Origin of the sequence: Streptomyces sp. ADI95-16 (assembly GCF_003721495.1) — a bacterium.
Lineage (GTDB): Bacteria > Actinomycetota > Actinomycetes > Streptomycetales > Streptomycetaceae > Streptomyces > Streptomyces goshikiensis.
Map to the genome: position 1 here is coordinate 6,837,815 of NZ_CP033581.1, position 57,671 is coordinate 6,895,485.

Sequence of the window (57,671 nt, forward strand, 5' to 3'; positions counted from 1 at the left end):
TGCGCGTCGAAGTGCCGCGCCGTCACCTCCGCTGCCTCGTGCGCCGTCGCCGAGGCCGTCAGCTCCGGGTGCAGCATGCCCCGGTCGCCCGCGAAGGCGCAGCAGCCCGCGTCCTGCGGTACCACCACCTCCTCGGCGCAGGCCGCCGCCACCGCCCACAGCTCCGCCTCGTCGCCCAGGTGCCGCATGGAGCAGGTGGGGTGGAGCACCGCGGCACCGACGGTGCGCCGCACCTCCAGATGCGGGAGCAGCTCCCGCGCCGCCCACACGACCGAGTCGACGACGGTGAGCTCGGCGTGCAGCTCCCGGTTGTCGTCGGTCAGGTACGGGACCACCTCGCGGGCCAGGCCCAGGGTGCAGGAGGACGCGTCGACCACCAGGGGCAGCCGCCCGCCCGCCGTCCAGCCCCAGGCGGAGGTCACGACCAGGTTCGCCATCAGCCGGGCGCCGGCCTCGTACCCCTTGGAGTGCCAGATCGTCGCGCAGCAGGTGCCGGGCACGTCGCGGGGGATCCACACCGGCTTCCCGGCACGCTCCGACAGCGCGACCACCGCCTCCTGGAGCGAGGGCCCGGGAGCGCCGGCCGGGCCGCCGAAGATCCGGTTGACGCAGGACGGGTAGTACACGGCGGCCGCGCCCACCCGCCGGGTCACGGGCGGCCGCCGGGCCGCGGCTCCGGGCAGCCGCGGCAGCCACTGCGGCACCAGGTCGGGCCGTACGGTCTTGCGCGCGGCCCCGGTGACCGCCGCCGGCACCCGGTCCCCGAGCCGGTCGCCGATCGTGCCGGCGGCGGCCACCGCCAGCCGCGCGGCGGCCTCGACGCTGCGGAACCGGCGGGCGGCCAGCGCCGCGGCCCGCTCCTCGCGCGGGCCGTGGCGGCGGTGGCGGAAGTCCTTCATCAGCGCGCCCGTGTCGATCCCGACCGGGCAGGCGAGCTTGCAGGTGGAGTCGCCCGCGCAGGTGTCCACGGCGTCGTGGCCGTAGTCCGCCAGCAGCCGGTCCAGGACGGGGGAGCCCGGCTGCTGGCGCATCATCTCGCGGCGCAGCAGGATCCGTTGCCGGGGGGTGGTCGTCAGGTCCTTGCTGGGGCAGGTCGGTTCGCAGAAGCCGCACTCGATGCACGGGTCGGCGACGGCCTCCACCCGGGGGATCGTCTTGAGCCCGCGCAGGTGCCCGCGCGGGTCCCGGTCGAGGAGGATCCGCGGGGCCAGCAGCCCGTCCGGGTCGACGACCCGTTTGGTGCGCCACATCAGTTCGGTGGCCTTCGGGCCCCACTCCAGCTCCAGGAACGGGGCCATGTTGCGGCCGGTGGAGTGCTCGGCCTTCAGAGAGCCGTCGAACCGCTCCACCGTGAGCCGGCAGAACGCCTCCATGAAGGCCGCGTACCGCTCCACGTCGGCGGGCCTGGCCGCGTCGAAGGCGAGCAGGAAGTGCAGGTTGCCGTGGGCCGCGTGACCGGCGACCGCCGCGTCGAAGCCGTGCTCCGCCTGGAGCGCGAGGAGCGCCTCGCAGGCCTCGGCCAGCCGGGAGGGCGGTACCGCGAAGTCCTCGGTGATCAGGGTGGTGCCGGGGGCGCGGGCGCCGCCGACGGCGGTGACGAAGGCCTTGCGGGCCTTCCAGTAGCCCGAGACCGTCTGCGGATCGCGGGTGAAGGCGTTGGTCACCGAGGCCACCGGCGCCACCAGTTCCAGCCCGGCCAGCACCCCGGCCGCCCGGCGCTCGTACTCCGCTCGGCCCGCCTCGTCCGGAGCGCGGAACTCCACGAGCAGCGCCGTGGTGTCCCCCGGCAGCTCCGCCCAGTCGGCGGGCACGCCCTCGACGCTGACGGAGGCGCGCAGCGTGTTGCCGTCCATCACCTCGACGGCGAGGGCCCCGACCTCGTTGAACAGCGGTACGGCGGCCGCGGCGGCGGGCAGGGACGGGAAGAACAGCAGGGCGCTGACGACCTCGCGGTCCAGCGGCAGCGTGTCGAAGACGGCCTCGGCGATGAAGCCGAGGGTGCCCTCCGAGCCGACCATCAGCCCGCGCAGGATCTCGACGGGGGTGGTGCCGTCCAGATAGGCGTCGAGCCGGTAGCCGGTGGTGTTCTTGATCTCGTACTTGGCGCGGATCCGGGAGACCAGCCCCGGATCCGCCTCGATCTCCCGCTTGATGTCCATCAGCCCGTGGCACAGGGCCGGTTCGGCGCGCGCGAGTTCCTCGTCGGCCAGCGGGTCGGCGGTGTCCACGACGGTGCCGCCCGGCAGGACCAGGGTGAGCGAGGAGAGCGTGCGGTACGCGTTCCTCGTGGTCCCGGCGGTCATGCCGGAGGCGTTGTTCGCGATGACCCCGCCGAGGGTGCAGGCGATGGCGCTGGCCGGGTCGGGGCCGAGGATCCGGCCGTGCCGGGCGAGGGCGGCGTTGGCCCGCAGGACGGTGGTGCCGGGCCGGATCCGGGCGCGGCGGCCCTCCTCCAGCACCTCGACGCCGGCCCAGTGGCGGCGGACGTCGACCAGGATGTCCTCTCCCTGGGCCTGGCCGTTGAGTGAGGTTCCGGCGGCCCGGAAGACGACCTCGCGCCCGCGGCCGTGGGCGTACGAGAGGACCGCGGAGACATCGTCGATGTCCTCGGCGATCACCACGACCTGGGGGACGAACCGGTACGGGGAGGCGTCGGAGGCGTAGCGGACCAGGTCGGAGACCTTCCACAGCACCTTCTCGGCGCCCAGCAGCGCCGTCAGCTCCTCGCGCAGCACCCGGGGGGTGCCGGAGGCCAGCCGCTCGGGCACCCGGTCGGGGGCGGGGGCTCCGATGCCGCGCGGGCGCAGGGCTCCCGGCTCCGGTTCCAGCAGCGGCATCGGTGCCCCTTCGGCCAGGCGGGTGGACTCAGCAGCGGCGCTCCGCCGGGGCGTCCGCCAGAGCGTTGAGCAGGCCGCCGAGGACCTCGCGCTGTTCGGCGGTCAATGGAGCCAGGATCTCCTCTGCCGCGTCGGTTCGCGCGTTGCGCAGCCGCCGCAGCGTGGCGCGGCCGGTGTCGGTGAGCTCGATCCGGATGACGCGGCGGTTCGCGGGGTCGGGCGCGCGGCGGACGCAGTCGGCCGCCTCCAGACCGTCCACGAGGGTGGTCACGGCGCGCGGGACGACCTCCAGGCGGGTCGCGAGGTCCGCCATCCGGGGCGCCTCTCCGCCGTCGTAGTGCGAGACCAGGCGGAGCAGCCGGGACTGGGCCGGGGTGATCCCGAGGGGCTCCAGATGGCGCTTCTGGATGCGGTGGAGCCGCCGGGTCAGCCGCAGCAGCTGCTCGGCGAGTATGCCGTTGCTGCTGTCGGCGCCGCCGGTACCCGCGCTGTCCGCGCGGCCGCTCGCGGAGGCGGTGTTCACGCTGCTGTCCTCATAATGGGGAATGGTATCAGGACCTGATTCATTGTGAGCATAGGTAACAATGAGCTATGCTCATGTGAGTCTCGTCAGAAGGAGGCCCATGCGCCCCGAAGAACCGAAGTGGACACCATCGAAAGATCCCCTCGACCCCACCCGCCCGGCCCCGGCGGAACAACCGCGTGAACTGCGCCGCATCGTCGGGCTCTTCAGGCCCTACCGCGGCAGGCTCGCCGTCGTCGGCGCGCTGGTCTGCGCCTCCTCGCTGGTCGGCGTCGCCTCGCCGTTCCTGCTGAGGGAGATACTCGACGTCGCGATCCCGCAGGGCCGTACGGGGCTGCTCAGCCTGCTCGCGCTCGGCATGATCCTGACCGCGGTCGTCACCAGCGTGTTCGGCGTGCTCCAGACCCTGATCTCCACCACGGTCGGCCAGCGCGTCATGCACGACCTGCGCACCGGCGTCTACGCCCAGCTCCAGCGGATGCCCCTGGCCTTCTTCACCCGTACGCGCACCGGCGAGGTGCAGTCCCGGATAGCCAACGACATCGGCGGCATGCAGGCCACCGTCACCTCCACGGCGACCTCGCTCGTCTCGAACCTCACGGCGGTCATCGCCTCCGTCGTCGCGATGCTCGCGCTCGACTGGCGCCTCACCGTCGTCTCCCTGCTGCTGCTCCCCGTCTTCGTGTGGATCAGCCGGCGGGTCGGCCGCGAGCGCAAGAAGATCACCTTCCAGCGGCAGAAGCAGATGGCCGCGATGGCCGCCACCGTCACCGAGTCCCTGTCGGTCAGCGGCATCCTGCTCGGCCGCACCATGGGCCGCGCCGACTCGCTGACCTCCTCCTTCGCCGAGGAGTCCGAGAAGCTCGTCGACCTCGAAGTGCGCTCCAGCATGGCCGGGCGCTGGCGGATGTCCACGATCGGCATCGTCATGGCCGCCATGCCCGCGCTCATCTACTGGGCCGCGGGCTTCGCTCTGCAGACCGGCACCCCCTCGCTGTCCGTCGGCACCCTCGTCGCCTTCGTCACCCTCCAGCAGGGCCTGTTCCGGCCCGCCGTGAGCCTGCTGTCGACCGGCGTGCAGATACAGACCTCGCTCGCCCTGTTCGCCCGCATCTTCGAGTACCTCGACCTGCCGGTGGACATCACCGAGCGCGAGGACGCCGTCCGCCTCGACCGCGCCAAGGGCGAGGTCCGCCTGGAGGACGTCCACTTCGAGTACGACGCCAAGAGCGGCCCCACCCTGTCGGGCATCGACATCACCGTCCCGGCCGGCGGCTCGCTCGCCGTGGTCGGCCCGACCGGCTCCGGCAAGAGCACCCTCAGCTACCTCGTGCCCCGGCTCTACGACGTCACCGGCGGCCGCGTCGCGCTCGACGGGGTGGACGTGCGCGACCTCGACTTCGACTCCCTCGCCCGCTCCATCGGCGTGGTCTCGCAGGAGACGTACCTCTTCCACGCCTCGGTCGCCGACAACCTGCGCTTCGCCAAGCCCGACGCCACCGACGAGGAGATCACCGAGGCGGCCCGGGCGGCCCAGATCCACGACCACATCGCATCCCTGCCCGACGGGTACGACACCCTGGTCGGCGAGCGCGGCTACCGGTTCTCCGGCGGCGAGAAGCAGCGCCTCGCCATCGCCCGCACCATCCTGCGCGACCCGCCGGTACTGATCCTGGACGAGGCCACCAGCGCCCTGGACACCCGTACGGAGCATGCCGTGCAGCGGGCCATCGACAACCTCTCCCAGGGCCGCACCACGATCACCATCGCGCACCGCCTCTCCACCGTCCGCGACGCCGACCAGATCGTGGTCCTGGACAAGGGGCGCATAGCCGAGCGCGGTACGCACGAGGAGCTGCTGGCCGCGGAGGGCCGGTACGCGGCGCTGGTCCGGAGGGACCGGGACACGGTGCTGACGCCGGAGACCGTACGGACCACCCGGTTCGGCGAGCCGACCCCGGTAAAAGTGTGACCGTATGACCGGTCGGTGGGTCGGCTGCCCGGATCGAGAGGCCCCGCGGGTTAGCGTGCCCGCATGCCTCGTGAGTACCGGCTGCCATCCCAGCGCCGTACCCGGCTCACCCGCCGGGGCCGGCTGGCCCTCCTCTTCGCCGCGATCGTCGCGGTCGCGGCGGCGGTCATGGTCACCCTGCTGCCCGTTGAGGAAGCGCCCGAGACGCCGCGCCGCCTGCTGATCCCCGAGGGCTGGCGCGCCCCGCAGGTCTACGCTGCCATCGACCGCGAACTGAAGCTCCCGCCGGGCTCCACGAAGGCGGCGGTCGCGACCGCCGCGCTGCCCCTGCCCGCGGAGGCGAAGGGCAACCCGGAGGGCTTCCTCTTCCCCGCGACGTACCCGGTGACCTCGAAGACCACCCCGGGCGAGCTGCTCACGTACATGGTGCGGACGGCGAACGGGAAGCTGGCCACGCCGGCCGTCGCGAACGGCGGCAGGACGCAGGGCATGACCCCGTACCAGACGGCCACCCTCGCCAGCATCATCGAGGCGGAGGCCGACACCCGGGCCGAGATGGGCAAGGTCGCGCGGGTGGTGCACAACCGGCTGGCCAAGTCGATGCCGCTCCAGATGGACTCCACCCTCAACTACGCGCTGAACCGCAGCACGCTGGACGTCACGCTGGACGACACCCGGATCGACCACCCCTTCAACACCTACGAGCGCCAGGGCCTGCCGCCCACGCCGATCGACAGCCCGGGCCTGGCCGCGATGGCGGCCGCGGTCGCGCCCCCGCCGGGGGACTGGCTGTTCTTCGTCACCGTGAAGCCGGGGGACACCCGGTTCTCGGCGACCTACGAGGAGCACAAGAAGCACGTCGCCGAGTTCAACCGGAACCGCGCGGCCGCCGGCCGGGCCCACACGGGGCCCCGCGCGGGCTAGGGCCGGAGCGCGGCGGTGGTGGCGTACCGCTGCGGCGCGGTGCCTTCGGGGGTGGCCGGGCCGCCGGTCTCGCGGGTGAGGAGGCGGCGGATCTCGCGGACGGCGGCGCCGCCCGCGCGGTTGGCGCCGATGGTCGAGGCCGACGGGCCGTAGCCGACCAGGTGGATCCGCTCGTCGCGGACCGCCCGGGTCCCCTCCACCCGGATGCCGCCGCCCGGCTCGCGCAGGCGCAGCGGGGCGAGGTGGTCGACGGCCGCCCGGAATCCGGTGGCCCACAGGATCACATCGGCCTCCACCCGCCGCCCGTCGGCCCAGACGGCGCCCGTCGGCGTGATCCGCTCGAACACGGGCCGGCGGTCCAGTACCCCGGAGTCCAGTCCGGCGCGGACGGCCTCGTTCAGCGGGAGCCCGGTCACGCTCACCACGCTCTGCGGGGGCAGGCCCCGTCGTACCCGCTCGTTCACCAGGGCCACCGCCGCGCGGCCCTCGGCCTCGCCGAAGCCGCCGTCGCGGAACACCGGGGGCCGCCGTGTCACCCAGGTGGTCTCCGCCGCCACCTCGGACACCTCCAGCAGGTGCTGCACGGCCGAGGTGCCGCCGCCCACGACGATCACCCGGGCCCCGGCGAACTCGGCCGGCCCCGGGTAGTCCGCGGTGTGCAGCTGGCGGCCCCGGAACGTCTCCTGGCCGGGGTAGCGCGGCCAGAACGGCCGGTCCCAGGTCCCGGTGGCGTTGATCAGGGCCCGCGCCCGCCAGGTCCCGGCCGAGGACTCGACCAGCAGCCGCCCGTCCGCCCCGCCCCGGACGGCCGTGACGTCCACGGGCCGTCGTACGCGCAGGCCGAAGCGCTCCTCATAGGCGGCGAAGTACTCCCCGATCACCTCCGACGAGGGCCGCAGCGGGTCGGCCCCGGTCAGTTCCATGCCGGGCAGCGCGTGCATCCCGTGCACCCTGCCGTAGGTGAGCGAGGGCCAGCGGTACTGCCAGGCCCCGCCCGGGCGGGGCGCGTGGTCCAGGACCACGTGCCCGATCCCGGCCCGGGCCAGGTGGTAGGCGCTGGACAGGCCCGCCTGCCCGGCCCCGATGACCACCACGTCCACGGCCGCGTGCCCGTCCGCCGCATCCCCCGCAAATTCGTTCACGGTTCTACCAACCCGGCGCGACGACGGGATCTTCCCGCGGCGCGTCAGGCGGCGTCAGTCCGCGTCAGGCGGCCGGGTGCTCGCTGACCCACTCGTAGGCCGTCTCCGCGCTGAACTCCCGCTGGCCACCGCGGAACAGCAGCCCGGCGCCGGTGAAGGCCGGGTCGCCCGAGGTGGTCCGCACGTACGGGACGGCCAGGCAGCCCATGCCGGCCGCGCGGGCGGCCGCGGCGCCCGGCGCCGCGTCCTCGACGACCACGCAGTCGGCGGGGTCCGAGCCGAGGCGCCGGGCCGCCTCCAGGAACACGTCCGGGGCGGGCTTGCCGTGCGTGACCTCCTCGGCGGAGACCACCGTGGTCAGCAGCGCGTCCAGCCCCGTACCCGCGAGCACGGCGTCGATCGCCTCCCGCGAGGAGCCGGAGGCCACCGCCATCGGGACCCCCTCGGAGTGCAGCCGCTCCACGAACTTCCGCATCTCGGGGAAGGTCTCGGTCTGGGCGCGCGCCAGCTCCAGGTAGGCGGCGTTCTGCTCGGCGAGCAGCTGCTCGACCGGCGCCTCGATCCCGTACCGCTCGCGCAGGACCTCCAGCGTCTCCAGGGTGCCGATGCCGATGAACCGGGAGTGCTCCTCCCAGGTGAAATCGGTGACTCCGTGCTTTTCCAGCGTGCGGCGCCCGGACTCGTAGTAGTTCGGCTCGCTGTCCACGAGGGTGCCGTCGAGATCGAATATGACGGAAAGCATCCGTTGTGCCCGTTCTGCCGGTTTCGTACGTGTCCCCACCATCTTGTCAGGGTTTTGAGGCGGCTCGTCCCACGGCCTCGACCAAGGGCAGCAGCCGGTGCGCGACCCGCTCGCGCAGGGCCACCTCCGTACGGGTGCGGACCACGCCCGGGAGCTGGATCAGGCGCTGGATCACGTCCTCCAGGTGCGCGTTGTCCCGCGCCACCACCCGGGTCAGCAGGTCCCCGCCGCCGGTGATCGAAAAGGCCTCGACGATCTCGGGGACGGCGGCCAGCGCGTCGCCGACCTCGTCCAGACGGCCCTGGGTGACCTCGATGTGGACGAACGCCAGGACCGGGTGCCCGAGTGCGGCGGGGGACAGCACCGGACCGGTGCCGGTGATGACCCCGGTGCGCTCCAGCCGGTCCAGCCGGGCCTGGAGGGTGCCGCGCGCCACACCGAGGATCCGGGCGTACTCGCGGACACTGGTGCGCGGCTGCTCGATCAGCAGGCGCAGGATCCGGGTGTCGAGCTCGTCCACCGCCATGCCGTGACTGTACCAATGGCCCAGTGGGGCGATACGCCGGACGCGGGTGCATCCGGCCGCGCCCGCGCGGACGAACCCCCTGGTGAGCGGGGGTCGACGGGGACGAGAGCGGAGACGGTCATGACGGGTGTGCGTTGTCTGGTCACCGGGGCCACCGGCTACATCGGAGGGCGGCTGGTGCCCGAGCTCCTCGACGCCGGCCACCAGGTCCGGTGCCTGGCCCGGTCCCCGGAGAAGCTGCGCGACCACCCCTGGGCCGGGCGCGCCGAGGTCGTGCGCGGCGACGCCACCGACGCGGAATCGGTGGGCGCGGCCATGCGGGACATCGACGTCGCGTACTACCTCGTCCACGCGCTGGGCACCGGATCCCGCTTCGAGGAACGCGACCGCGCCGCCGCCCGGATCTTCGCCGAGCAGGCCGCCGCGCAGGGGGTCCGGCGCGTCGTCTACCTCGGCGGACTCACCCCGGCCGGGATCCCGGTCCAGGAGCTGTCCCCGCACCTGCGCTCCCGCGCCGAGGTCGGGGAGATCCTGCTCGCCGCACCGGTGCCGGCCACCGTGCTGCGCGCGGCCGTCATCATCGGCTCCGGCTCGGCCTCGTTCGAGATGCTGCGCTACCTGACCGAACGGCTGCCCGTGATGGTCACGCCGAGCTGGGTCGGCACCCGCTGCCAGCCGATCGGGGTGCGCGACGTGCTGCGCTACCTCGTCGGCAGCGCCGCGATGCCGCCCGAGGTGAACCGGGCCTTCGACGTAGGCGGCCCGGACGTGGTCACGTACGAGGAGATGATGCGCCGCTACGCCGTCGTGGCGGAACTGCCCAAGCGGCTCATCCTGCGGGTCCCGATGCTCACGCCCAGGCTGTCCAGCCACTGGATCGGCCTGGTCACGCCGGTGCCGCGGGCGCTGGCGCGGCCGCTCGCGGAGTCCCTGCGGCACGAGGTGGTCTGCGGGGAGCACGACATCGCCCGGTACGTGCCGGACCCGCCGGGGACGCCGATCAGCTTCGACGAGGCCCTCGCCCTGGCGCTGCGGCGGGTGCGCGACGCCAAGGTGACCACGCGGTGGTCCTCCGCGTCGCTGCCGGGCGCGCCGAGCGATCCGCTGCCGACGGACCCCGACTGGGCGGGCGGCAGCCTGTACACCGACCGGCGGGAGATCGAGGTCGACGCGAGCCCCGAGGCGCTGTGGCGGGTGGTCGAGGGCATCGGCGGGGACAACGGCTGGTACTCCTTCCCGCTGGCCTGGGCGGTACGGGGCTGGCTCGACCGGCTCGTCGGCGGGGTCGGCATCCGGCGCGGCCGGCGGGACGCGGCGCGGCTGCGGGTGGGGGACTCGCTCGACTTCTGGCGGGTGGAGGAGATCGAACCGGGGCGGCTGCTGAGGCTGCGGGCGGAGATGCGGCTGCCGGGGCTGGCGTGGCTGGAGATGCGGGCGGAGCCGGCGGGTACGGACGGGGGACGCGCGCGGTACCGCCAGCGGGCGGTGTTCCATCCGCGGGGCCTGCTGGGGCACATGTACTGGTGGAGCGTGTCCCCCTTCCACTCGGTGGTCTTCGGCGGCATGGCCCGCAACATCGCCCGCGCGGCCGAACACTGACCCCGGGCCCACGCCCGCCCCCGGCCGGGCGTCGCGCCTTCCCGTCCGGGCGTCGCACCCCTGGCGGGGCGTCATCCCTCGGCCGGGCGCGACACCCTCCCCCGGGCCCACCCCCGCCCGCGGACCCACCCCCGCCCCCGGACCCGGCGCGGCTCCGGCCGGCCGGGGCGCATCCGGGGGGAGGGGGTCGCGCGAAGTAACCGGTGACAGCCTTCCCCCCAGCCCGACGCGGAGCCAGAGCCCATGAACCTCGCGGTGGTCCTGTACACCTCCGACCTGCGCCTGCACGACCATCCCCCGTTGCGCGCGGCCCTGTCCTCCTGCGACCAGGTGGTGCCGCTGTTCGTGCGCGACCGCGGCATCGAGGCCGCCGGGTTCGCCCCGCCCAACCGCACCGCGTTCCTCGCCGACTGCCTCGCCGACCTCGACGCCGGGCTCCGTGAGCGCGGCGGCCGTCTGGTGGTCCGCTCCGGGGACGTCGTCGCCGAGGTGTGCGCCCTCGTCCAGGAAGCCGACGCCGACGAGGTGCACATGGCCGCCGGGGTCAGCGCGTACGCCCACGCCCGCGAGGAGCGGCTGCGCACCGCCCTGGAGACGGAGGGCCGCCGGCTGTACGTGCACGACATGGTCATCACCGCCGTGGCTCCGGGGGCGGTGACGCCCGCCGGGTCCGACCACTTCGCCGTGTTCACCCCGTACTTCCGCCGCTGGGCGGAGCTGCCGCCGAGGGCCGTGGCCGCCGCGCCCCGGGTCGTCCGGGTACCCGAGGACCTCGGCTCCGAGCCGCTGCCCGCCCGCGCCGCCGTCTGCGGGACCTCCCCGGGCCTGGCCGCCGGCGGCGAGAGCGAGGCCCGCCGGCTCCTGACCCGCTGGGTGCGCCACGGCCTCGCCGCGTACGAGGAGACCCACGACGACCTCGCCGGCGACGCCACCTCCCGGCTCTCCCCGCACCTCCACTTCGGCACCCTCTCGCCCACCGAGGCCGTCCAGCGCGCCCGCGCCGCCGGGGGCCCCGGCGCGGAGGCCTTCGTCCGGCAGCTGTGCTGGCGCGACTTCCACCACCAGGTGCTCGCCGCCCGGCCCGCGATCGCCGGCGCCGACTACCGCGGCCGGCAGGACCGCTGGCGCTCCGGCAAGGAGGCCGAGGAGGAGACCGAGGCCTGGAAGGAGGGCCGCACCGGCTACCCCGTGGTCGACGCGGCCATGCGCCAGCTCCGCGAGGAGGGCTGGATGCACAACCGGGGCAGACTGCTCACGGCCAGCTTCCTGACCAAGACCCTGTACGTGGACTGGCGGATCGGGGCCCGCCACTTCCTGGAGCTCCTCGTGGACGGGGACCTCGCCAACAACCAGCTCAACTGGCAGTGGGTGGCGGGCACGGGCACCGACACCCGGCCCAACCGGGTGCTCAACCCCGTCCGGCAGAGCCTGCGCTACGACCCCGAGGGCCGGTACGTGCACCGCTGGGTGCCGGAGCTGGCCGGGCTCGGCGCGCCGTACGTCCACGAGCCGTGGCGGCTGCCGCCCGAGGAGCGCGCCCGGTACGACTATCCCGAGCCGCTCGTACAACTCGCCGACGGGCTCGACCGGTTCAAGCGGGGTCGCGGGATCGAGTAGCTCCCCTCCCCGGATCACGAGCTCCCGAGCCCTGTCCCGGGGCCCGTTCGCTCCTCCGGGTGATCGGCCGCCGCCCGCCCGGGCCGCGCCGTATCGTGAGCCGGATGGACCGCCGGCCGCCGCCCGAAACCCCGCCGGACGCCCCCGCCGCGGCGTTGAGCACCGGCGCTGTCGCCCGACGCCTGGGGGTGTCACCGACCACGATGCGCTCCTGGGAGCGCCGTTACGCCATCGGCCCGGAGCGGCGTGAGGACGGGCGCCACCGCAGGTGGACCCCGCAGGACATCGCCCGGCTGGAGCTGATGTGCCGGCTCACCGCGCGGGGCGTGCCGACGGCCGAGGCGGCGAGGATCGCGCGGGCCGGAGACCCGGACGCCCGCGCCGCAGCCCGGCCCGCGACCGGGGTCCCGCGCGGCAACGACACCCTCCCGCTGGGCACGGTCCGCCCGGAGTGCCGAGGGCTCGCGCGGGCAGCCGTACGACTGGACGCGCCCACCGTGCGGGAACTGCTCGACACCGCACTGGCGGAACACGGGCTGGTCACCGCCTGGGAGGAGGTCATCGCGCCGACCCTGCACGCCATGGGCCGCAAATGGGTCTCGGCGGGGGAGCGTTACGTCGAGGTGGAGCACCTGCTGTCCTGGCAGGTCTCCTCCGCCCTGCACCGGGTCCGGCCCGCGCCCGGCGCGATGGACGCGCCGCCCGTGCTGCTCGCCTGTGTGCCCGGTGAACAGCACACCCTGCCCATCGAGGCGTTGGCCGCGGCCCTCGGCGAGCAGGCCCTGCCGGTGCGGATGTTCGGCGCGGCCCTGCCCGCCGAGGCGCTGCACGACGCGGTACGGCGCACCGGGCCCCGGGCCGTCGTGCTGTGGGCGCAGTCCCGGACGACCGCCGACCGCGCCCTCGCCCGGTCGGTGGCCGGCATCGAGTGGGGGCTGCGGGGCGCTCGCGGACGGTCGGCCCTGCTGCTCGCGGGACCCGGCTGGACCGGGCGCGCCCCCACCGCGCACATCGAGCGGCTGTACGGGCTGCGGTCGGGGCTCGACGTCATCGCCGCGCTGGCGGGGACGGTTCCAGTGCCAGTCTGAGGACGCCGAGCGCCCGCCGCATATGGCTCTTCACGGTGCCCAGCGGCAGGCCGGTGCGGTCGGCGATCTGGGCCTGGGTCAGGTCCCCGTAGAAGGCGAGGCAGAGCACCCGCCGCTGCGCCGACGGCAGCCGGGCCAGTTCGGCGAGGAGCAGCAGCCGGTCCAGGGCCTGCTCCGGACCGGTCCCGGGACCGGGGTGCGCGAGGGCGTCGGGGTGGTGGGCGGCCGCCGCGTCGGCCGCCCGGACCCGCCGGGTCCGGGCCTCCAGGGCGTCGGCCACCTTGTGCCGGGTGATCCCGCTGAGCCAGGCGGCGAGCCCGCCCGGCGCCGTGCCCGGCCGGTAGCCGCGGCGGCCGCGCCAGGCGGCGAGGAACACCTGCTGGGTCACGTCCTCGGCCTCCCGCTCGTCGCCCAGCGCCCGCCAGGCGAGGGAGTGGACGAGCGGGCCCCAGCGGCGGAAGACGGCGTCCACACAGGCCTCGTCGCCCGTCGCGAACCCGGCCGCGATGCGGTGGTCGCCGCCCTCGCGGGGCGGGACGCGACGCTGCCCGGGTTCCCGGCCGCGGGCCTGCTCGCGCGCTCGCGCCTGCGCCCGCTCCGGGCTCTGGTCGGGGCTCTGGTCGTGTCGTGGCCCGGCTTCCGCGTCGTTCATGGGCAGAGCGTCGCGAGTCGTGGCGGCCCGGTACAACGCGCAGCGTTTGCGCAGCGTTTAAGGGGAAGGCGGCCGTTCGGCCGGACGCGTGCCGGTGTACACCCGGGGCCGGCCCAGGTACGTCAGGGCCACCCCAGCACGTTGCCCGTCCGCATCGCGGTGAACACCGGCCCGAGCGCGAGCAGGCTGACCGCCTCGACCAGCCCGGTCGCCACGGCCAGCAGCAGCACCAGCGCGGCCGGCCGCGGCCGTACCGCCCGCTCGTCCACCTCAGCCAGATTCCGCGGAGCGGCCCTCGCCCGCCATGAACCGCCACACCAGGGCGTGCCCCAGCATCACCAGCAGGATCAGCAGCAGCGCCTCCGCCTGGATCGGGCGCAGGCCGACCGCGTCCGCGATCTCGGGCGCCGCGCCCACCACCGCGACCAGCGCGTAGAGCACGGCCACCGCGATCCGGTGCCACCGCAGGCCGGAACCGGTGCCGTCGGCGCGTTCCCGGGTCAGCAGCCGCAGCGTGGACGCGCATCCGACGACGGCGGCCACGATGAACCCCGACCGCCAGATCCCCGGCTGCTCCGTACCTCCCACCTGGGCGAACAGGCCCATCAGCGCGGGCAGCAGGAACGACAGGTAGATCCCGCCGACCACCCGGCGCAGGCCGGGCACGCGCAGCCACTCCGGATGACTCTGCACGACGTTCCACCAGAGCCCGACGAGGGTGAAGCAGGTGGCGGCGAACAGGGCGTAGAACGTGCTCACATCCATGACGCCCGAGAGTGACACGCCCGCCGGGGCCCTGCGGCCCCGACATGCCGGAGGGCTTATGGTCCGAAGGTGAGTGACTTGCTGCTGGTGAGGCACGGTGAGACGGAGTGGAGCGCCAACGGGCGCCACACCGGGCTCACCGACGTGCCGCTGACCCCGAACGGAGTGGAGGAGGCCATCTCGCTGGCCCCCTACTTCCGCGACCGCCGTCCCGACCTGGTGCTGACCAGCCCGCTCCGCCGTGCCGTGGTCACGGCCGAGCTGGCCGGGCTCTCCGGGGGTGTTGCCGATCCCGACCTGTGCGAATGGGACTACGGCGGCTACGAGGGCGTCACCACCGCCGAGATCCAGCGGACCCGGCCGTCCTGGTCGCTGTGGACCGACGGGGTCCCGCCCGGCGACGCGGAGCACCCGGGGGAGAGCGCCGACCAGGTCGGCGCCCGCGCGGACCGCGCCCTGGCCCGGGTCGCGCCGGTCCTGCGCGCCGGCGGGGGCGGCGCCGTCGTGGTCGCCCACGGCCACTTCCTGCGGGTCCTGACCGCCCGCTACCTGGGGCTCGCGCCCGCGGACGGCCGGCTGTTCCTGCTGCGCACGGGCACGGTCAGCGTGCTGTCCACCGAACACGGCCTCCCGGTCATCGCGGGCTGGAACACCCACCCCTGAGCGGCCCGGCCACCGGCGCGCCGCTGCGGGCGTCCCCGGTTCGCCGGTCCCCGATCGCGCGCCGCCGCCGGGTGCGTGAGGATGCGTACATGGCCCACGACCGTGCCGGTGACGGACCGGACACCACGCTCCCGGCGGACGCGGGGCTCAAGGCCGGCGCGATCGGGTTCCTCGACGCCCTCGTCATCGGGCTGAACTCCACCTCGCCCGCGTATTCGCTGGCCGCCGTCCTCGGTCCGATCGTGGCGCTGGTCGGGATCTACGCGCCGGGGGTGATGCTGGCGTCGTTCGTACCGATGCTGCTGATCGCCGCCGCGTTCTACTACCTCAACAAGGTGGACCAGGACTGCGGGACGACCTTCTCGTGGGTGACCCGGGCCATGGGCCCCTGGGCCGGCTGGCTCGGCGGCTGGGCGATCACCATGACCGGCGTCCTGGTCATCGGCTCGCTGGCCGACGTCGCCGTCCACTTCGGGCTGCTCGCCTTCGGCCTGGACGGCATGGCGACGAACCAGGTGGTCCGCCAGACCCTGACCGTCGTGGTGATCCTCGTGATGACGGCCATCTGCGTCATCGGCACCGAACTGTCGGCCCACCTCCAGGACATCCTCATCCTCGCCCAGGTCTTCTTCCTGCTGGCCTTCGCCTTGGTCGCCATCTACCGCGTGTACGCGGGCACCAGCACCCTCGACCCGGTCGAACCGTCCATCACCTGGCTCAACCCCTTCGGCGCGGGCGGCTCCGCCCTCACCGCCGGCCTGCTGCTCGGCGTGTTCATCTACTGGGGCTGGGAGTCCGCGGTGAACCTCACCGAGGAGGTCGAGAACTCCGCCACGGCGCCCGGCAAGGCCGGCATCTGGTCGACCGTGGTGCTGCTGGTGACCTACCTCGCCGTGGGCTACGCCGTCGTCGCGTACGCCGGAACCCGGTTCCTCGCCGACAACGCGGGCGAGGAGGAGGCCATCTTCGCCGTCCTCGCGCACGAGGTGATGGGCGGCTGGGACTGGATGGTGCTCCTCGCCGTCTCCACCTCCGCGCTCGCCTCCACGCAGACCACCATCATCCCGGCCTCCCGGACGGCCCTGTCCATGGCCCGCAGGCACGCGCTGCCGCCGCACCTGGCCCACATCCACCCGCGCTTCCGGACCCCGGACGTGAGCACCTGGTGGGTGGCCGGCATCGCCATCGCCTGGTACCTCGTCGTGAACCAGATCAGCGAGAACGCCCTCCTGGACTCGCTGACCGCGCTCTCCCTGCTCATCGCCTTCTACTACGCGCTCACCGGCCTGGCCTGCGTGATCTACTACCGCCGCCACCTGTTCGAGAGCGTGCACAACTTCCTGCTGATCGGCCTCGGGCCGCTGGTCGGCGCCGGCCTGCTGGCCTGGCTGCTGGTGGAGTCGGTGGGCGACATGTCGAACCCGGAGAACTCGGCCAGCGGGATCTCCTGGTTCGGGCTGGGCCCCCCGCTGGTCATCGGGGTCGGGATCGCCGTGGTCGGCGTGCTGATCATGTGCTTCTGGCGGGTCCGGGACGGCAGGTTCTGGCAGGAGCGCCGCGGCGTCGCCGACCCGGACCTCGTCCACGGCAAGAAGTGAGGAACCCCTGATGTCCGTGGTCCTGGGGTACGACGAGTCGCCCGGCGCCGAGCGCGCCCTGCACGTGGCGCTCGAAGTCGCCACCGCCTTCGGCGAGCCGCTCGTCCTCGTCTACGGCGCGGCCGCGCCCGGCGCCACCGGGGAGGAGTACCGCGCGCACCGCGAGGCAGTCCTCCAGGCGGGGCGCAGCGCCCTCGCGCGGGCCGTCGCGGCCGCCGACGAGGCGGGCGTGCCCTCCACGGTCGAGGTCGTCGACGAGAAGCCCGCACAGGCCCTGCTCGACGCCGCGCGGCGGCACGACGCCCGCGTCATCATCGTGGGCAGCTGGGGGGACAGCCCGATCCGGGGCGCCCTGCTGGGCTCCACCCCGCACAAGCTGCTGCACCTGTCGCCGATCCCCGTCCTGTGCGTGCCGACGGAGAGTGCGGGCACGCCGTAGGGGAGCCCCCGACAGCGTGCATCGGGGCCAAGTGCGGCACCGTACCAGCCTTTCGAGGTGTTGCCCGGATGTTTGTCCGTTCGTGATGGTGCTGCGACACAGCCCCCACAACTGGCACTAGCGTCCCTTGCCACCCGGGAGCGCGGGTGGACACGGCACGAATGTCGGAGCCTCCGACCCCGCATCCCTCCCGGCCCAGGAGCCAAGGAGGCACAGTGCTGTCATTCCGTCGGTCGACCGTCGGGAGCTTGTCGCTCGCGTCGAAACACGTGATCGGCACGGGCGTTGTCATCGGCGCCCTCGCCTTCACACTGATCGCGTTGCTGATCCCCGTCCAGAGCTTCGGCGGAACGACCGCCGCGGCCGCGGCGGCCCCCGCCGGCACGGACGACGGCGCGGGGACGATCAGCACGGCCTTCGGGCCCCTTACCCCCCAGGACCGGGACTTCATCCGCAAGGTGAGGCTCGCCGGCCTCTGGGAACTGCCCTCGGGACGGCAGGCGCAGCAGCGCGGTACCCGCCCCGCGATTCGCACCGCCGGGCAGCATCTGATCGACGGTCACACCGAACTGGACCGGCGGGTCATCGAAGTGGGCCAGGCCCTCGCCGTCGATCTCCCCAATCAGCCCAGCGACCAACAGCAGGACTGGCTACGCCAGATGGACCAGGCCCAGGGAGCCCAGTACGAACGGCTTTTCGTCCAGCTGCTGCGCAGGGCGCACGGCAAGGTGTTCCAGCTGATAGCCCAGATACGGGCGCAGACACGCAACTCCATGGTGCGGGCCCTGGCCAACGACGCCAACACCACAGTCCTGGACCACATCACGGTCCTTGAGGACAGCGGGCTGGTCGATTTCGACGGCCTCGCGGACGCCTCCCCGTCCCCCTCCACCGTTTCCCCACCGACGAAGTGAAGTGATCGCATGAGTCAAAAGGGCCATAAACGCCGCCTCAAGCCCGCGCACAAAGCCCTCGCGGCAGTGTCCGCCCTCGTACTGGGCGGCGGCGGGATCATGATCATCGCCCAGGGCGCTTCCGCCGGGCAGGGCTCCAGGGCCCCGGTGACCGCGACCATCGATTGTCCTGACGTGGGCGACAAGCTGACCAACGTCCCCCAAGCGGTGCGCACCGACGTGGACAAGAACCTCGCCCAGCTGGACACCCAGATCGCCAACGCCTACCAGAAACTGTCCACGGGCCAGGCCCGCGGCGACGCGCTGCTCGGCCAGCTGAAGCAGCAGCGGGGCCAGACCATCGACCAGCTGGCCAATTCGATCGGCAAGTCCGCCGAACGCCCCAAGGGGATGGAGTCCCTCGTCGCCTGCACGATGAAGCAGGCCGCGGCCGCCGATCCGGCGGACGGGGGAGCCGCCCAGAACGCCGCGGCGAAGGGCGCCGCCGCGCAGGGGAAGGCCCCCCAGGGCAAGGGCGGCCCGGCCCGCAGCGACTTCGTCTCCATCTCCTCCATACGTCCCAATGTGAAGACGCCCGCCAACCGGAACGGCGCGTCCACCGGTTCCCTCTCCGTGCAGTGCGGCCGCAACGAGAACAACCACTTCAACCCGGACAACGTCATCGTGGCCCCCGGCGTGAGCAACGGGGCCCACCACATGCACGACTACGTCGGCAACAAGATCACGGACGCCTTCTCCACCAACAACAGCCTCGCCGCCGCCGGCACCACCTGCACCAACGGTGACCAGTCCGCGTACTACTGGCCCGTGCTGCGGCTGCGCGACGGCCGGGCCGAGAAGGACGTCAACGCGCCCGGCGGCGGCCAGGACGCCAACGTCGGCACCATCTTGAAGCCCAAGCAGGTCACGACCGATTTCAAGGGCAGCCCCAACAGCAAGGTCACGGCCATGCCGCGCTTCCTGCGCATCATCACCGGTGACGCCAAGGCCTTCACCAACGGCCCGGGCAACGCCAACGCCTCCTGGAGCTGCACCGGATTCGAGAACCGCCAGCTGAAGGACAAGTACCCGACGTGCCCCAAGGGCAGCGACGTGGTGCGCACCTTCAAGTTCCAGAGCTGCTGGGACGGCAAGAACATCGACAGCGCCAACCACCGCACCCACGTGGCCTTCGCCAACGCCAACGGCAGCTGCCCGAACGGCTTCAAGGCCATTCCGCAGCTGGTGCAGCGGATCGTCTACGCGGTGCCGGCCGGCTCCCAGTTCGCCGTGGACAGCTTCCCCGAGCAGTTGCACAAGCCGGTGACCGACCACGGCGACTTCATCAACGTCATGAAGGACGCTCTGATGGCCAACGCGGTGCGCTGCATCAACGACGGCCGCGCGTGCCGTTGACCGGCTGACGGCCGGCTGACAGCCGGCCGTTCCCCTGACCGGTCGCCCCCCAACCCCGACGGGTCGGCCACCTGACCGGCCGATCCGCCCGGTCCTCGGGCGGCGCTCACCCTCCCACCCTCCCCAGCGTCGCACCGAGAGCGGTGCCGGTCCGAAGAGACTTCGGACCGGCACCGCGTACGCGTTTTCCGCCGCGGTCGCCGCCGACACCGCGGGGGAGCCCGCGTACCGCCGCCCGACGGGGCCCGCGGGCCCTCGAACACACGAGGAGTGTCATGTCCGGCTCTCGTCAGACCACGGCCGGTCCGCACCACGAGGGCGGCGTGCCCGAAGCCCCGCCGCCCTCCGACCGGGACCTCACCCGCAGGCTCAGACGGTCCTTCGCGTCCGGTGCGGTGGACCAGGCCGTCTGCGATCTCCTGTACCGGCGCCACCGCGCCGCCGTGCTCGCCTGCGCCCGTGCCTGCTGCCGGGTCCCGCAGGACGCCGAGGACCTCGTCTCCGAGGCCTTCATGCGCACCTTCCAGGCCGTCCGGTCCGGGGCGGGTCCCCGGGACGGCTGGCGGCCGTACCTCTTGACCGTCGTACGTCACACCGCCATCGAGTGGCGGGCCGGAGACGGCCGGACCGTCCTGACGCCCGACGTCGAGGCCTGGTGCCGGCCCGGGCCGGCCGGGGGTGACCCGCAGCGCCAGCTGCTGGACAGCGAGGACCGCCGGCTCGTCGCCCGCTCCTTCCACACGCTGCCCGAGCGCTGGAAGGCCGTCCTGTGGCACACGCTCGTGGAGGACGACTGCCCGCACCACGTTCCGCTGCTGCTGGGCATCACCCCGAGCGCCGTCACCTCGCTGGCCTTCCGCGCCCGTGAGGGGCTGCGCGAGGCGTATCTGACCGCCCATCTGGTCGCGGCGCCCGACGAGCGGTGCCGCGGCTACGGCGCCGCGCTCGGGGCGGCGGCCCGGCGGCGCGGGCGCCCCGGCGGGCGCGGTCTCGCCCGGCACCTGGAGTCCTGCCGGTTCTGCTCGCGGGCCTACGCCGAACTGCTCGACCTCGACGCCGCCTTGCGCACCGGGGCCTGCGCCGTCCTCGCCGACCGTTAGACGCACCGACCGTTAGACGCACCGACCGTTAGACGCGCCGGCCGCTCCGGCCGTTCGGATACGCCGACCGCTGGACGCGCCGGCGGCCCCGGCCCCTCCCGCCGGTATGCGGGGGAGGGGCCGGGGCCGCCGGACGGTCTGTTGTTTAGAGGCCGTTGACGCGGGCCATGCGCCCCACGCCCACCGCGGGACGGAAGTCGGCCGTCACCGCGCGGGCCCGGCGGGTCACCCGGGAGTGCTGGCGCCGTACCTGGGCGATCAGACGGCGGCTGCGCAGGGCCATCTCCAGTTCGAAGCGGGTGCGCGGGTCGCGCAGTCCGGGTCCGAAGAGCTTCTCCAGCTGCCGCATGCGGTAGCGCACGGTCTGGGGGTGCACGCTCAGGGCCTTCGCGGCCTCGGGTGCGCCACCTCCCTCCAGCCAGGCGAGGAGGGTGACTTCGAGCCGCTCGCTCTGGCGTGGCGTCAGGTCCGCCAGCGGCCGCAGCCAGCGGGCGGCGAGGGCGTGGGCCAGGGGCTCGTCCTGGAGCAGCAACAGGGTCGAGAGGTGGTCGTCGACGAAGATGGCCCGCGCTTCCATGCCGGCGCGGGCCGGGGTCAGGGAGAGCAGCCGCAGCGCCCAGCGCAGCGAGGAGGCGGTGTCCCGCAGCGGGACGGTGTGGCCGACGGCGGCGAACCGCCCGCGCAGCGCGGCCTCCAGGACGGTACGTGCCTCCGGGTCGGGGCTGGGGACCAGCAGGCAGGGCTGGGCCCCGACCATGCCGGCGAGGGCGTCGTCCACGAGGGCCGCCAGCTGCTGGGTTTCGCCGGGGGAGGCGAGGGCGACGACCCGTACTTCGGAGGGGAGCGGCCAGCCGGCGACCCGGGAGAGTTCGGCCAGTGCAATTTCAGACATGGCCATGTCACTCGTAAGCGCGGCGAAGAGCTCGCGCCGGGCGCGTTCGGGCGCTGTGCCGAGCCCCTCCGGGGGGACGACCTTCAGGGGGGCGGCGTGCGCACGTCGGCGCGGATCGGAGGGGGATTCTCCGTGGGGGGAGCGGGGCCGTGGGATTCCGGGGCTCGCGTCGCGCACGTCGTGCCCGGCCGGGGCCGCGTCGTGCTCCGGCGCCCTGCCGCGCTCCGCGGCCCGGCCGTGTTCGGCGCGCTCGCCGCCCTGCTGTCGCGGCGTCGCGCACTCGTTGTACCCGAGGACGGTCAGCAGACTCGCCTCTACCCGCTCTCTGGCCGCCTCGTCGCCGATGTCCTCCACCAACTCGGAGAACCCGGGGATCCCCTCACGGAGCTCCTCCACTATCCCGGCGGCGAGCGCGGGCAGCTCCTTTCGCAGGACTCGGGTCCATTCCCCGCGGGGGCGGGACCAGATGCGGTTCAGAAGTTCGCACATTGTTACCTCGTTCATGCCGGGGTTGACCTGTCCCTTGGAAGGGGTGACAAGCCCTTCGAGGCCGCTTCCTTCCCCACCGGCAACGGCGCCGGCGAGGCGGTCGAGCACCTCTACTCCTTCCAGGAGTGCGTCATCCACTTGCAGTCCCGCGACTTTGCCTCGATTTTGCCGTCGGGGAGGTGTGGCAGCGAACGAGGCGTCAACCACGTCGCAGCCGCACCGCTGGAACGGAATCTTCCGGGGGTGCTGGGGTTGATGATGCCGCGCGACCCAGAAGTTGTCACGATTAGATAAATACTGTGGAGGCGTTGCGAAGCTCCACAATGCTTCTGCACTCCGGCCCCCCGCTCCCCGGTCGGCGAGACATCCATCTCCCGCCCGCCACGGAGCAGTTCCGACGACTACCCCGGGCGCCGAGTGCGAGGTGGAGTGCTCGGGCCTGGGCGTATGGGAGAACGCGATGCCCTTGCCCCTGACCCGAACGCCGAGCTCACACCGAGCCGGCCAAACCAGACGCCATGCCGGCGCGGCGCCCGCCGCGGCCGCCGGACGGCGGGCCTTCCGGCGGGCTCCCCTGCTGTCCTCGGGCGGCGGCCCGCGCCCCGCCGCGCTCGCGCTCGGCGCGCTCGCCGCCCTGATCTCGCTGGGCGTGGCCGCCCGCGCGGGTGCCTTCAGCCGGCTGTGGGACTTCCTCGACTACGGGGCGGGCGTGCTCTCGCTCGTCTCCCTGACCTCCGCCGTCCTGTGGGGCCTGGCGGCCACCGACCGCAAGGTCCTGACATCCGGTCACCGGCTGCTCGCCCAGGGCGTGCACCGCGGCCTCGCGGTCTCCGGACTGGCCTTCCTGGCCCTGCACGTCTGGGTCAAGGTCGCGGAGTCCCATACGGGAGCCACGTCCATATTCCTGCCCCTGGCGGACCGGAATAAGCCCGTCCTCATCGGACTCGGCACCCTGGCCGGCTACCTCTTCGTAGCGGTCGCCGTCTCCGGCGCCGTGCGCAGCGCCTTCGCCACCAAGGGCCGCTCCATGTGGTGGCGCGCCCTCCACATGGGCGCGTACCCGGCCTGGGGTGCCTCTCTGATCCACGGGCTCAAGGCCGGCCGCCCCGCGGCCCCCTGGGTGACCGTGTCCTACGGCCTGGGCCTCGTGGGCATGGCCGTGATCCTCGCCATCCGCCTGCGGGCGCGGCTGCGGGCCAAGCCCACCCCGGCCGACACCCCGGCCGCCGCGAAGCCCGCCGCGAAGTCCGCCGCGAAGTCCGGCGCGAAGCCCGCGGCGCCCGGACGGCAGGGGCCGCCCCGGGCCCCGCGGCCGTTGGTACGGCAGCCGGCCGAGCGGTCCGTGGAGCAACTGGCGGCGCGGCCGGTGGAGCAACTGGAGTGGCGCCCCACCGACCAGCCGGAGGAACAGGAGCCGGCCGAGTTCCGGCCCGCCTACGACCCCTCGTACGAAACGGCCGCCCAGGTCGTGGAGCAGCCCTACGCCCAGCCCGGCTACGCCCAGCCGGGCTATGCGCAGCCCGGCTACGCGCAGCCCGGCTACGCCCAGCCCTCCTACGCCCAGTCCTTCGACGAGACGATCCAGCAGCCGATCCTCCCGATGGGACGGCCCGGCGAACAGCCTCCCAGCCGGGCGGCGTTCACCGCGGACGGCGTCGGAGGGTACTCCTCGGTGTTCATCCCCAGCATGCGCGGACCCGCCTCGGACGGTTTGCCCGGTGAGCCCCTCGACGGGCTGCGGGGGCGTCAGTGACGAGCCTGGTAGAGCCGACGCTCGGCTGTGTGGGGCAGCCGAGACTGCTGGCTGGACTGGACACCGCCGCGCGGCTGGACCGCGTGGGGCACCTCACCGTGCACGGGGCACTGCCCCAGTACCGCGTCGATGACCTCATCGATCTGGCCGAGGCCATCGACCTGAGAGGTCGCGGCGGAGCGGGCTTCCCGTTCCACCGCAAACTGCGGGCCGTGATGCGCTCCGCGCGGGCCAAGGAGGGGCGCAGCGCCGTCGTCGTCAATGCCAGTGAGGGCGAACCGAGCTGCCTCAAGGACACCGCGCTGCTGCTGCACGTCCCGCACGTGGTGCTCGACGGCGCCCAGCTGGCCGCCGACGCGCTCGGTGCCGAGGACGTGGTCGTGGGCGTGACCCGGGACGACGTGGAGCGGTCGGTGCGCGACGCGATCGCCGAACGCGGCCCGGGCACCCGGCTCCGTGTCAGCCGGCTGCCCGAGCGCTTCGTCACGGGCGAGGGCACCTCGATGATCAACGGGATCGAGGGCAACCCCGCGGTGCCCAACGGCCAGAAGGTACGGACCAGCGAACGGGGCCTGACCGGCCTGCCCACCCTGCTGTCCAACACGGAGACGTACGCCCAGCTCGCCATCGCCGCACGGCTCGGCGCGGCGGGCTACAACTCGGTGGGCCTGCCGGCCGAACCGGGCACCCTGATGCTCACCGTCAGCGGTGCCACGGCCGTCGAGATCCCGAGCGGGACCTCGCTGGCGTACGTCCTGGAGCTGTGCGGCTCCAGTCCCGGCCAGGGCGTCCTGGTCGGCGGCTACCACGGCCGGTGGCTCACCCCGGAGGACGCCAGCCAGGCGCTGCTCTCCCGGCAGTCCCTGGCCGCGTTCGACGCGGTGCTCGGGGCCGGCGCGGTGCTGCCGCTGCCCGAGGACACCTGCCCGGCCGGCGAGGTGGCCCGGGTGACCCGCTGGATGGCGGACGAGACCGCGGGCCAGTGCGGGCCCTGCGTCAGAGGGCTCCCCTCGCTCGCGACCGCCGTGGAGCAGATGGTCGCCGGGGGAGGGCGGGCCACCTTCGAAGCCGTGGAGGCCCGGATGCGCGCCGTGCGGGGCCGCGGAGCGTGCAGCCACCCAGACGGCACCTCCGGCTTCGTGGCGTCCGCGCTCAACGTCTTCGCGGACGAACTGCGCGACCACGCCCTCGGCAGCGGCTGCGGGCGGCGCGTGGTCGGCGCCCTGCCGGTGCCCGCCGACGAGACTCCCGAACGGCTCGTCGTGGACTGGACGTTGTGCAGGGGGCACGGGCTCTGCGTGGACCTGCTGCCCGACGTCGTACGGCTGGACGCCGACGGATTCCCGGACAAGGCGGTCATGCCGGTCCCCGGGCGGCTGCGGCCGATGGCGCTTCGCGCCATCCGCCGCTGCCCCGCGCTCGCCCTGCGTATTCAGGAATGACCTCCCGGTGAACGGCCTAGGTCGGTCCGAGTTCACCCTTTGGCGCGATCTGACAAATTCCGGGTGATCCGAATTCGAGGGGCTCCGCAGGTTCTATGAATAAGGCAGTACACGAAAACACCGGATGGAACCCGAAGGAGTGATCGTGAAGAACAAGCGTCGTGGGATGGCAGCCGGATCAGTGGCCGCGGTAATACTGCTGGCGGCAGGATGCGGAGCCGGTGACAGCACGTCCGCGAAGAGCGCGAATTCCGTTCTGCCGGCGAGTGACAGCAAGGCCATCGGAAGCGGATACGGAGCGGATTCGGGATACGGGTCCGGCGGCACCGGAGCGGACCCGTCGGGCGGCTCGGCAGCCGGCGCCGGGGACAAGGCCGGGCCGGCCGGACAGCTGGCCGTACGGGACATCCCGGACGTGGGCAGCGTGGTCACCGACAACGCCGGGGCCACCCTCTACCGCTTCGACAAGGACGGCAACAAGCCTCCCAAGTCCAACTGCGACGGGGACTGCGCCAAGACCTGGCCCGCGGTACCGGCCTCCGACGCCTCGGCCTCCGAGGGCATCGACGCCGCGCTGCTCGGCGAGGTGGTCCGGACCGACGGCAGCAAGCAGCTGACGCTCGGCGGCTGGCCCGTCTACCGCTACGCCAAGGACACCCAGGCGGGCGACGCGAAGGGCGAGGGCGTCGGCGGCGTGTGGCACGCGCTGGCGGCCGACGGGAAGAAGGCCATCGATCAGAAGGGCGGTGGCGCGAAGGGCGGCGAGAAGGGCGCCGAGCAGGGCGGGGGAGGCGAGTACGGAGCCGGCCAGGACAGCGCTCAGAAACCCGCCGCCGGAACGGGCGATAAGACCGGAAAGGCGGGTGCGGAACTCTCCATAGTGGCCAATGAAAAGCTCGGAAAGATTCTGGTGGATGCCGAGGGGCGCACGCTCTACCGATTCAACAAGGACAGCGCCTGGCCGATGAAGTTCGGCTGCCTCGGAGCCTGCCTGGACACCTGGAAGCCCGCCGCCCCCGTGGACAAGGCGAAGGCGTCCGGAATTCCGTCCGCACTGGTCGGGTCCGTGAAGCGGCCGGACGGATCGATGCAGCTGACCATCGACTGCTGGCCCGTCTACCTGTTCACCGGTGACACCGAGCCCGGCCAGACGAACGGGCACAACAAGCAGGGTCTCTGGTTCGCGGTGAACGAGGCCGGCAAGAAGGTCCCCGCGGCCGGATAGTCCGAGGCCCCTGACCCGAGCCGACCCGGACCGACCGACCGATCGAAGACCGAAACGGTGCGAGAGCCGTGTCCCCGCTCCCGCCCCGTCCCCCCACCGCGTATTCGCCCCGGACCCTGTGAGGGAGATGTGCCGATTTCACCCCGCGTCACCGCCCGCCACGTGCTGCCATGTGTCGCCGTGATGTTCGCGTCACTGCTGTGCGGTGGATGCGCCGGGCAGCACAGCACCGCGGCACCCCGGACCGAGGCGGCGGGCACCCCCACCCCCACCTCCACCGCCCGCCCCGCCTCGCTCCAGGACATCGCCGCCGCCCTCGGCTGTACGGCCGAGATCATGGTCGACGCGGAGGAACTGCGCGAGGGGGCGTGCGGGGCGGGGGAGAGCGCGTACCGGATGCTCACCTTCGCCGCCGACAAGGGGCAGCGCGCCTGGCTGGACGAGTCGCAGAACTACGGCGGCAGCTACCTCGTGGGAGACCGCTGGGTCGTCGTCGCCGCCTCGCCCGACGCCCTGGCACCGCTGCGGAAGCGGATCGGCGGAACCGTTGAATCCGGCACCTCCCACGGCGGCGCCTCCCACGGCGACGCCTCCGGATCCGGGACCCCCGCCTCCGACGCTCCCGACTCGGACGCTCCCGACGCCGGCACCCCCCATGAGATGCATCATGACGCCGGCGCCTCGGACGCTCCGTCGGAGGGCCCCTCGTAGCGGTCGCGTGACCCCTCACCCCTCACCGCCACCACCCGCGCCCGGCGCGGGTGGTGGCGGTGCGCGTGTCCCCCGAGCGACCGTTGGGGTGACAGTGCCCCTGCGGCCAGGCCGCCAGGGGCCCGCGCGCGGCGCGGGTGGCGTACGGTCCCGGACGTGACCGAAGCCACCGACGCGAGCGAGACCGGCACCTGTGGCCCCCCGCGCGTCCTCGGCGACGAGACCGGCGCCCCCGCCACCCAGCGCGCCGAGGGCTGAGCCGGAGCCGCGTACGGCGGCCGAGGCTGCGGCTGCCGGTCGTGTGGAGTCGAGGGACGATGGGAGACACCCCGGGGTGCGTGCTGATGGTCTTGAACAGAGCGGGCCGACCCACCGCTCACGCCGTCGGGGGCGGGAAGGAGGGCCCGGCATGAGCACGGCGGATGCCTTCCGGGCCGGACCGGACCCCGAGCCCGCCGGTCCGTCCACCGGGCCGGGCCTCCTCGACCTCCTCGGCGTCGCGGCCGTGGTGCTCGACGACGAGGGCCGGATCGCGCTGTGGAGCCCCCAGGCCCAGGAGCTGTTCGGCTACACCCCCCAGGAGGTGCTCGGCCGGTACGCGGCGCGGCTGCTGGTCGACGAGCAGCACCAAGATCTGGTCGTCGCCCTCTTCGACGAGGTGATGAACGGCTCCGGAGCCTGGGACGGGGCGTTCCCCGTACGGCACCGGGACGGCGGCGTCCTGTACACCGAGTTCCGCAACATGCGGCTGGAGGACCGGGAGGGCCGGCGCTACGCCCTCGGGATCGCCTCCGACCAGGCCACCGTACGGCGCGTCGAGCGCGACCTGGCGCTGTCGACGCGCCTGGTCGCCCAGTCGCCGATCGGCCTCGCCGTCATGGACACCGACCTGCGCTACGTCCTCGTCAACCCGGCCCTCGAACGCCTCAACGGCCTGCCGGTCGCCCAGCACCTCGGCAAACGCGTCCACGAGGCCCTCCCGCAGCTGGACGCCATGCCCATCGAGTCGGCCATGCGCGAGGTCCTGCACAGCGGCACACCGCAGCTGAACCGGTTCACCACCGGACGCACCCCAGCCGACCCCGGCCACGACCACGCCTGGTCGGTCTCCGTCTACCGGCTCGACGATCCGGCCGGGCGGCCGCTGGGGGTCGCGGCCTCCGTCGTGGACGTCACCGCGCAGCACAAGTCGGCGACCGCCGTCGCCCTCGCGCGGCAGCGGCTCGCGCTGATCGCCGACGCCTCCGTACGCATCGGCACCACCCTCGACCTCGGCGTCACCGCCCGCGAGCTGGGCGAGATCGCCGTACCGGCCCTCGCGGACCTGGCCACGGTGGACGTCCTGGACTCCGTCCTCTCGGCCGACCGCCCGCCGGAGGTGCGCAGGGACGAGGCCGTGCAGTTCCGGGCCCTCGCCATCAAGGCGGCCTACCCGTCGCCCGCCACCCTCGCCGCCGACCCCGTCGGCGAGCTCGCGCGCTACGACGCCACCCGGGTGGTCACCCAGTGCGTGCGCACCGGCCGGATGCTCCTCATCGAGCACGTCTCCGACCAGGACCTCGTCCGCATCGCCCGGGACGCCCAGGCCGCCGCCCTCCTCGCCGAGGCCGGCATCCACTCGTACCTCGCCGTCCCGCTGATCGCCCGCGGTGAGGTCATCGGCGTGCTCGGCCTCCAACGCATCCGCAACCCGTTGCCGTTCGACCATGACGACGCCCTGCTCGCGGGCGAGCTCGCGGCCCGCGCGGCCGTCTGCATCGACAACGCGCGCTGGTACCAGAAGCAGCGGTACGCCGCCCTCACCCTGCAGCGCCACCTGCTGCCCCACCAGCCCACCCCCACCCCGGGGCTGGAGATCGCCTACCGCTACCAGCCCGCCGCGGCCGTCGGCGAGGTCGGCGGCGACTGGTTCGACGTCATCCCGCTGCCCGACGACAAGACCGCCCTCGTCGTCGGAGACGTCATGGGCAGCGGCATCAACGCCGCCGCCACCATGGGCCAGCTCCGCACCGCCGCCCGTACCCTGGCCGAGCTCGACCTCGACCCGGCGGCGGTCCTCACCCGCCTCGACCACACCACCACCGGCCTCGGGCACACCATGGCCACCTGCGTCATCGCCGTCCACGATCCGCACCGGGGCCGCTGCCGCATCGCCAGCGCCGGTCACCTGCCGCCCGTACGCACCCGGCCCGGCAGACCGCCCGAGCTGCTCGACCTGCCCACCGGGGCACCGCTGGGAGTCGGCGGCGTCCCCTTCGAGGCCATCGCCTTCGACCTCGCGATCGGCGACGGCCTGGTCCTGTACACCGACGGCCTCGTCGAAACCCGTGATCAGGACATCGACATCCGGCTGCGCACCCTCACCACCCTGCTCAGCCACCCCAACCCGTCCCTCGAAGAGACCTGCGACCGGCTGCTGAGCGAACTCCGCCAGCCGGACGACCGCGACGACGTCGCCCTGCTGATCGCGCGCACCCGACAGCTGCCGGGTTAATTCCGGTGCCCGGACGCGAGCAGATCCCTAGACTCTGCCGTGTGCGCCGCCACCAGACGCGGCGCGTTCATCCGTCGAGCGAGGGGAGCCGGACCGTGCGTCACCACACCGCCGTTCGCGTTCCCCCGTCGAGGTACGACGTGATCCTGGTGTCTTCCGCTTCCCGGTGACGGCCGCGCGGCCCTCACCGGAAGCCCCGGACGAACACCGGAAGCCCCTTCCTCCCGCGGCCCGCCGCACCGCGACCCCTGCCCGCGCGCACCGCGCCGGGCAGCGGCACCGCACGGCCGCGCCCCCGCCGCCACGTCCGGACATCGCGCTGCCCTTCTCCAGATCATCCAGAAAGGCCCCGGGCCATGCGCACCACCACGCCCACCACGTTCCGCGACGCCGCCACCGACGTCCGCAACCTCGGCATCCTCGCCCACGTGGACGCCGGCAAGACCACCCTCACCGAACGCGTCCTCTACGCCACCGGCGCCATCCACAAACGCGGCGAGGTCCACGAGGGAACGACCGTCACCGACTTCGACACCCAGGAACGCGACCGCGGCATCACCATCTTCGCCGCCGCCGTCAGCTGCGCCTGGGACGACCACCGGATCAACCTGATCGACACCCCGGGACACGTGGACTTCTCCGACGAGGTGGAGCGCTCGCTCCGCGTCCTCGACGGCGCGGTCGCCGTGTTCGACGCCGTCGCGGGCGTCGAACCGCAGAGCGAGTCGGTGTGGCGGCAGGCGGACCGCCACGGCGTGCCGCGCATCGCGTTCGTCAACAAGATGGACCGGGTCGGCGCCGACCTCGACGCGGCCGTCGCCTCCCTGCGGGAGCGGCTCCACGTCGTCCCCCTGGTCGTCCAGCTGCCCATCGGGCGGGAGGACGGCTTCACCGGCGTCGTGGACCTCGTCCGGATGCGCGCGCTGGTCTGGGGCGCAGGCCAGGACACCTGCCGGGTGTCCGCCGTACCCGACGAGCTGCGCGAGGAGGCGCGGCTGCGGCGCAGGCTGCTCGACGAGCAGGTGGCGGAGCTCCACCCCGCCGCCCTGGACGAGTACTGCGCCACCTCCGAGCTCTCCGAGGACACGCTGGCCGGCGCGCTGCGCGAGCTGACCCGCGGCGGCGAGGGCGTGGTCGTGCTGTGCGGAACGGCGTACCGCAACCGGGGCGTCGAACCGCTCCTCGACGCCATCGTGGCCTACCTGCCCGCGCCCGCCGACATGCCGCCGGTACGGGGCACCCTCGGCGCGGCCGAGCAGGAACGCGGCCCCGACCCGGCGGCGCCGTTCGCCGCGCTCGCCTTCAAGGTGAACGCGACGGCCACGGGGAGGCTGACCTGCCTGCGCGTGTACTCGGGAACGATGCGCAAGGGGGACACCGTGCTGGACGCGGGCACCGGCCGGACCGAGCGGATCGGCCGGATCCTACGGGTCCAGGCCGACCGGCACGCCGAGGTCGAGCGGGCGGTGGCCGGCGACATCGTCGCGGTCGTCGGCCTCAAGACCACGCGCGCCGGGTCCACGCTGTGCGCACCGGAGGCGCCCCTGGTACTCGAACCGCCCACGGTGGCAGCGCCGGTGGTCTCGGTGGCGGTCGAGGCGCGCACCGCCGGCGACACCGGCAGGCTGGCCTCGGCGCTGGCCCGGCTGGTCGAGGAGGACCCGTCGCTGGTGCTGAGGACGGACCCCGAGACCGGCCAGACCGTGCTGTCCGGCATGGGCGAACTGCACCTGGAGGTCGCGGTGGAGAAGATCCGCCGCAGCCACGGCCTCGGGATCGAGGTCGGCCGCCCGCGCGTCGCCTACCGGGAGACGGTGGCGAGCGGGGTGTCGGGCCTGGTGTACCGGCACGTCAAACAGGACGGCGGCGCGGGCCAGTTCGCCCATGTGGTCATCGACGTCGAGCCCCTCGACGGAGAGGGGTTCGAGTTCCGCTCGACCGTCGTCGGCGGCCGGGTTCCGCAGGAGTTCGTCCGCGCGGTGGAGGCGGGCTGCCGGGACGCGCTCGTCGAGGGTCCCCTCGGCGGGCACCCGGTGACCGGGCTGCGGGTCACCCTGACCGACGGGGCGACCCACTCCAAGGACTCCTCGGAGATGGCGTTCCGCGCGGCGGGCCGCTTCGGGCTGCGCGAAGCCCTGCGGGCCGGGGTGATGGAGCTGCTGGAACCGGTCGTCGAGGTCGTGGTGACCGTCCCCGACGACGCCGTCGGCGGGGTGCTCGGTGACCTGGCGGCACGTCGCGGCCGGGTCTCCGGCTCGGCCGCGCGCACCGGGACCACCGTGATCACGGCGGCCGTCCCGCTGGCCGAACTGTTCGGCTACGCGTCCCGGCTCCGCAGCCGCACCCAGGGGCGCGGCACGTTCACCGCCCGCCCCACGGGCTACGCCCCGGTCCCGGCAGCGCTCACCCGGGAAACCCTGTCGGCCTGATCCCGAACCCCGCCCCCGACCGCACCCAGCGGCCGGGGGCGGGGCCGCCCGCGCCGTCACCGGGTGCCGGGACGGTCAGCCGGCGGCCTGCCAGACCGTGGTGACGTTGCAGAACTCGCGGATGCCGTGCCCCGAGAGCTCCCGGCCGTACCCCGAGCGCTTGACACCGCCGAACGGCAGCGCGGGGTGCGAGGCGGTCATGCCGTTGAAGAAGATCCCGCCGGCCTCCAGGTCGCGGACGAACCGCTCCGTCTCCGCGTCATCGCGCGTCCACACGTTCGAACTGAGCCCGAAGGGCGTGTGGTTGGCCCGCTCCACCGCCTCGTCCAGGCTCGCCACCCGGTAGAGCGTCGCGACCGGCCCGAAGGTCTCCTCCTGGTCGATGCGCATGTCCGCCGAGATGCCGGCGAGGACGGTCGGTTCGTAGAACCAGCCCCGCTCCTGCCCCGGCGGGCGGCGTCCACCGCACAGCACGCTCGCCCCGCCGCGCACCGCGTCCTCGACCAGCTCCTCCAGATCGGCCCGGCCCTGCTCGGTGGCGAGCGGCCCGACCTCGGTGGACTCCTGCAAGGGGTCACCGACGCGCAGCGCCGCCATGGCGGCGGCGAACCGCTCCGCGAACGCGTCGTACACGTCGGTGTGCACGATGAAGCGCTTGGCCGCGATGCAGGACTGCCCGTTGTTCTGGACCCGCGCCGTGACGGCGGTCCTCACGGCCTTGTCGAGGTCGGCGGAGGGCATCACGACGAAGGGATCGCTGCCGCCCAGCTCCAGGACCGTCTTCTTGACCTCGTCACCCGCGACCGAGGCCACGGCGCGCCCCGCCGGTTCGCTGCCCGTCAGCGTCGCCGCCGCGACCCGGGGGTCGCGCAGCACCGACTCCACCGCGCCCGATCCGATCAGCAGGGTCTGGAAACAACCGCGCGGATAGCCCGCCCGCTCGAAGAGCTCGCCCAGGTAGACGGCGGTCTGCGGGACGTTGGAGGCGTGTTTGAGCAGGCCGACGTTGCCCGCCATCAGGGCCGGCGCGGCGAAGCGCATCACCTGCCAGAGCGGGAAGTTCCACGGCATCACGGCGAGGACCACCCCGAGCGGCCGGTAGAGCGTCCGGACGGCCGAGGCGCCGCTGTCGCGGACATCGGCGTCGGCGGGGCGCTCGTCGCCGAGCAGGGCCTCCGCGTGATCGGCGTACCAGCGCATCGCCTTCACGCACTTGGCGGCCTCGGCCCGGGCCGCCGCCAGCGGCTTGCCCATCTCGACGGTCATCGTCCGCGCGATGTCCTCGTTGTCCGCCTCCAGCAGGTCCGCGGCCCGCCCCAGCAGCGCGGTCCGCTCGGCGAAGCCCGTCGTGCGGTACGAGCCGAAGGCCCGCGCGGCCTCGGCGAGACACCGTTCGATGTCGTCGGCGCCCAGGGCGTCGAAGGTGCGTACCGTCTCACCCGTCGCCGGGTTCACCGTGGCGATGGCCATCGTCGCGTCCTCCTCTTGGTGGCTCGGCAGCCTCCTCGACCCTGCCCCCTGGGGCGGCGCCGCGCAACGCGACGGCGCCGAGTGCGGCGGGTCCGTACGGCGGCCGGGCGCGCGATCGGGGGGCCGCGCGCCTGCACCGTCGCCCGGCCCCCCGCTTCGCCGCGCCGGCGGCACCCTCAGCACCGCCGGCGCACCGGGGCCCCTCAGCCCCGGCCGTACATGTGGAACCCGCGCCCCGTCTTGCGGCCGAGGAGTCCGGCCTGGACCATCCGCTGGAGCAGCGGGGGCGGGGCGTAGAGCGGCTCCTTGAACTCCTCGTACAAGGACTCGGCGATCGCCGCCACGGTGTCCAGGCCGATCAGGTCGGCGAGCTTCAGCGGCCCCATCGGGTGGGCGCAGCCCAGCACCATCCCGGCGTCGATGTCGGCGGCCGTCGCGTACCCGGACTCGGCCATCCGGACCGCCGCCAGCAGATAGGGGACCAGCAGGGCGTTGACCACGAAACCGGACCGGTCCTGGGAGCGGATCGCGGTCTTGCCGAGGGCGTCGACGACGAAGGCCTCCGCCCGCCCGGCGGTGTCCGCCGTGGTGTGGAGCGAGGAGACGATCTCCACCAGCGGCAGCACCGGCACCGGGTTGAAGAAGTGCAGGCCCACGACGCGGTCGGCGCGGCGGGTGGCCATGCCCAGCCGCATGACCGGGATGGCGGAGGTGTTGGAGGCCAGGATCGCCTCCGGATCCTCCACGATCTTGTCGAGGGCCGTGAAGACCTCGGTCTTCACGTCGGCGTTCTCGACGACGGCCTCGATGACGAGCTGCCGGTCCGCGAGATCGTCGAGGTCACCGGTGAACAACAGCCGGGCCAGGGCGTCCTCGGCGGAGAGCCGGTCGAGCTTTCCGCGCTGCACGGCCCGCTCCAGCGAGACCGCGACCCGTTCCCGGGCGGCGCGGGCGGCGGTGGCGTCGGCCTCGCAGACGAGCGTGTCCAGGCCGGCCCGGGCGCAGACCTCGGCGATGCCGGCGCCCATCTGGCCGCCGCCGACGATGCCGACGCGGTGGACGCGGTGGACGCGGTGGGCAGCGGAACTGAGCGAGCTCGGGTCAGGGCTCATGCGCGGGCCTCCGTACGGCGGACGAGGTGGCGGGTGTAGGCCGCCGGGGTGAAGAAGGCGGGCAGCTCGCGGCCGAGCGCGGTGTCCTCCAGTACGGCGCGGGCCTCGGCGACCAGCGCGTCGGGCCGTTCCCGGGCCAGGGCCGCGCACTCGGTGTCGAGCAGCCCGAGCACCTCCTCGCGGGTGACGGTGCGGTGCCGCAGCCACTGCCACAGCTGGACGCGGGCGATCTCGGCGGTGGCCGCGTCCTCCATCAGCCCGTCCAGGGCCACGGCGCCGCTGCCGCGCAGCCAGGCGTCGAAGTAGCGCAGCGCCACGGCGACGTTGGCCCGGACCCCCTCCGGGGTGGGCGGCCCGCTGATCCGGCGTACGGACAGCAGGTCGCCGGCGTGCACCTCCACGTCCTCGCGGGTGCGCTCGATCTGGTGGGGCCGCTCGCCCAGCACCCCGTCGAAGACGGTGCGGCAGACGGGGACCAGCCCGGGGTGCGCCACCCAGGAGCCGTCGAAGCCGTCCTCGGCCTCGCGCTCCTTGTCGAGCCGGACCTTGGCGAGCGCGGCCTCGTTCCCCGCCGCGTCCCTGCTCGGGACGTGGGCGGACATGCCGCCGATGGCGTGGGCGCCCCGGCGGTGGCAGGTGCGCACCAGGAGTTCGGTGTACGCCCGCATGAACGGGGCGGTCATGGTGACCTTGGCCCGGTCGGGGAGCAGGAAGTCGGTGCGGTGGGCGAAGTTCTTGATCAGGCTGAACAGGTAGTCCCAGCGCCCCGCGTTCAGTCCCGAGGAGTGTTCGCGCAGTTCGTAGAGGATCTCCTCCATCTCGAACGCGGCGGTGACCGTCTCGATGAGAACGGTGGCGCGGACCGTGCCCCGCGGGATGCCGAGGAGCTCCTGGGCGAGCAGGAACACGTCGTTCCACAGCCGGGCCTCGTACCGGTTCTCCAGCTTGGGGAGGTAGAAGTACGGGCCGTGGCCCGCGTCGATCTGCCGCTGCGCGCAATGGAAGAAGTAGAGGCCGAAGTCGACCAGGGAGGCCGGGACGGGCCGGCCGTCGATCTCCAGGTGCTCCTCGGTGAGGTGCCAGCCGCGGGGGCGGACCACGATCGTGGCGGGGGAGTCCCCGAGGCGGTACTCCTTGCCGTCGGGGGTGGTGAAGTCGATGCGCCGTTCGATGGCGTCGAGCAGGTTCAGCTGGCCCCCGATGAGGTTGTCCCAGGTGGGGGACGTGGCGTCCTCGAAGTCGGCCATCCACACCTGGGCGCCGGAGTTGAGGGCGTTGACCGTCATCCGGCGGTCGGGCGGGCCGGTGATCTCGACGCGGCGGTCGATGAGGCCGGGCGCCGGCGGGGCGACGCGCCAGTCGGGGTCGGCGCGGACGGCCGAGGTGGCGCGGGAGAAGTCCAGGGGCGTGCCGGAGGCGAGGTTGCCCGACCGGCGCAGGCGCTCCCGCAGGAGCTCCGGACGCCGGGGCGCGAAGGCCTCGTGGAGGCGGGCGATGAAGTCCAGCGCCGCGGGGGTGAGGATCTCCTCGTGACGCTCCCCCCGCGTTCCGAGGACCTGGACGCGGTGGGCGGTTGCGTGGGCGGGCATGCGGATCTCCTCAAGACGGGGAGGGGAGCGGGGGAGCGGGGCGCGGGGCCTAGTGGAACTGCTCTTCCTCGGTGGAGCCGGCGAGCGCGGTGGTCGAGGAGGCGGGGTTGACGGCGGTGGAGACCAGGTCGAAGTAGCCGGTGCCGACCTCGCGCTGGTGCCTGACGGCGGTGAAGCCGTGCTCCTGCGCGGCGAACTCACGCTCCTGGAGGTCCACGTACGCGGTCATGCCGTGCTCGGCGTAGCCGCGCGCCAGGTCGAACATGCCGTGGTTGAGGGAGTGGAACCCGGCGAGGGTGATGAACTGGAAGCGGTAGCCCATGGCGCCCAGCTCGCGCTGGAACTTGGCGATCTGGTCGTCGTCCAGGGCCGCCTTCCAGTTGAAGGACGGGGAGCAGTTGTAGGCCAGTATCTGGTCCGGGTACTGGGCGTGGACGGCCTCGGCGAACTCGCGGGCCTGGGCCAGGTCCGGGGTGCCGGTCTCCACCCAGATCAGGTCGGCGTACGGGGCGTAGGCGAGGCCGCGGGCGATGACGGGCGCCATGCCGTTCCGGACCCGGTAGAAGCCTTCCGCCGTGCGCTCGCCGGTGACGAACCGGGCGTCGCGCTCGTCGACGTCGCTGGTGATGAGGTTCGCCGCGAGGGCGTCCGTACGGGCGATGATCACGGTCGGGGTGTCGGCGATGTCCGCCGCGAGCCGGGCCGCGTTCAGGGTGCGGATGTGCTGCGAGGTCGGGACGAGGACCTTGCCGCCGAGGTGGCCGCACTTCTTCTCGGAGGCGAGCTGGTCCTCGTAGTGGATGCCGGCCGCGCCCGCCGCGATCATGGCCTTGGTGAGCTCGAAGGCGTTGAGCGGGCCGCCGAACCCGGCCTCCGCGTCGGCGACGATCGGGGCCAGCCAGTCCGTGGTGTCCGCGGCGCCCTCGGCGGTGGCGATCTGGTCGGCGCGCAGCAGCGCGTTGTTGATGCGGCGGACCACCTGGGGCACCGAGTTGACCGGGTAGAGGCTCTGGTCCGGGTAGGTGTGCCCGGCCTGGTTGGCGTCGGCGGCCACCTGCCAGCCGGAGAGGTAGATCGCCTGGAGCCCGGCCCGGACCTGCTGGACGGCCTGGCCGCCGGTCAGCGCGCCGAGCGCGTGGACGTAGTCCCGCTCGTGGAGCTGGCGCCACAGCCGTTCCGCGCCGCGCCGGGCGAGGGTGTGCTCCTCGCGGACGCTGCCGGAGAGGCGGACCACGTCCTCGGCGGTGTACGTCCGCTCGATCCCGGCCCAGCGGGAATCCGTGGCCCAGCGCCCGGCGAGTTCCGCTGCCGCCGCCGTCGTGTCCGTCGTGTCCGTCGCGTTCGTCGTGCTCGTGGAAGCCATGACCGTCACCGTCTCCTGAAGTCGCTTGAGTCGCTTGAGTCGCTTGAACCGCTTGAGTCGCTTGACGCTGAGCTGCGTCGGTCCGTCATAGGTGCGAAGAAATGGCACGGTGTGCCGAATTCAAGATCGCGGCCCGCCGTCCATCCGGGGAACGAGCGGAGCAATGTTGCTGCCACCGGGCGTCCGGCGGGCCGCAGGACGACTCTCCCAATGACACCCAGTGCCATCAACCGTGGACGAATGCCAAGTTCTGCGAATCTTTCCGGGGTCGTTTGCCAAGTGTGCGAAGGTCCGGTGAGGGGCTTTCTCGCCTAGGCTGGCGACCGACACGAGGGGGACGCGGTGAGCAAGACCTACGCGGGAGCGCGGCTGCGCAGGCTGCGCGAGGAGCGCCGCCTGAGCCAGGCCGACCTGGCCCGGATGCTGGCGATCTCGCCCAGCTACCTCAACCAGATGGAGCACGACTCCCGCCCGCTGACCGTGCCCGTGCTGCTGCGGCTGACCGAGGCCTTCGGCGTGGACCCGGGCTTCTTCTCGGAGCGGGACACCAGTCGGCTCGTGGCCGACCTGCGCGAGGCGCTGGCCGGGGAGGTCGCGGCGGCCCGGGTGTCCGCCTCCGACCTCGCGGAACTCGCCTCCCGGATGCCGGCGGTCGCGCAGGTGCTGCTGGACCTCGGGCGGCGCGGCCAGCTGCTCGCCGAGGGGCTGGCGGGCGCCGCCGACGGCCGCGACGCCGGAGCGGGGCCGGCGACGGGGGCCGGCCCGGGCGCCCCGCGCTCACCGCACGAGGAGATCCGGGAGTTCTTCTACCGCCGCCAGAACTACCTGCACGACACCGACCTCGCCGCCGAGGAGCTGGCCCGCGCCATCGGGATCCGCCGCGGCGACGTCGTGCGCGCCCTCGCGGCGCGGCTCGCCGAACGCCACGGGGTCCGGCTGGCCGCCGACTCCGAACGGCTCCACCACTACGACGACTCCGCCCGCGTGCTCCACCTCTCGGCCCGGCTGCGGCCCGGCCAGCAGGCGTTCCGGATGGCGACCCAGCTCGCCCTGCTGGAGTACGCCGACGAGCTGGACCGGCTCGCCTGCGAGGACTTCCCGGCCGGCTCCACCGCCCACGCCCTGGCCCGGATCGGCATCGCCAACTACTTCGCCGCCGCGCTGATCCTCCCGTACCGCGCCTTCCACACGGCCGCCGAGGAGTTCCGCTACGACATCGAGCGGCTCACCGACCACTTCGGCATCGGCTACGAGACGGTCTGTCACCGCCTGAGCACCCTTCAACGCCCCAGGCTGCGCGGGGTCCCGTTCTCCTTCGTCCGCGTCGACCGCGCCGGGAACATGTCCAAGCGGCAGTCCGCGACCGGATTCCACTTCTCCCGCGCGGGCGGCACCTGCCCGCTGTGGAACGTCTACGAGGCCTTCGCCGCGCCCGGCCGGATCCACGTCCAGGTCGCCGCCATGCCGGACGGGCAGCGCTACCTGTGGACGGCCCGCGCCCTGACCCGGCACCGGGGCGGCTGGGGCGAGCCCGGCAAGACGTTCGCGATCGGGCTGGGCTGCGAGATCCGGCACGCCTCGCGGCTCGTCTACTCCGACGGCCTCGACCTCGGCAACACCGCGGCGGCCACCCCCATCGGCATGGGCTGCCGCATCTGCGAACGCCTCGACTGTCCGCAGCGCGCCGTCCCGCCGCTCGGGCGGCCGCTCGCCGTCGACGAGAACACCAGCACCTTCGTCCCGTACCAGGTGGCCGACCGGGCGCGCTGAGGCCGGGGGCGGGGCCGCAGGGGCCCGGAGGCGGCGGTCAGCCCAGGCGGAAGGCCTCCGCCGGGGTCACCGGGGCGCCCGCCGCGACCCCGTGCAGGACCTGCGCCAGCACCTCCGCGCCGCGCACCACCCGGGGCCCCGGCCGGTTGAAGTACGCGGGCCCGTCCAGCACCCACACCGCGCCGGCCCGTACCGCGGGCAGCTCCTCCCAGCCGGGCAGCGAGGTCAGCAGCTCCCGCTCGCGCAGGGTGCGCTCCGGTGCGAACCCGCAGGGCATCAGGAGGAGTACGTCGGGGCGGGCGGCCCGGACCGCCTCCCAGTCCATCGGCCGGGTGTGCTCGCCCGGGGCGGCGAGCAGCGCCTCACCGCCCGCGTGCGCGATCTGCTCGGGCACCCAGTGACCGGCCGGCCAGAGCGGGTCGAGCCACTCGATCGCCACCACCTTGGGCCGCGGCCGCCGGCCCGCCGTCCGCTCGCGCACGGCCTCCAGGCGCTCGGCGAGGACCGCCCGGCGCTCCCGCGCGTGCTCCCGTACGCCGAGCAGCTCGCCCACCGTGACCAGGCAGTCCAGTACGTCGTCCAGGGTGCGCGGCTCCAGGCTCAGCACCCGGGGCCCGCCGTCCAGGACGCGCACCGCCCGGCTCGCCCCCGCGTAGGAGACGGCGCAGACGTCGCACAGGTCCTGGGTGAGGACCACCTCGGGCCGCAGCGCGCCCAGCGCCTCGGTGTCGAGGGCGTAGAGCGAGGACCCGCTGTGCGCGGCGCCCCCGACCGCGGCGGAGATCTCCCGGCTGCTCAGATCGTCCGGGGAGAACCCGGCGGAGGTCACCACCGGCACCCCCGCCACCGCCCGCGGCGGCCAGTCGCACTCGTGCGTCCGGCCCACCAGATCGGCGGCCAGACCGAGCTCGGCGACGATGTCGGTGGCCGCGGGGAGCAGCGAGACGATGCGCATTCCTCGACTGTAGGCCTTGGTCCGGGGACCCTTCACACCCGTCCGCGCCGCGAGTGGGGGTGGACTTACTAGGACGTCCAACTATATGTTCGTGACAAGCCCGCGGTGCAGGGAAGCCGGTGTGAATCCGGCGCGGTCCCGCCACTGTGACCGGGAAGTGCGCTCTTCAGCAGTACAGGCCACTGACGGAATCCATCCGTCGGGAAGGCCGGAGAGCGTGCGTTGATCCGGGAGTCAGGATACCGGCCGTGGGGTGTTCCGTGTTGTCCACGAGGATGGAGCAGACACGCATGGCACCGGTACGTGACCACGGCCCAGGTGATCCGGCGGAGTATCCGAAGTACGCGGCCCTGCCCGCGCGTTCGTGACTCGACGAAGGCCTCCGCGCCTTCACTGTCCCGCGGTCCGCCCCGCGGCGCGCACCCCGATCGGTGCGCCGCCGCCGTCTGCCGCGCCTTCCTCGGATCTCACCTGACGAGAGCAGGCTTCGATGGTCCGCGAGCTCACCCATTTCATCGGCGGAAAGCACACCACCGGAACGTCCGGTCTCTTCGCCGACGTGTACGACCCCAACACCGGCGCGGTCCAGGCCAGGGTCCCCCTGGCCGGGCGCGCCGACACGGAGGCCGCGATCGCGGGCGCCGAGGAGGCGCAGGCCGATTGGGGCCAGTGGAACCCGCAGCGGCGCGCCCGCGTCATGCTGCGCTTCCTCCAGCTCGTCGAGGGCGAACGCGACGCGCTGGCCCGGCTGCTGTCCGCCGAGCACGGCAAGACCGTCGCCGACGCGCACGGCGACCTGCAACGCGGCCTGGAGGTGGTCGAGTTCGCCGCCGGGATCCCGCACCTCCTCAAGGGCGAGTTCACCGACAACGCCGGCACCGGCATCGACGTCCATTCCCTGCGCGCGCCGCTGGGCGTGGTCGCCGGGATCACCCCGTTCAACTTCCCCGCGATGATCCCGCTGTGGCAGGCCGCCCCGGCCCTGGCCTGCGGAAACGCCTTCATCCTCAAGCCCTCCGAGCGCGATCCCTCCGTACCGCTGCGGCTTGCCGAGCTGTTCCTGGAAGCCGGTCTGCCGCCCGGCGTGCTCAACGTGGTCAACGGCGGCAAGGAGGCCGTGGACACCCTGCTGGAGGACCCCCGCGTCCAGGCCCTCGGCTTCGTCGGATCCACCCCGATCGCCGCGCACATCTACGCCACCGCCGCCGCGCACGGCAAGCGCGCCCAGTGCTTCGGCGGCGCCAAGAACCACATGATCGTGATGCCCGACGCCGACCTCGACCAGGCCGTGGAGGCGCTCATCGGCGCCGGCTACGGCTCGGCCGGCGAGCGCTGCATGGCCATCGCCGTCGCCGTCCCGGTCGGCGAGGAGACGGCCGACAGGCTGGTCGGCAAGCTGAAGGAACGGATCGCCGCCCTGCGCATCGGCACCTCCGACGACCCGGAGGCCGACTTCGGCCCCCTGGTCAGCCAGGACGCCCTCGACCGCGTCCGGCGCTACGTGGACATCGGCGTCAACGAGGGCGCCGAACTCATCGTGGACGGACGCGGGTTCACCCTGCCCGGCCACGAGAACGGCTACTTCGCCGGAGCCACCCTCTTCGACCGGGTCGCCCCCTCCATGCGGATCTACCGCGAGGAGATCTTCGGCCCGGTGCTCTCGGTGGTCCGGGCCGCCGACTACGAGGAAGCCCTGCGCCTGCCCACCGAGCACCCGTACGGCAACGGCGTCGCGATCTTCACCCGCGACGGCGACACGGCACGCGACTTCACCCGCCGGGTCGGCGCCGGCATGGTCGGAGTCAACGTCCCCATCCCGGTCCCCGTCGCCTACCACACCTTCGGTGGCTGGAAGCGGTCCGGCTTCGGCGACCTCAACCAGCACGGGCCGGACTCCATCCGCTTCTACACCCGCACCAAGACCGTCACCTCGCGCTGGCCCTCCGGGGCCAAGGAGAGCGCGAGCTTCACCATCCCGACGATGGGATGAGCGCCGTGACCACCCTCACCGAGGACCAGCTCGCCCTCGCCGAGGTCACCCTCGACTTCGCCCAGGACCACCTCGCACCGCACGCCGTCGCCTGGGACAGGGACAAACACTTCCCCGTCGACGTGATCAGGCGGGCCGCCGCCCTCGGCCTCGGCGGGGTCTACGTCCGCGAGGAGCAGGGCGGCAGCGGACTCACCCGGGCCGACGGCGTCCTCGTCTTCGAGACCCTCGCCACCGGCTGCCCCTCCATCGCCGGATACCTGTCCATCCACAACATGGTCGCCTGGATGATCGACCGGTACGGGGACGCGGCCCAGCGCCGCCGCTGGCTGCCCGGCCTCTGCACGGCCGACACGCTGGGCAGCTACTGCCTCACCGAGCCGGGAGCCGGCTCCGACGCGGGCGCCCTGCGCACGCGCGCCGAACGGGACGGCGACCACTACGTCCTGACCGGCGTCAAGCAGTTCATCTCCGGCGCCGGAGCCGCGGGCGTGTACATCGTCATGGCCCGGACCGGAGAGGCGGGGCCCCGGGGGATCTCGGCCTTCGTCGTCGAGCGGGACGACCCCGGGGTCTCCTTCGGCGCCAACGAGCAGAAGATGGGCTGGAACGCCCAGCCCACCCGGCAGGTCGTCCTCGACGGGGTGCGCCTGCCCGCCGACCGGCGGCTCGGCGCGGAGGGCGAGGGCTTCCGCATCGCCATGAACGGCCTCAACGGCGGCCGCCTCGGCATCGCCGCCTGCTCGCTGGGCGGTGCGCAGAGCGCGCTGGACCGCAGCCTGTCCCACCTCGCCGACCGGGCGGCGTTCGGCGCCCGGCTCCTCGACGCCCAGGCGCTCCAGTTCCGGCTCGCGGACATGGCCACCGAGCTGGCCGCCGCCCGCGCGCTGCTCCGTACGGCCGCCGAGGCCCTCGACGCGGGCGATCCGAAGGCCGCGGAGCTGTGCGCGATGGCCAAGCGGTTCGCCACCGACACGGGCTTCACCGTGGCCAACGAGGCGCTGCAACTCCACGGCGGCTACGGCTACCTCAGCGAGTACGGCATCGAGAAGATCGTCCGCGATCTCCGTGTGCACCAGATCCTGGAAGGGACCAACGAGATCATGCGCGTCATCGTCGCCCGCGGGCTCACGGAGGCCCTGCGATGAGCGGAGAGGAAGAGGTCCTCGTCCGCGTCGAGGGCCGGGCCGGCCGACTGGTGCTCAACCGCCCGAAGGCCCTCAACGCCCTCAGCCACGCCATGGTGCTGCGGATCGAGGAGGCCCTGACGGCGTGGCGCGAGGACCCCGCCGTGGAGACGGTGGTGATCTCCGGAGCGGGGGAGCGCGGGCTCTGCGCCGGCGGTGACATCCGGGCGATCTACGAGGACGCCAGAACGGGCGGCAGCGCCTCGGCGGACTTCTGGCGCGACGAGTACCGGCTCAACGCGCTGATCGCCCGCTACCCGAAGCCGTACGTGGCGCTCATGGACGGCATCGTCATGGGCGGCGGGGTCGGCGTCTCGGCCCACGGCGCCGTGCGGATCGTCACCGAACGCTCCCGCGTCGCGATGCCGGAGACCGGCATCGGCTTCGTCCCCGACGTGGGCGGGACGTACCTCCTCGCGCTCGCGCCCGGCGAGCTCGGCACCCACCTGGCCCTGACGGGCGCCCCCGTCGGCGCCGCCGACGCGCTGCTCTGCGGCCTCGCCGACCACTTCGTACCGTCCGAACGACTCGCAGCGCTGGTCGCGGACCTGGCCCGGGCGCCCGTACACGACGCCCTCGCCCCGTACGTCGGCCCGGCCCCGGACGGCGAACTCGCCTCCCACCGCGAGTGGATCGACCACTGCTACGCGGCCGACACGGTGGAGGAGGTCATGGCCCGGCTCCTCGCCAGTGGCGTCCCGGCGGCGAAGGAGGCCGCGGCCACCCTGGCCGCCAAGTCGCCCACGGCCCTGAAGGTCACGCTGGCCGCGCTGCGCAGTGCCCGCCGGCTCGGACCGCTGGAGCGCGTACTGGAGCAGGAGTACCGCGTCTCCTGCGCGGCCCTGTCCTCGCCCGACCTGGTCGAGGGCATCCGCGCCCAGGTCATCGACAAGGACCGCGCCCCCCGCTGGTCACCCGCCCGGCTCGCCGAGGTGACGGAGGCCGACACGGCCCGCTACTTCGCCCCGCTCGGCGACCACCACGAGCTGGCCCTCGCCTCGACCGATTCCTTCCAGGAGGTGCCCTGGTGACCACCGTCATCGCATTCGTCGGCCTCGGCCACATGGGCGGCCCGATGGCCGCCAACCTCGTCGCGGCCGGTCACCGGGTGCTCGGCTTCGACCTCGTCCCCGACGCCCTGGCCACCGCATCCGCGGCGGGGGTGGAGATCACGGACTCCGCGCGGGCCGCGGCGGCCGAGGCGGACGTGGTGATCACCATGCTGCCCGCGGGCCGGCACGTCCTCGCCCTCTACCGGGACGAGGGGCTGCTCGCGGCCGCGAAGCCCGGCACCCTGTTCGTCGACTGCTCCACCATCGACGTCGCCGACGCCCGCGCCGCACATGAACTGGCCGTCGCCGCCGGGCAGCGGGCGCTCGACGCACCGGTTTCGGGCGGCGTGATGGGCGCCGAGGCGGCCACGCTCACCTTCATGGCCGGCGGTGGCGAGGCCGAATTCGCCCGGGCCGAGCCGCTCCTGGCCGCCATGGGCAAGAAGGCGGTGCACTGCGGGGGAGCGGGCGCCGGACAGGCCGCGAAGATCTGCAACAACATGATCCTCGGCATCTCGATGATCGCCGTCAGCGAGGCCTTCGTCCTCGGCGAAAGCCTCGGCCTGTCCCACCAGGCGCTCTACGATGTCGCCTCCACCGCCTCCGGCCAGTGCTGGGCGCTCACCACCAACTGCCCCGTCCCCGGCCCGGTCCCGGCCAGCCCCGCGAACCGCGACTACCGGCCCGGATTCGCCGCCCCGCTGATGGCCAAGGACCTCGGACTCGCCGCCAACGCCCTGCGCGCCGGCGGCATCGACGCCGGACTCGGCCTGCGCGCGGCCGAGATGTACGCCGCGTTCGCCGAAGCGAGCGGCGCCGCACAAGACTTCTCCGGCATCGTCCACGTCCTGCGCGACGCGGCGGCCGAAGCACCGAAGGGAACCACCCCGTGACCGAGACCACCGACCACGAGACGATCCTCGTCGAGCGCAAGGGCCGCACCGCCCTGCTCACCCTGAACCGGCCCAACGCGCTCAACGCGCTCAACCTCCAGGTGATGAACGAGGTCGTGGCCGCCACCGAGGCCCTCGACCGCGACCCGGACATCGGCTGCATCGTCCTCACCGGCTCCGCGAAGGCCTTCGCGGCCGGCGCCGACATCAAGGAGATGCGCCCGCAGAGCTACATGGACATGTACCTCAGCGACTGGTTCACCGCCTGGGACCGCCTCGGGAACCTGCGCACGCCCACCGTGGCGGCCGTCTCCGGCTACGCCCTCGGCGGCGGCTGCGAACTGGCCATGCTCTGCGACATCCTGCTCGCCTCCGACACCGCCGTCTTCGGCCAGCCGGAGATCAAGCTCGGCGTGATCCCGGGCATCGGCGGCTCCCAGCGCCTGACCCGGGCCGTCGGCAAGGCCAAGGCCATGGAACTGTGCCTGACCGGCCGCACCATGGACGCCGTCGAGGCCGAACGCGCCGGGCTGGTCTCCCGCATCGTCCCGGCCGACGAGCTGCTCGCCGAGGCCCTCGCCGTCGCCGAGACCGTCGCGGGGATGTCCGCGCCGGTCGCGATGATGGCCAAGGAGGCGGTGAACCGCGCCTTCGAGACCACCCTCGCCGAGGGCGTCCGCTTCGAACGCCGCCTGTTCCACGCGGTGTTCGCCACCGCCGACCAGAAGGAGGGCATGTCCGCCTTCGCGGACAAACGCCCCCCGCACTTCACCCACCACTGACCCCCCGCCCCACCGGCTGTGCGCTCTCGGGCTAGTGCGGGCGCGCCGGCGGGAAAAAGGGGGGTCCGGGACGGTCATAGCTTCGGGGGGTGCCGCCGCGGGGGAACGCGGCGGCGCCCTTCGACCGTTCCGAGAGGACGCACCATGTTCGACATCAACCAGGTTCACGCCGGCCCGAGCGGGGACCTGCTCACGCCCGACAACTCCGTGATGGTCTTCGTCGACCACCAGCCGCAGATGTTCTTCGGCGTCGGCAGCGGCGACCGTACCGCCGTCGTCAACGCCACCGTCGGGCTCGCCAAGGCGGCGCGGGCGTTCGACGTGCCCGCCGTGCTCACCACCGTCGCCGCCGAGTCCTTCTCCGGGCCGATCCTGCCGCAGCTCGCCGAGGTGTTCCCCGGTCACGAGGTCATCGACCGCACCTCCATGAACGCCTGGGAGGACGAGGCGCTCGTCGCGGCCGTCAAGGCGACCGGCCGCCGGAAGATCATCCTGGCCGGCCTGTGGACCGAGGTCTGCCTCGTCCTGCCCGCGCTGTCCGCGCTGGAGCAGGGCTACGAGGTCTACGTCGTCTCCGACGCGTCCGGCGGCGTCAGCCCCGCCGCCCACGAGCACGCCGTCCAGCGCATGCTCGCCGCCGGCGCCGTCCCCGTGACCTGGATCCAGGTGCTGCTGGAGCTCCAGCGCGACTGGGCCCGCGAGGAGACGTACGGGGCCGTCATGGAGGTCGTCAAGGAGCACGCCGGCGCCTACGGCCTGGGCGTCGTCTACGCGCAGGCCGTCATCGGCGCACACGCGGCGGGCTGAGCCGCGTTGGACACCGGCCTGCTGATCCTGCGGCTCGCGGCCGGCCTGCTCATCGCGGGCCACGGAGTGCAGAAGGTCAGCTCCCACCTCGGCGGGAAGGGGCTCACGGGCGGCACCGAGGAGTTCCGCGCCGACGGGTTCCGCGGCGGAGCCCTCACCGCTCTCGCCGCCGGGACGGGCCAGATCGGATCGGGCCTGCTGCTGGCCCTCGGGTTCCTGACCCCGCTCGCCGCCACCGGCGCCATCGGGGTCATGACCGTGGCCCTCACCGTCAAACGGCGCAACGGCCTGTGGGTGCAGAACGACGGCTACGAGTACCCCCTGTTCCTCATCGTCACGGCCACGGCCCTCGCCGCGACGGGCCCCGGCGCGTGGTCGCTCGACGCCGCGACCGGGCTGACCCCGTACGCGCCCTGGTGGTCCGCGTTCGCGGTGGCCGCCGGCGCCGGCAGCGGGCTGCTGACCCGGCTCGTCCTGCACCGCGCCGCCCCCGCGCCCGGGCACTGAGCGCCCCGGCACACCGACCGGTCCGGCCGTCCGCGTACACCCCCTTGCCCGGACGGCCGGGCCTTCCACCACCTCCCGACCAGGAGCACCATGCGACCCGCACCCACCACCGCGCCCGGGCAACCCGGGGGCGGCCAGCCGCTGCTGCACCAGAAGGGCGCCGAGACCCAGCCCTTCGGAACCTTGAAGCAGCTCCCGATCGGCCTCGGCCACGACACCCGCATGTACGCCGGACAGCGGCTGAACCGGGTGCTCGCCGACACGCAGATCCTGTACTCCCTCTACAAGAAGCACCACTGGCTGATGCGCGGCGCCACCTTCTACGCGCTGCACCTGATGCTGGACGAGCACGCCGAGCGGCAGCTCGCCATCGTCGACGCGCTCGCCGAGCGGATCCAGAGCCTCGGCGCGGTCGCCGTCGGCGACCCCCGCCACGTCGCCGAGCTCACCTCGATCCCGCGCCCGCCGGACGGCGTCGAACCCGTCCCCGTCATGCTGTCCCGGCTCCTCGACGCCCACGAGCGGATCCTCGTCGACGCCCGGGACGCCGCCTCCCGGATCGCGGCCGAGGGCGACGAGGGCAGCAACGACCTGCTGATCTCCGAGGTCGTCCGCACCGGCGAGGCCCAGGTGTGGTTCCTGGCCGAACACCTCGTCGACACGCCGCTGGTCCGCGCCTGATGGACGACACGTACGACGTCGTCGTGATCGGCGCCGGCCCCGGCGGCGAGGTCCTCGCCGACCGGATCGTCCGGGCCGGTCTGACCGCCGCCGTCGTCGAGGCCGAAGCCGTCGGCGGCGAATGCTCCTACTGGGCGTGCGTGCCCAGCAAGGCCCTGCTGCGGCCGGGCGCCGCCCTGGAGTCGGCGCGCTCGGTCGCCGGCGCCCGGGAGGCGGTCACCGGAGCACTCGACCCCGCCGCCGTCCTGGCCCGGCGCGACCGGTTCACCGCCCGGGGCGACGACAGGGGCCAGGCCGACTGGCTGCGCGGCGCGGGCATCACCCTCGTACGGGGCCACGGACGGCTCGCGGGCGAGCGCCGGGTCGCGGTCACCACGGCCGCGGGAGGGCTCCGTACGCTCTCGGCCCGGCGCGCGGTCGTCCTCAGCCCCGGCACGGAGGCCGCCCGGCCGTCCGCCCCGGGGCTGGACGGGATCGGCGCGTGGACCAACCGGGAGGCCACCGCGGCCGAGGCGGTGCCCGCCCGGCTCGTCGTCATCGGCGGCGGAGTGGTGGCGTGCGAGATGGCCACCGCCTGGGCCTCGCTCGGCTCGGCGGTCACCCTGCTCGTCCGCGACCAGGCCCTGCTGAACGGCTGGGAGCCCTGCGCCGCCGAGGAGGTCGCCCGGGGCCTGACCGGCCTGGGGGTCACGATCCGGTTCGGGGTCTCGGCGACCCGGGCCACCCGCGACGCCCGGACCCGGGCCGTGACCGTGGAGACGGACGACGGCGCCGCCCTCGTCTGCGACGAGGTGCTCCTCGCCGTCGGCCGGCGGCCGCGCACCGCGGACCTGGGACTCGACAGCGTCGGCCTGCCCGCCGGCTCCTGGCTCCCGGTCGACGACACCTGCCGCGTCACCTCCCTGGACGGGGACTGGCTGTACGCGGTCGGCGACGTGAACGGCCGCGCGCCGCTGACCCACATGGCCAAGTACCAGGCCCGGGCCTGCGCCGCCGCCATCGCCGAACGCGCGGCGGGCCGCCGCGCCGACACCGGGCGGTGGCAGCCCTGGAGCGCCCACGCCGACGGGGTCGCCGCCGCGCAGGCCGTCTTCACCCGCCCCGAGATCGCCCGCGTCGGGCTCACCGAACGCGCCGCGCGGGACGCCGGGATGGCGGTGCGCGTCGTCGAGTACCGCATCGACGACGTCGCCGGAGCCGCGCTGTACGCCGACGGCTACCGGGGCCACGCCAAGCTCGTGATCGACGAGACCCGCGGGGTGGTCGTGGGCTGCACCTTCACCGGACCGGCCGCCACCGAGCTGATCCACACCGCCACCGTCGCCGTCGTGGGGGAGGTGCCGATCGAACGCCTGTGGCACGCCGTCCCGGCGTTCCCCACGGTCAGCGAAGTGTGGCTGCGGCTGTTCGAGGCCTACGGCCTCTGAGGCGCCGTCATCCCCCCGCACCCCGCACCCCGCGTACCACCACGACAACGAAGGAGCACCACCATGCCGTTCATCAAGGTCGCCGAAGGCAACAGCGCGCCCGTCGAGCTGTACTACGAGGACCACGGCACCGGAGCGCCCGTCGTACTGATCCACGGCTGGCCGCTGAGCGGGGCCTCCTGGGAGAAGCAGACCGCCGCGCTGCTCGACGCCGGCCACCGCGTCATCACGTACGACCGGCGCGGCTTCGGCCGCTCCGACCAGCCCGCCGACGGCTACGACTACGACACCTTCGCCTCCGACCTGAACGAGGTCCTCACCGCGCTCGACCTGCGGGACGCCGTGCTGGCCGGCTTCTCCATGGGCACCGGCGAGGTGACCCGCTACCTCGGCACGTACGGCTCCGAGCGCATCGCCAAGGCCGTCATGATCGGGGTCGTCCCGCCGTTCCTCCTCGCCACCGACGACAACCCCGGCGGCGTCGACGCCGGAGTGTTCCGGGGCATCGAAGAGGGCATCAAGGCCGACCGGTTCGCCTTCATGACCGCCTTCTTCGCCGACTTCTACAACGCGGACGTACTGGGCGGCGAGCGCATCAGCGAGCAGGCCCTCCAGGCCGGCTGGAACGTGGCCGTCGGCGCCTCCGCCAAGGGCACCCTCGACTGCGTCCAGGCCTGGCTGACGGACTTCCGCGAGGACCTGCCCCGCATCGACGTCCCCACCCTGATCATCCACGGCGACGCCGACCGCACCCTGCCCATCGACGCCACGGCGATCCCGCTGGCGAAGGCCATCGCGGGCGCCCGGCTGGAGGTCATCGAAGGCGGCCCGCACGGCCTGACCTGGACCCACGCCGCCGAGGTCAACGCCGCGCTCCTCGCGTTCCTGCGCTGATGCCCCGCGAAGGGCCACGGCGGCGCGCGCCTCACACACCGTGTCCCTTCGCGCACCCACAGTGGTCGACGGTGTGATCCTGGACGCGGTCCGCGCCACCCGCCGGCCCGCCGACCTCCCCCGTCCGTCCCCCGAAACCCCCACGCACCCGAAGGAGATCCCCGCCATGCCGAACCAGCCGGTCCTCGAAACCGCCGCCCAGGCCTTCGCCGACGCCACCGCCCAGCCGCCGTTCCTCTACGAGATCCCGCCCGCCGAAGGCCGCAAGGCCGTGGACGGGGTCCAGAGCGGCGAGGGCGTCACCCTGCCCGACGTCGACGAGGAATGGATCACCGTCCAGGGCGGCCCCGCAGGCGACGTCCGCACCCGGATCGTCCGCCCCCGCGGCGCCACCGGCCCGCTCCCCGTCATCCTCTACATCCACGGCGCGGGCTGGGTCTTCGGCAACGCCCACACCCACGACCGCCTCGTCCGCGAACTCGCCGTCGGCACCGGCGCGGCCGTGGTCTTCCCCGACTACGCCCTCTCGCCCGAGGCCCGCTACCCCGTCGCCATCGAGCAGAACTACGGCGTCGCCCAGTGGATCGCCCGCGAGGGACACCACAAGGACCTCGACGGCACCCGGATCGCCGTCGCGGGCGACTCGGTCGGCGGGAACATGAGCGCCGCCCTCACCCTCATGGCCAAGCAGCGCGGCGACGTGAGCATCGTCCACCAGGTCCTCTTCTACCCGGTCACCGACGCCGCCTTCGACACCGAGTCCTACCAGCAGTTCGCCACCGGCTACTTCCTGCGCCGCGACGCCATGCGGTGGTTCTGGGACCAGTACACGACGGACGAGGCCGAGCGCGCCCAGATCACCGCCTCCCCGCTGCGCGCCTCCCTCGACCAGCTCACCGGGCTGCCGCCCGCCCTCGTCATCACCGCCGAGGCCGACGTGCTGCGCGACGAGGGCGAGGCGTACGCCGCCAAGCTGCGCGCCGCCGGAGTCCCGGTCACCGCGCTGCGCGTGCAGGGCACGATCCACGACTTCGTCATGCTGAACCCGCTGCGCGAGACGCACGCCGCGGAACTCGCCATCGGCCTCGCCACCGCCACTCTGCGCAAGGCCCTCGCATGACCGGCATACCGGGCGCCGCCGGCCCGGCGAGCATGCCCGTGGCCGGCATCTTGCCGGCCCCGGACCCGCGCCGGCCGGCGGCCGACCTCCTCGTCCGCAACGCGAAGGTGTTCACCGGCGACCCCGACCGCCCCGAGGCCCGCGCCGTCGCCGTCCGCGACGGCCGGGTCGTGGCCCTCGGCGACGACCACGACCTCGCGGCCTTCGTGGGCCCGGCGACCAAGGTCGTGGACGCGCTGGGCCGCCGGGTGGTGCCCGGGCTGAACGACTCGCACCTGCACGTCATCCGGGGCGGCCTGAACTACGTACTGGAACTGCGCTGGGACGGCGTCCGCAGCCTGCGCCGGGCCCTGGCCATGCTGCGCGAGCAGGCCGGCCGCACCCCCAAGGGGCAGTGGATCCGGGTCGTCGGCGGCTGGACCGCCGAGCAGTTCGCGGAACGCCGGATGCCGACCGTGGCCGAGCTGAACGCGGCCGCGCCCGACACCCCGGTGTTCGTCCTGCACCTCTACCAGTCGGCGCTGATGAACCGGGCCGCCGTCCGGGCCGCCGGATTCACCCGCGAGACCCCCGACCCGCGCGGCGGACAGATCGTACGGGGCCGGGACGGCGAACCGACCGGGGTCCTGCTGGCCGCGCCCGGCGCCCTCGTCCTCTACTCCACCCTGGCCAAGGCGCCGACCCTGGACCCGGCCGACCAGCGGACCTCGACGCGGCACTTCCTGCGCGAGCTCAACCGCTTCGGGCTCACCTCGGCGGTCGACGCCGCCGGCGGGTTCCAGAACTTCCCCGACAACTACGCCACCGTCATCGACCTGGCCCGGTCGGGGGAGCTGTCGCTGCGCATCGCCTACCACCTGTTCCCGCAGACCGCCGGGCAGGAACTCGCCGACCTGAGGCGCTGGACCGAGACGGTGCGGCCCGGGGACGGCGACGAGTGGCTGCGCCTGAACGGGGCCGGCGAGAACCTGACCTGGGCGGCCGCCGACTTCGAGAACTTCTCCGAGCCCAGGCCCGAACTCGCCGGGGGCTACGAGGCCGAGTTCGAACAGGCCGTGCGGCTGCTGCTGGAGAACGGCTGGGGCTTCCGGCTCCACGCCACCTACGACGAGACGATCCGCCGCGATCTGGACGTCTTCGAGAAGCTCGCCGCCGAGGGCCTCTTCCCCGGCGGCAACCGCTGGCTCTTCGACCACGCGGAGACCGTCTCGGGCGCCAGCCTGGACCGGATCGCGGCCCTGGGCGGCGCCGTCTCCGTCCAGAACCGGATGTCCTTCCAGGGCTCCGCGTTCCTCGACCGGTACGGGGCCGGGGCCACCTCCCACACCCCGCCGGTCCGCGCCATGCTGGAGCGGGGCCTGACCGTCGCCGCGGGGACCGACGCCACGCGCGTGTCCTCGTACAACCCGTGGGTCTCGCTGCACTGGCTGGTCACCGGCCGCACCGTCGGAGGCACGCCGCTCTACCCGGCCGCGAACCTGGTCGACCGGGAGACGGCCCTCGGCCTGTACACCCGCGGCGGGGCCCGGCTGACCGGCGAGGAGGACGTCAAGGGGACGCTGCGGGAGGGCTGTTACGGGGACCTCGCGATCCTGTCGCAGGACTACTTCACCGTGCCCGAGGCGGCCATCGCGGACATCGAGGCCGTGCTGACCGTCGTCGGCGGCCGGATCGTCTACGCGAGCGCCGAGTACGAGGGCCTCGACGAGGCCGTCCCGCCCGTCAGCCCGGCGTGGAGCCCCGTGGCCCACTTCGGCGGGTACCAGGCGGCGGGCGCCCGCCAGGCGGACCTGATGTCCGAGGCGGTCGCCGAATCCGAGCGGCACCGGCTGTGGCGCGTCGCGCGCGGCACCGCGGCGGCCGATACGGCGCCGCCCTTCGTCGACCCGTGCTTCACGCACTGAACAGGGGAACCCAGCAGATGAGTACGGAACCCGGCGAGACCCCCGGGCGGCGCTTCGAACCGGACCTGCGGTCGATGACCCGGATCAACCTGCGGCCCATCGCCTCGCCGATGCCGCTGGGCTTCTTCACGGTCGCGATCGCCTCGGTGATGACGGGCTGCATGCAGCTCGGGGTCTTCGAGGCCGCCGACCGGCGCGCCGTCGCCCTGTGCGTCCTGCCCGCGTTCGCCCTGCAACTCCTGGTGAGCGTGCTGGCCTTCGGGGCCCGGGACGTGATCGCGGCGACCCTGATGGGCACCTTCGCCGGCAGCTGGCTGGCGTACGCCCTGGTGACGGGCAGCGGCGCGGCCGGCGGGCCGCGCGTGCTCGGCGTGTTCAACCTGGCGTTCCTGTGCTTCGGGGCGCTGATGGCCGCCGTGACCCGGCCCAAGCGGGCGCTGTGGCTCGTCCTGGTGGTCTCCCTGCCCCGCTGGGCGGCCACGGGGCTGGCCGGGCTGACCGGCGCGGAGTGGCTCGCCCTGACCTCCGGGGCCCTCGGGCTGGCGGTCGCGCTGGTCGCCACGTACGCGGCGTACGCCCTGATGCTGGAGGACATGCGCAGCGAGGAGGTGCTGCCCATCGGCCGCAGCGGTCCCGCCCACACGGCGGTCGAGGGCGACCTGGCGGTGCAGCTGCGCAACCTGGAGCGCCAGGCGGGAGTGCGCCGCACGCTGTGAGGCCCGCCGCGGCGGTGCCCGGGCCGCGTCCGGTCCGGGCGCCGCCGCGCCGCCGGACCCCGTGTTCTTGAGCGCGATGGCGGTGATCGCCTTGATGCGCCGCCCTCTCCTGCCCGGCCGTGCACGACCTCCTGCGCCGGGGCGCGCCTTCGGGGGCGGGCGATGGCCGATAGTGGTGCGATCCGGTAACCGGTGTCCCCAATTCCGCACCTATCGCACGTCATGTACGCGCCAATCGTGCCTCCGTGGCCCCGAGGGTCCGTCCGGTACCGCACGCCCCGTCCGACACCCTGTGTGGACTGCCCGTATACTTTACGTGATCATCCATCACGGGTTCACCGCGAGAGCTTCACAGGGCACACACTTCCGGCCGTTCCGCGCCTGCGGCCTCCCGGCGGGGGCAGACGGCGCGCGCGTGCGCTGCCTAGCCTCCCGGGCTATGAGATCACCTCTGAAGAGCCGCCTCGGCCTCGCCACCGTCCTCGCCTTCGTCCTGGCCCTGTTCGGCCTCGCGCCCGCCGCGAGCGCCGACCCCGCGCCGGCCGCCCTGACGTTCTCCAGCAGCAGTGCCACCACCACCCCCGGCGGCACCGTGAACCTCTCCATGACGATCACCAACAACAAGACCTACGACATCTGGTTCGTCTACCAGACCATCAGCCCCACCTGGCTCACCACGCAGCGCCCGGACCTGAAGTACAGCTTCACCGGCTGTAGCCTCGCCACCCCCACCGGTGCCGCCTCCTGTTCCGGTGTCGGTCCGTCCGACCTCGGCGGCAACTACGGCGCCACCATCCCGCCCGGCCAGAGCCGCACCGTCACCCTGACCCTCCAGGTCGCCGCCGACTCCGGCTGCAACGGCAACATCGGCTTCTACTCGTACTACTACGCCGAGTTCAGCGACAGCTCCAGCACCAGTGGCGGCCCGGCCTTCACGCCCGAGACGCGCGTACTCTGCGCCTGACGCACTGTCCAGTCGTCACGCCCCGGATGGCCTGAAATCGCCGGAAGGCGCCCACCCGGCTTGGCCTGGACCACTGGAACCCGGCCCGGCGGACCGTCCCGGTCCGCCGGGGTGCCGGTGGTGTGTGAACCCTCAACGAGCCCTCCCGCGCGCCCCGTTGTCCACCTGCGTTTTTCCGTCGGTTTTCGCAACACCACCACGAAAGCTACACAGAGGCACCACTATGTGACGCGACGGATGCGTCGACGACTGGTTTCTGAGGGGGACACCGGCGTCACGCAAGGGGGAGCGTCCGCTTCGCGCGCGCTGCGCTCACCCCTGCCCGGGGAGGGGACTTTCACCGCATGAAGCGAAGCACTCGCACCGCCGTGTTAACGGTGGGCGCGCTCATCGCCGCCCTCGGCCTGCCGACCGCCGCGGCACACGCCGACACCACCACGCCCCGCGTCGATCTGCGGGTGCTGGTCGTGACCGACGGCGGTCCGGCCGTCCAGGCCATCACGGCGGAACTGGACTCGACGGGAACGCCGTACACACAGGTCGACCTCACCCGGTCGGACCGGTCCACGATCGACCCGGCGTTCCTCGCCGACACCGTGGACGGCCGGCCGCGCGCCAAGTACCAGGCCGTCGTCCTGCCCAACGACAACCCGTTCACGGCGGGCTCCGCCGAGATGACGGCCCTGACGGCCTACGAGCAGACCTACGCGATCCCGCAGGTCGACGCGTACACCTACGCGCGCCCCCAGGTCGGCCTCCAGTACTTCGTCGCCGGCGGCTACGCGGGCAGCGTCGACGGCGCGCAGGCCGCGATCACCACCGCCGGCCGCTCCGGCCCGTTCGGCTACCTCGAAGGAGCGGTGCCCTTCGAGGACAACTCGCCTTCAGTGGGCGAGAGTTACGCCTACCTCGCACAGCCCGCTCCCGGCGCGGACTTCACCCCGTACGTCGACGCGCCCATCCCGGGCTCGTCGCGGCGCGGGTCGCTCGTCGGCGAGTACCGGCACGACGGACGGCGCGAACTCGTCGTGACCTTCGTGTACAACCGCTACCAGCAGCAGTACCGGCTGCTCGCCCGCGGCATAGTCGAGTGGATGACCGGCGGCGTGCACCTGGGCTCCACCCGCAACAACTTCTCCGTCCACGTCGACGACGTGTTCGCCGCCGACGACCGCTGGGACACCCAGCTCAACTGCACCCCCGGTGACGTCGACTGCGCGAACGGCGCGGGCACGCCCAACCCGATCCGCATGACGGCCGCGGACGCCGAGTACGCCAAGACCTGGCAGGCCGCCCACGGGATCACCCTCGACATGGTCTACAACGGCGCCGGCAGCCTCGACCAGCGCGAGGACCACAACGGCGTCGACGAACTCGCCGACAAGCTCCAGGCCGACCGGAGCGCGTTCCGCTGGGTCAACCACACCTATACGCACGCCTTCCTCGGCTGCGAGCAGGACATCAGCGTGGTGCCCTGGAAGTGCGCCACCAACCCGGGCGGCAGCACCAAGTGGGTCAGCCGGACCGCCATCGACGACGAGATCGTCCTCAACCGCGTCTGGGGCCAGAGCCTCGGGCTGCCCCTGGAGAACGACGAACTGGTCACCGGCGAGCACTCCGGCATGGCGGTCCTGCCGCAGCAGACCCAGGACAACCCCAACCTCGCCCTGTCCCTGACCGGCAACGGCGTCAAGTGGCTCGCCTCCGACAACTCCCGGGACCCCGAGCAGCGTCAGGTCGGCTCGGCCGCCACCGTCGCCCGCTACCCGATGAACGTCTACTACAACGTCGGGAAGGCCGCCGAGGCGGTCGACGAGTACAACTGGATCTACACCTCCCGGGCCCAGGGCGGCAGCGGGATCTGCGAGGACCACGCGGACACCACCACCTGTCTGCCCGCGCCCCTCGCCACCGCCACCGGATACGCCGGCCACATCGTGCCGCTGGAGATCCGCACCGCCCTCGGGCACGTGCTCGCGGGCGACCCGAAGCCGCACTTCATCCACCAGTCCAACCTGGCCGAGGAACGCCTCGCGTACCCGGTGCTGAACGGCGTCATCGAGGGCTACGACGCCCTGTTCGCCGCCAACACGCCCCTGGTGAACCAGCGGATGAAGGACATCGGCACCGAACTCCAGCGCCGCGCCGCCTGGAAGTCCGCCCTCCAGGCCGGCCAGGTCAGCGCCTACCGCATCGGCGACAGCGTCACCGTCACGGCTCCGAACGGCGTCGCGGTCACCGCGACCCTGCCCACCGGCAGCCGGATCGGCGGCGCCGCCTACGGCAGCCCGTACGCGGGCCAGGTCTCCGGCTGGACCGGCTCGACCGGCACCCCGCTGGCCTTCGCCCTGCCGTCGTCGGCCCCCGCGGCCCCGACCGCCGCGGCGCCCGCCGCCCGGCCGGCTCCGGCCACCGCCCCCGCCCCGGGCACCCGCGTCCCCGCCGCCGTGCGCGAGCGCGGCTCCTCGGACGCCGCCCGGAGCTGACCGGCGCACGCGCGTCCCGGCCGCCTCGGCGCGGCCGGGACCGGACCGGCCCACCCCACACACACCGCCGT

Annotated in this window: 47 protein-coding genes and 1 riboswitch (1 of these 48 cut by a window edge); of the genes, 33 read left to right on the forward strand and 14 right to left on the reverse strand. The window is 73.4% G+C overall.

All coding sequences use genetic code 11. From position 1 onward, the window contains the following. Positions 1-2,837: the 5' portion of an FAD-binding and (Fe-S)-binding domain-containing protein gene (locus EES41_RS30465; RefSeq protein WP_123081190.1), read on the reverse strand. The gene continues 100 nt to the left of window position 1, outside the view; the window shows 2,837 of its 2,937 coding nt (coding positions 1-2,837); its start codon is at positions 2,835-2,837; its stop codon lies beyond the left edge, outside the window. A 28-nt stretch (positions 2,838-2,865) separates the two neighbouring features. After that, complete coding sequence (locus tag EES41_RS30470) at positions 2,866-3,360, reverse strand: MarR family winged helix-turn-helix transcriptional regulator (RefSeq protein ID WP_123081191.1); 495 nt, start codon at positions 3,358-3,360, stop codon at positions 2,866-2,868. A 100-nt stretch (positions 3,361-3,460) separates the two neighbouring features. On the opposite strand from EES41_RS30470, the gene EES41_RS30475 reads away from it, so the two are divergent. Both EES41_RS30475 and mltG read left to right on the forward strand, forming a co-directional pair. Beyond that, positions 3,461-5,332, forward strand: a complete 1,872-nt coding sequence (locus EES41_RS30475; RefSeq protein ID WP_123081192.1) for an ABC transporter ATP-binding protein — start codon at positions 3,461-3,463, stop codon at positions 5,330-5,332. Positions 5,333-5,395: 63 nt separating this feature from the next. Further along, entirely contained in the window at positions 5,396-6,256 is an 861-nt protein-coding gene (gene mltG, locus EES41_RS30480; protein ID WP_123081193.1) for an endolytic transglycosylase MltG, read from the forward strand. Here the strand turns inward: mltG and EES41_RS30485 are convergent. The 3 genes from EES41_RS30485 to EES41_RS30495 form a co-directional block, all read right to left on the reverse strand. Continuing rightward, positions 6,253-7,398 (reverse strand): NAD(P)/FAD-dependent oxidoreductase, encoded by a 1,146-nt coding sequence (locus EES41_RS30485; RefSeq protein ID WP_254211617.1) that lies wholly within the window; start codon positions 7,396-7,398, stop codon positions 6,253-6,255. The two genes, mltG and EES41_RS30485, sit on opposite strands and share 4 nt — an antisense overlap. A gap of 64 nt (positions 7,399-7,462) precedes the next feature. Then, positions 7,463-8,140, reverse strand: coding sequence for an HAD family phosphatase (locus tag EES41_RS30490; protein ID WP_123081195.1), 678 nt, complete (start codon positions 8,138-8,140; stop codon positions 7,463-7,465). A 46-nt stretch (positions 8,141-8,186) separates the two neighbouring features. Next, on the reverse strand, positions 8,187-8,666 hold the full coding sequence (locus tag EES41_RS30495; protein ID WP_037798640.1) for an Lrp/AsnC family transcriptional regulator: 480 nt from the start codon (positions 8,664-8,666) through the stop codon (positions 8,187-8,189). Positions 8,667-8,786: 120 nt separating this feature from the next. Between EES41_RS30495 and EES41_RS30500 the strand changes: the two genes are divergently transcribed. From EES41_RS30500 to EES41_RS30510, 3 genes are all read left to right on the forward strand, one after another. Next, positions 8,787-10,265 (forward strand): SDR family oxidoreductase, encoded by a 1,479-nt coding sequence (locus EES41_RS30500; protein ID WP_123081196.1) that lies wholly within the window; start codon positions 8,787-8,789, stop codon positions 10,263-10,265. Between the two features lie 243 nt (positions 10,266-10,508). Continuing rightward, positions 10,509-11,882 (forward strand): deoxyribodipyrimidine photo-lyase, encoded by a 1,374-nt coding sequence (locus EES41_RS30505; RefSeq protein ID WP_123081197.1) that lies wholly within the window; start codon positions 10,509-10,511, stop codon positions 11,880-11,882. A gap of 104 nt (positions 11,883-11,986) precedes the next feature. Next, on the forward strand, positions 11,987-12,970 hold the full coding sequence (locus EES41_RS30510; protein ID WP_174261766.1) for a MerR family transcriptional regulator: 984 nt from the start codon (positions 11,987-11,989) through the stop codon (positions 12,968-12,970). On the opposite strand, the gene EES41_RS30515 is transcribed toward EES41_RS30510, so the two are convergent. From EES41_RS30515 to EES41_RS30525, 3 genes are all read right to left on the reverse strand, one after another. After that, positions 12,930-13,622 carry an RNA polymerase sigma factor gene (locus EES41_RS30515; RefSeq protein ID WP_123081198.1) on the reverse strand — a complete coding sequence of 231 codons (693 nt, stop codon included), beginning with the start codon at positions 13,620-13,622 and terminating at the stop codon, positions 12,930-12,932. The genes EES41_RS30510 and EES41_RS30515 overlap by 41 nt on opposite strands. 122 nt (positions 13,623-13,744) lie before the next feature. Then, positions 13,745-13,891, reverse strand: a complete 147-nt coding sequence (locus tag EES41_RS30520; protein WP_123081199.1) for a DUF1275 family protein — start codon at positions 13,889-13,891, stop codon at positions 13,745-13,747. Position 13,892: 1 nt separating this feature from the next. Further along, on the reverse strand, positions 13,893-14,387 hold the full coding sequence (locus EES41_RS30525) for a hypothetical protein (protein WP_123081200.1): 495 nt from the start codon (positions 14,385-14,387) through the stop codon (positions 13,893-13,895). Positions 14,388-14,456: 69 nt separating this feature from the next. Here EES41_RS30525 and EES41_RS30530 point away from each other — a divergent pair, with 69 nt between their 5' ends. The 6 genes from EES41_RS30530 (at position 14,457) to EES41_RS30555 (ending at position 20,496) form a co-directional block, all read left to right on the forward strand. Beyond that, entirely contained in the window at positions 14,457-15,050 is a 594-nt protein-coding gene (locus tag EES41_RS30530) for a histidine phosphatase family protein (RefSeq protein ID WP_123081201.1), read from the forward strand. Positions 15,051-15,139: 89 nt separating this feature from the next. Continuing rightward, positions 15,140-16,648: an APC family permease gene (locus EES41_RS30535; RefSeq protein WP_123081202.1), complete on the forward strand. Its 1,509-nt coding sequence runs from the start codon at positions 15,140-15,142 to the stop codon at positions 16,646-16,648. A gap of 10 nt (positions 16,649-16,658) precedes the next feature. Further along, entirely contained in the window at positions 16,659-17,087 is a 429-nt protein-coding gene (locus EES41_RS30540) for a universal stress protein (protein WP_073796701.1), read from the forward strand. Positions 17,088-17,233: 146 nt separating this feature from the next. Beyond that, positions 17,234-18,001, forward strand: coding sequence for a DUF4142 domain-containing protein (locus EES41_RS30545; protein ID WP_123081203.1), 768 nt, complete (start codon positions 17,234-17,236; stop codon positions 17,999-18,001). A gap of 9 nt (positions 18,002-18,010) precedes the next feature. Then, the gene (locus tag EES41_RS30550; protein ID WP_123081204.1) at positions 18,011-19,396 is read left to right on the forward strand and encodes a DUF1996 domain-containing protein; all 1,386 of its coding nucleotides are present in this window, start codon (positions 18,011-18,013) and stop codon (positions 19,394-19,396) included. Between the two features lie 275 nt (positions 19,397-19,671). Further along, entirely contained in the window at positions 19,672-20,496 is an 825-nt protein-coding gene (locus tag EES41_RS30555) for an RNA polymerase sigma factor (RefSeq protein ID WP_123081205.1), read from the forward strand. A gap of 145 nt (positions 20,497-20,641) precedes the next feature. Here the strand turns inward: EES41_RS30555 and EES41_RS30560 are convergent, their stop codons facing one another. Next, positions 20,642-21,877 (reverse strand): CdaR family transcriptional regulator, encoded by a 1,236-nt coding sequence (locus EES41_RS30560; RefSeq protein ID WP_123081206.1) that lies wholly within the window; start codon positions 21,875-21,877, stop codon positions 20,642-20,644. A gap of 460 nt (positions 21,878-22,337) precedes the next feature. Between EES41_RS30560 and EES41_RS42400 the strand changes: the two genes are divergently transcribed. The 6 genes from EES41_RS42400 to fusA all read left to right on the forward strand — a co-directional run bounded on the left by EES41_RS42400 (position 22,338) and on the right by fusA (position 31,931). Further along, positions 22,338-23,630, forward strand: coding sequence for a hypothetical protein (locus EES41_RS42400; RefSeq protein ID WP_214354704.1), 1,293 nt, complete (start codon positions 22,338-22,340; stop codon positions 23,628-23,630). Further along, on the forward strand, positions 23,627-25,072 hold the full coding sequence (locus EES41_RS30570) for an NADH-quinone oxidoreductase subunit NuoF family protein (RefSeq protein ID WP_008740162.1): 1,446 nt from the start codon (positions 23,627-23,629) through the stop codon (positions 25,070-25,072). Before EES41_RS42400 ends, EES41_RS30570 begins: the two co-directional genes overlap by 4 nt. 145 nt (positions 25,073-25,217) lie before the next feature. Further along, positions 25,218-26,297: an SCO0930 family lipoprotein gene (locus tag EES41_RS30575; RefSeq protein WP_254211618.1), complete on the forward strand. Its 1,080-nt coding sequence runs from the start codon at positions 25,218-25,220 to the stop codon at positions 26,295-26,297. A 129-nt stretch (positions 26,298-26,426) separates the two neighbouring features. Further along, positions 26,427-27,008 carry a hypothetical protein gene (locus EES41_RS30580; RefSeq protein WP_164495976.1) on the forward strand — a complete coding sequence of 194 codons (582 nt, stop codon included), beginning with the start codon at positions 26,427-26,429 and terminating at the stop codon, positions 27,006-27,008. A 409-nt stretch (positions 27,009-27,417) separates the two neighbouring features. Next, complete coding sequence (locus tag EES41_RS30585; RefSeq protein WP_123081208.1) at positions 27,418-29,502, forward strand: SpoIIE family protein phosphatase; 2,085 nt, start codon at positions 27,418-27,420, stop codon at positions 29,500-29,502. 356 nt (positions 29,503-29,858) lie between these two features. Beyond that, the gene (gene fusA / locus EES41_RS30590; protein ID WP_123081209.1) at positions 29,859-31,931 is read left to right on the forward strand and encodes an elongation factor G; all 2,073 of its coding nucleotides are present in this window, start codon (positions 29,859-29,861) and stop codon (positions 31,929-31,931) included. Positions 31,932-32,006: 75 nt separating this feature from the next. Here the strand turns inward: fusA and EES41_RS30595 are convergent, their stop codons facing one another. The 4 genes from EES41_RS30595 to aceA form a co-directional block, all read right to left on the reverse strand. Then, the gene (locus EES41_RS30595; RefSeq protein ID WP_123081210.1) at positions 32,007-33,401 is read right to left on the reverse strand and encodes an NADP-dependent succinic semialdehyde dehydrogenase; all 1,395 of its coding nucleotides are present in this window, start codon (positions 33,399-33,401) and stop codon (positions 32,007-32,009) included. 203 nt (positions 33,402-33,604) lie between these two features. Next, positions 33,605-34,513: a 3-hydroxybutyryl-CoA dehydrogenase gene (locus tag EES41_RS30600; protein ID WP_123081211.1), complete on the reverse strand. Its 909-nt coding sequence runs from the start codon at positions 34,511-34,513 to the stop codon at positions 33,605-33,607. Next, a complete protein-coding gene (gene aceB, locus EES41_RS30605; protein WP_123081212.1) occupies positions 34,510-36,102 on the reverse strand; it encodes a malate synthase A in 1,593 nt (530 codons plus the stop codon). Before aceB ends, EES41_RS30600 begins: the two co-directional genes overlap by 4 nt. Positions 36,103-36,151: 49 nt before the next feature. Beyond that, the gene (aceA, locus tag EES41_RS30610) at positions 36,152-37,465 is read right to left on the reverse strand and encodes an isocitrate lyase (RefSeq protein WP_123082792.1); all 1,314 of its coding nucleotides are present in this window, start codon (positions 37,463-37,465) and stop codon (positions 36,152-36,154) included. A gap of 342 nt (positions 37,466-37,807) precedes the next feature. On the opposite strand from aceA, the gene EES41_RS30615 reads away from it, so the two are divergent. Beyond that, positions 37,808-39,235 (forward strand): short-chain fatty acyl-CoA regulator family protein, encoded by a 1,428-nt coding sequence (locus tag EES41_RS30615; protein ID WP_123081213.1) that lies wholly within the window; start codon positions 37,808-37,810, stop codon positions 39,233-39,235. Between the two features lie 37 nt (positions 39,236-39,272). Here EES41_RS30615 and EES41_RS30620 read toward each other — a convergent pair whose 3' ends face one another. Further along, entirely contained in the window at positions 39,273-40,190 is a 918-nt protein-coding gene (locus EES41_RS30620; RefSeq protein ID WP_123081214.1) for a cobalamin-binding protein, read from the reverse strand. A gap of 86 nt (positions 40,191-40,276) precedes the next feature. Then, positions 40,277-40,456: riboswitch (cobalamin riboswitch) on the forward strand. Between the two features lie 224 nt (positions 40,457-40,680). Between EES41_RS30620 and EES41_RS30625 the strand changes: the two genes are divergently transcribed. The 15 genes from EES41_RS30625 to EES41_RS30695 all read left to right on the forward strand — a co-directional run bounded on the left by EES41_RS30625 (position 40,681) and on the right by EES41_RS30695 (position 57,600). Then, positions 40,681-42,180: a CoA-acylating methylmalonate-semialdehyde dehydrogenase gene (locus EES41_RS30625; protein WP_123081215.1), complete on the forward strand. Its 1,500-nt coding sequence runs from the start codon at positions 40,681-40,683 to the stop codon at positions 42,178-42,180. After that, the gene (locus EES41_RS30630) at positions 42,177-43,328 is read left to right on the forward strand and encodes an acyl-CoA dehydrogenase family protein (RefSeq protein WP_100580195.1); all 1,152 of its coding nucleotides are present in this window, start codon (positions 42,177-42,179) and stop codon (positions 43,326-43,328) included. The genes EES41_RS30625 and EES41_RS30630 overlap by 4 nt, the downstream gene beginning before the upstream one ends. Beyond that, positions 43,325-44,398 (forward strand): enoyl-CoA hydratase/isomerase family protein, encoded by a 1,074-nt coding sequence (locus tag EES41_RS30635; protein ID WP_123081216.1) that lies wholly within the window; start codon positions 43,325-43,327, stop codon positions 44,396-44,398. The genes EES41_RS30630 and EES41_RS30635 overlap by 4 nt, the downstream gene beginning before the upstream one ends. Further along, positions 44,395-45,312, forward strand: a complete 918-nt coding sequence (gene mmsB, locus EES41_RS30640; protein ID WP_123081217.1) for a 3-hydroxyisobutyrate dehydrogenase — start codon at positions 44,395-44,397, stop codon at positions 45,310-45,312. Before EES41_RS30635 ends, mmsB begins: the two co-directional genes overlap by 4 nt. Beyond that, positions 45,309-46,094: an enoyl-CoA hydratase gene (locus EES41_RS30645; protein ID WP_123081218.1), complete on the forward strand. Its 786-nt coding sequence runs from the start codon at positions 45,309-45,311 to the stop codon at positions 46,092-46,094. The genes mmsB and EES41_RS30645 overlap by 4 nt, the downstream gene beginning before the upstream one ends. 144 nt (positions 46,095-46,238) lie before the next feature. After that, a complete protein-coding gene (locus tag EES41_RS30650; RefSeq protein ID WP_123081219.1) occupies positions 46,239-46,901 on the forward strand; it encodes a hydrolase in 663 nt (220 codons plus the stop codon). Positions 46,902-46,907: 6 nt separating this feature from the next. Continuing rightward, positions 46,908-47,408: a DoxX family protein gene (locus tag EES41_RS30655; RefSeq protein WP_123081220.1), complete on the forward strand. Its 501-nt coding sequence runs from the start codon at positions 46,908-46,910 to the stop codon at positions 47,406-47,408. Positions 47,409-47,498: 90 nt separating this feature from the next. Next, entirely contained in the window at positions 47,499-48,089 is a 591-nt protein-coding gene (locus EES41_RS30660) for a Dps family protein (protein ID WP_123081221.1), read from the forward strand. Then, on the forward strand, positions 48,089-49,516 hold the full coding sequence (locus EES41_RS30665; protein WP_123081222.1) for an NAD(P)/FAD-dependent oxidoreductase: 1,428 nt from the start codon (positions 48,089-48,091) through the stop codon (positions 49,514-49,516). Before EES41_RS30660 ends, EES41_RS30665 begins: the two co-directional genes overlap by 1 nt. A 63-nt stretch (positions 49,517-49,579) precedes the next feature. Then, a complete protein-coding gene (locus tag EES41_RS30670) occupies positions 49,580-50,410 on the forward strand; it encodes an alpha/beta fold hydrolase (protein WP_123081223.1) in 831 nt (276 codons plus the stop codon). Positions 50,411-50,576: 166 nt separating this feature from the next. After that, a complete protein-coding gene (locus tag EES41_RS30675; protein ID WP_123082793.1) occupies positions 50,577-51,530 on the forward strand; it encodes an alpha/beta hydrolase in 954 nt (317 codons plus the stop codon). Further along, positions 51,527-53,434 carry an amidohydrolase gene (locus EES41_RS30680; protein WP_123081224.1) on the forward strand — a complete coding sequence of 636 codons (1,908 nt, stop codon included), beginning with the start codon at positions 51,527-51,529 and terminating at the stop codon, positions 53,432-53,434. The genes EES41_RS30675 and EES41_RS30680 overlap by 4 nt, the downstream gene beginning before the upstream one ends. A gap of 17 nt (positions 53,435-53,451) precedes the next feature. After that, positions 53,452-54,150, forward strand: coding sequence for a GPR1/FUN34/YaaH family transporter (locus EES41_RS30685; protein WP_123081225.1), 699 nt, complete (start codon positions 53,452-53,454; stop codon positions 54,148-54,150). 439 nt (positions 54,151-54,589) lie between these two features. After that, complete coding sequence (locus EES41_RS30690) at positions 54,590-55,114, forward strand: hypothetical protein (RefSeq protein ID WP_008740208.1); 525 nt, start codon at positions 54,590-54,592, stop codon at positions 55,112-55,114. Between the two features lie 344 nt (positions 55,115-55,458). Further along, positions 55,459-57,600: a hypothetical protein gene (locus EES41_RS30695; RefSeq protein WP_123081226.1), complete on the forward strand. Its 2,142-nt coding sequence runs from the start codon at positions 55,459-55,461 to the stop codon at positions 57,598-57,600. Positions 57,601-57,671: the final 71 nt, after the last annotated feature.

Bases quoted from the DNA above. Each gene is read 5' to 3' on its own strand.
- EES41_RS30495 (WP_037798640.1), bottom strand. From the start codon at position 8,666: ATGGCGGTGGACGAGCTCGACACCCGGATCCTGCGCCTGCTGATCGAG.
- EES41_RS30490 (WP_123081195.1), bottom strand. From the start codon at position 8,140: ATGCTTTCCGTCATATTCGATCTCGACGGCACCCTCGTGGACAGCGAG.
- EES41_RS30675 (WP_123082793.1), top strand. From the start codon at position 50,577: ATGCCGAACCAGCCGGTCCTCGAAACCGCCGCCCAGGCCTTCGCCGAC.
- EES41_RS30650 (WP_123081219.1), top strand. From the start codon at position 46,239: ATGTTCGACATCAACCAGGTTCACGCCGGCCCGAGCGGGGACCTGCTC.
- EES41_RS30600 (WP_123081211.1), bottom strand. From the start codon at position 34,513: ATGAGCCCTGACCCGAGCTCGCTCAGTTCCGCTGCCCACCGCGTCCAC.
- EES41_RS30635 (WP_123081216.1), top strand. From the start codon at position 43,325: ATGAGCGGAGAGGAAGAGGTCCTCGTCCGCGTCGAGGGCCGGGCCGGC.
- EES41_RS30665 (WP_123081222.1), top strand. From the start codon at position 48,089: ATGGACGACACGTACGACGTCGTCGTGATCGGCGCCGGCCCCGGCGGC.
- EES41_RS30540 (WP_073796701.1), top strand. From the start codon at position 16,659: ATGTCCGTGGTCCTGGGGTACGACGAGTCGCCCGGCGCCGAGCGCGCC.
- EES41_RS30500 (WP_123081196.1), top strand. From the start codon at position 8,787: ATGACGGGTGTGCGTTGTCTGGTCACCGGGGCCACCGGCTACATCGGA.
- EES41_RS30550 (WP_123081204.1), top strand. From the start codon at position 18,011: ATGAGTCAAAAGGGCCATAAACGCCGCCTCAAGCCCGCGCACAAAGCC.
- EES41_RS30670 (WP_123081223.1), top strand. From the start codon at position 49,580: ATGCCGTTCATCAAGGTCGCCGAAGGCAACAGCGCGCCCGTCGAGCTG.
- EES41_RS42400 (WP_214354704.1), top strand. From the start codon at position 22,338: ATGCCCTTGCCCCTGACCCGAACGCCGAGCTCACACCGAGCCGGCCAA.
- EES41_RS30515 (WP_123081198.1), bottom strand. From the start codon at position 13,622: ATGAACGACGCGGAAGCCGGGCCACGACACGACCAGAGCCCCGACCAG.
- EES41_RS30595 (WP_123081210.1), bottom strand. From the start codon at position 33,401: ATGGCCATCGCCACGGTGAACCCGGCGACGGGTGAGACGGTACGCACC.
- fusA (WP_123081209.1), top strand. From the start codon at position 29,859: ATGCGCACCACCACGCCCACCACGTTCCGCGACGCCGCCACCGACGTC.
- EES41_RS30660 (WP_123081221.1), top strand. From the start codon at position 47,499: ATGCGACCCGCACCCACCACCGCGCCCGGGCAACCCGGGGGCGGCCAG.
- aceB (WP_123081212.1), bottom strand. From the start codon at position 36,102: ATGCCCGCCCACGCAACCGCCCACCGCGTCCAGGTCCTCGGAACGCGG.
- EES41_RS30690 (WP_008740208.1), top strand. From the start codon at position 54,590: ATGAGATCACCTCTGAAGAGCCGCCTCGGCCTCGCCACCGTCCTCGCC.
- EES41_RS30555 (WP_123081205.1), top strand. From the start codon at position 19,672: ATGTCCGGCTCTCGTCAGACCACGGCCGGTCCGCACCACGAGGGCGGC.
- EES41_RS30560 (WP_123081206.1), bottom strand. From the start codon at position 21,877: ATGTGCGAACTTCTGAACCGCATCTGGTCCCGCCCCCGCGGGGAATGG.
- EES41_RS30625 (WP_123081215.1), top strand. From the start codon at position 40,681: ATGGTCCGCGAGCTCACCCATTTCATCGGCGGAAAGCACACCACCGGA.
- EES41_RS30475 (WP_123081192.1), top strand. From the start codon at position 3,461: ATGCGCCCCGAAGAACCGAAGTGGACACCATCGAAAGATCCCCTCGAC.
- EES41_RS30630 (WP_100580195.1), top strand. From the start codon at position 42,177: ATGAGCGCCGTGACCACCCTCACCGAGGACCAGCTCGCCCTCGCCGAG.
- EES41_RS30510 (WP_174261766.1), top strand. From the start codon at position 11,987: ATGGACCGCCGGCCGCCGCCCGAAACCCCGCCGGACGCCCCCGCCGCG.
- EES41_RS30685 (WP_123081225.1), top strand. From the start codon at position 53,452: ATGAGTACGGAACCCGGCGAGACCCCCGGGCGGCGCTTCGAACCGGAC.
- EES41_RS30585 (WP_123081208.1), top strand. From the start codon at position 27,418: ATGAGCACGGCGGATGCCTTCCGGGCCGGACCGGACCCCGAGCCCGCC.
- EES41_RS30680 (WP_123081224.1), top strand. From the start codon at position 51,527: ATGACCGGCATACCGGGCGCCGCCGGCCCGGCGAGCATGCCCGTGGCC.
- EES41_RS30695 (WP_123081226.1), top strand. From the start codon at position 55,459: ATGAAGCGAAGCACTCGCACCGCCGTGTTAACGGTGGGCGCGCTCATC.
- EES41_RS30620 (WP_123081214.1), bottom strand. From the start codon at position 40,190: ATGCGCATCGTCTCGCTGCTCCCCGCGGCCACCGACATCGTCGCCGAG.
- EES41_RS30505 (WP_123081197.1), top strand. From the start codon at position 10,509: ATGAACCTCGCGGTGGTCCTGTACACCTCCGACCTGCGCCTGCACGAC.
- aceA (WP_123082792.1), bottom strand. From the start codon at position 37,465: ATGGCTTCCACGAGCACGACGAACGCGACGGACACGACGGACACGACG.
- mltG (WP_123081193.1), top strand. From the start codon at position 5,396: ATGCCTCGTGAGTACCGGCTGCCATCCCAGCGCCGTACCCGGCTCACC.
- EES41_RS30535 (WP_123081202.1), top strand. From the start codon at position 15,140: ATGGCCCACGACCGTGCCGGTGACGGACCGGACACCACGCTCCCGGCG.
- EES41_RS30525 (WP_123081200.1), bottom strand. From the start codon at position 14,387: ATGGATGTGAGCACGTTCTACGCCCTGTTCGCCGCCACCTGCTTCACC.